This is a genomic window from Streptomyces boninensis, from assembly GCF_048572725.1.
GTDB classification, from domain to species: domain Bacteria; phylum Actinomycetota; class Actinomycetes; order Streptomycetales; family Streptomycetaceae; genus Streptomyces; species Streptomyces boninensis.
Genome location: NZ_CP183837.1, coordinates 3,935,934 through 3,991,949, shown reverse-complemented (window position 1 = coordinate 3,991,949; position 56,016 = coordinate 3,935,934). Strand labels below are relative to the sequence as shown.

Below are 56,016 nucleotides of genomic sequence, written 5' to 3'. Positions count from 1 at the left end.
GTTCGGGCGAGGTGGCCATCCGCGCCACCGCGTCCGGCACCTTGCCGCCCCACTTGGCGGCGACGGCCTGCATGGTGGGCCGGGCTGCCTCGGGGGCGGTTTCCACGGTGTGTGCGTCGAACACTTACGCCTCCTAGAATGGTCAACATGGTTGACGATGAGGAGAAGGTAAACCAGGTTGTCGATTCTGGCAACAGGCCGGGCTACGAGCTGCCGCTGCTGCTGTTCGCCGGCTTCCGTACGCTCATCGACGCCGTGCACGCCGAGCTCGCCGAGCAGGGACACCCGCATGCCCGCCCGGCCCACGGCTTCGCCCTGCAGGCGATCGGCCTCGACGGCAGCTCCGCCAGCGACATCGCCCGCCGAATGGGCATCTCCAAGCAGGCGGCGGGCAAGACCGTCGACCGCCTGATCGCCCTCGGTTACGCGGAACGCGCCGCCGATGCCGCCGACGCGCGGCGCAAGCTGGTGCGGCTGGCGCCGCATGGACGCGACATGCTGGCTCGGTCGGCCGCGATCTTCGAGCGGTTGCGGGCGGAGTGGGTTGCCACCCTGGGGGAGGGCCGGGTGTGCGCGCTCGAGGATGACCTGCGTGCCGTCGCCGCGCCAGGAGCCTTCCGGCTCGACGCGGCGGGTTGGATCGGGGGGATGGGGTGAGCGGCTGGGGCGGAGCCCCGGGAATCCCGCTCAGCTGGAGGACTGCGGCGAAGTCTCCCGCTGCCACTCCTCCAATTCCGTCCGCACCCGCCGGTCCATCGCCATCGTGACCTCGGCCTCCAGCACCTGCTTCGCCATCGGCCGCAGCCGCTCGATCGTGTCCGTGATCCGGGCGACCTGCTCGGGCGTGAGGTCGGCGGGGGAGTCCAGGACATCCGCGAGGAGATGCTTGCGTACGAGCCCGGTGAACAGCTCCGCCAGCGCGTCCGCGTGCTCGCGCACCTCGCGCCCCGCCGCCAGCACCACCGCGAGCGGGATGCCCTTCTTCACCAGCTCGCCCGACACGTCCAGCAGCCGCTGGCTGACGTGCACGAACTCCTCGCCCTCGACGGCGACATAGCCGATGTCGAGCGCGTCGGCGAGGTTCTCCGCGCTGACCTCCTCCGCCCCGCCGCCGAAGCGCACCGCCAGCTCCTCGGGTGTGAGCCGTACCGGAGTCTCCTCCGACCACGGCTTGACCAGGGTGCTCAGCCCCAGCAGCTCGGCCGCGCCGCGCACGTCCCGCCCCGACTCGAAGGCGGCGATCAACTCCGCGATGCCGCCCAGCGTGTGGCCGCGCTCGACCAGCGCGGAGACCGTACGGACCCGGGCCAGGTGGTCGTCGTTGTACCAGGCGATCCGCCCCTCGCGGCGCGGCGGCTGCAGCAGCCCGCGCTCGCGGTAGAAGCGGAGGGTGCGGGCGCGCACGCCAGAGGCTTCGGCTAGCTCGTCGAGCCGGTATTCACGTCCCATGCGGCGCCGGACCCCCTTCTAGGTGCGGGCTACAGCGTACGTGCGTGCGGGCCGTAGATGCTCTTGCTGACTTTTTGTCGCACAGCCCCTACCCATGAGTACGGTCCTGCCCTACTCTCCTCATCGTGCCAGTAAACACTGGCAAGGTTATCGACCGGGAGGCGACACATGGCCGATGTCGAGCTCAGGCGCGAACATTTCCGGGTAGCGGTCGTCGGAGCGGGCTTCGGCGGTCTCGGCGCCGCGGTGCGGCTCCGGCGCGAGGGGATCACCGATTTCGTCGTACTGGAGAAGTCCGGCGGTCTCGGCGGCACTTGGCGCGCGAACAGCTACCCGGGCTGCGCCTGCGACGTCCCCTCGCACCTCTACTCCTTCTCCTTCGCGCTGAACCCGGAGTGGCCGCGGTCCTTCTCGGGCCAGCAGCACATCTGGGACTACCTCGAGGGCGTCGCCGACACCTTCGGCCTGCGCCCGCACCTGCGCTTCGACACCGAGGTCCTGAACAGCCACTGGGACGAGGCCGAGCTGCGCTGGGTGCTGGAGACGAACCACGGCGAGATCACCGCCGATGTGATCGTCGGCGCCACCGGGCCGCTGTCCGAGCCGCAGATCCCCGACATCCCGGGGCTGGACGGCTTCAAGGGCCGGATCTTCCACTCCTCGCGGTGGGACCATGACTACGACCTGCGCGGCAAGCGCGTCGCCGTCGTCGGCACCGGCGCCTCGGCGATCCAGATCGTGCCGTCCATCCAGCCGAAGGTCGGCAAGCTGACCCTCTTCCAGCGCACCCCGCCGTGGGTGCTGCCGCGCATGGACCGCAAGATCAGCGGCGTGGAGCGATGGATCCACACCCGCGTCCCTGCCACCACCCGGCTGCGCCGGCAGATCCTGTGGGGGATAAGGGAGCTGCAGGTCGCCGCCTTCACCAAGCACCCGGGCGAGCTGAGCATGCTGCGCCGGATCGGCAAGGCGAACATCGCCCGCGGGGTCAAGGACCCGGAGCTGCGCCGCAAGCTCACCCCGAAGTACCAGCCGGGCTGCAAGCGCATCCTGCTCTCCAGCGACTACTACCCGGCGCTCGCCAAGGACAACGTCGACCTGGTCGACTCGGGCCTGAAGGAGATCCGCGGCAATACGGTCGTCGCCGCCGACGGCTCCGAGACCGAGGTGGACGCGATCATCTTCGGTACGGGCTTCCACGTCACCGACATGCCGTTCAAGGAGCGGGTCAAGGGCCGCAACGGCACCACCCTGGCGGAGGCCTGGACCGACGGCATGGAGGCGCTGCGCGGCTCCAGCGTGGCCGGCTTCCCGAACATGCTGCAGATCATCGGGCCCAACACCGGGCTCGGCAACAGCTCGATGATCCTGATCATCGAGGCGCAGATCCAGTATCTGATCGACTTCATGCGGCAGTTGAACGCGCTCGGCGAGGGCCGGGCGCTCGACGCCCGCCCCGAGGCGCAGGTCAAGTACAACGACAAGCTGCAGGAGCGGATGAAGCGCACCGTCTGGAAGACCGGCAGCTGCGACAGCTGGTACCTGGACGCGAACGGCAAGAACACCACCCTCTGGCCCGGCACCACCAGCGAGTTCCGCCGGGTCACCAGCCATGTGCGGCTGGAGGAGTACGAGGTGCTGCGGGCCGCGGCCCGTACCGCACCGGAGACCATCGGCGACGACGTAAGCGAGGTGCCGGCATGACCCGGCTGCTGAAGACCGGCCCGTACGCGCCGCCGGAGCCGCGCCGCCGGCTGACCACGAGCTCGCCCGACGGGGCCCGTATCAACATCGAGGTCCACGGCCCGCAGGACGCCCCGATCGTGGTGCTCGCGCACGGCTGGACCTGCTCAACGGCCTTCTGGGCGCCGGTGATACGAGACCTGGCCGCCGACCACCGGGTGATCGCGTACGACCAGCGCGGCCACGGCCGCTCCCCGGCCGCCAGCTCGCCCGGCGGCTACTCGACCACCGCCCTCGCCGACGACCTCGGCGCCGTCCTGGACGCGGCGCTCGACCCCGGCGAACGGGCGGTGATCGTCGGCCACTCCATGGGCGCGATGACCATCATCGCCGCCGCCAACCGCCCCTACCTGCGCGAACGAGCCACGGCGACGGTGCTCTGCTCCACCGGCGCCTCACGGCTCCGCCTGGAGTCGAAGGTCTTCCCGATCCGCGTCAAGGCGCTGCGCAAGCTCGCCCACCGGGTGATGCTGCAGACGAAGGCGCCGATGGGGCCGGTGACGCCGGTGGCGAAGCGGCTGCTGAAGTACGTGACGCTGGGCCCCGACGCGACGCCGGAGCAACTCGACGCCTGCGCCCGTATCGTGCACTCCTGTCCGCGCAGGCCGCGCGGCGAGTGGGGGCGGGTGCTCGCGGGCCTTGACCTGGACGCCGAGGTACGCAGGATGCCGGTGCCGACCGCCGTCATCCAGGGCACCTCCGACCGCCTCACCCCGGCCGTGCACGCCCGCCGGATCGAGGCGGCGCTGCCGCAGTCCGAGGGGCTCACCGAGCTGCCCCGGCGCGGCCACATGACGCCGATCGAGGCGACGGACGACGTCCTCGCCCTGATCCGGCGGATGGTCAAGGCACATGGGCCGGCCGGGCAGGCCGAGGAGCGGGCGGAGAAGACGGCATGAGCAACATCGAAGGCAAGGTCGCGGTCATCACGGGCGCGGCGCGCGGCGTCGGCGAACTGCTGGCCCGCAAGCTCGCCGCCCGCGGCGTGAAGCTGGCGCTGGTGGGCCTGGAGCCGGAGGAGCTGAAGCGGGTGGCCGGCGCCGTGGGCACCGAGGCCGACTGGTGGGAGGCGGACGTCACCGACCACGAGGCGATGGGCGTCGTGGCCCGCGAAGTGGTGGACCGCTTCGGCCGGGTGGACATCGTCGTCGCCAACGCGGGCGTCGCCACGGGCGGCCCCTTCGAGCAGTCCGACGCGGCCACCTTCGACCGCGTCATCCAGGTCAACCTGCTGGGATCGGTGGCCACAGCGCGCGCCTTCGTGCCCGCGCTGCTGGCGTCCCGCGGCTACCTGCTCCAGATCGCCTCGCTGGCCGCGATCACGCCGGCGCCGATGATGGCGGCGTACTGCGCGTCGAAGTCGGGCGTCGAGGCCTTCGCGCACTGTCTGCGCGGCGAGTTGGGCTACAAGGGCGTCAAGGTCGGGGTCGGCTACCTGAGCTGGACGGATACGGACATGGTCCGCGGCGCCGACGAGGACGAGGTCATGCGCGAGGGCCGCCGCTCGCTGCCGTGGCCGGCGAACAAGACGTATCCGCTGGGCCCGGCGGTCGACCGCCTGGTCGACGGCATCGAGCGCCGCTCGGCCCACGTGTACGGCCAGTGGTGGCTGCGCGGCATGCAGCCGGTCCGCTGGACCCTGCCGACGGTGATCGGCCTGGGCGCAGCAAGGGAGCTCCGCAAGCTGGGCCCGAAGCTGGCCGGCGCACCGTCGCGCGGGCTGGTGGGCGCGGGTGGCGCGGCGGACGAGAAGGGCCGGACCGCGCGGCGGTAGGGCACTAACTGCCGCTCGGGGGCAGGCGCCGCCCCTCCGGGAACAGGCGTCGCCCCTCCGGGAACAGGCGTCGCCCTTCCGGGGGCAGGCGTCCCGCTGGGCGGGACGGGTGGGCCCGGGACGTTTCCGGCGGCCGCCGACGCACCTGGCACCGCACGGTCGAGGGGCGGCACCCTATGTACGGGTACCGCCCCTCGTGGGGTGCGCAGTGTGCGATGCGCGGGATCTAGAAGTCGTCGGCCTCGTCGGGGGCCTGCCAGGCATCCTGGCCGGCCTCGCGCGAACGGTCGGCGGCGTCCTGGCCGGCGTCCTGGGCACGGTCCGCGGCCTGCTGGCCCGCGTCCTGAGCACGGTCCGCGGCGCCCTGACCGGCGTCCTGAGCACGGTCCGCGGCACCCTGACCGGCGTCCTGGGCACGATCCGCGGCGTTGCCCGCCGCGTCCTGCGCCCTGTTCGCGGCGTTACCCGCCGCGTCCTGCGCGCCATCCGCCGCGTCCTGCGCCTTGCCCATCGCGCCCTGTGCCGTGTCCTGGGCCTTGTCGCTAGCGCCCTCGGCGGCGTCCTTGGCCTTGTTCACGGCGTCCTCGGCCGCGTTCTTGGCCTTGTCCAGGAAATCTCCGATGCCCATGATCCAAATCACTTCCTAGCAAGTGAGACATTTGGGGCATTTCTCAGCGTTGCACGCCTGGCATAAATCCGCATGTCAGGCAAGTCTGAGACCCCTGATCAGGCGGCTTCCGCCAGCCCCGGACCCGTATCGGAGGCATCATCCGAGCCGCCCGCGCCCCGCGAGGGCAGCGGCGGCCGCCGCCGATCCGGCACCTCGCTGTAATCCGGCGGCACCGCAGCCGGCTGCTGCGCCAGCAGATCGAGCGCCGTCTGCACCGCGATATCCAGCTCCGACGGCCGCCCCTCCGCCCAGTCCAGCGGCGTCCGCTCGGCGTCGATATCCGGCTCGACACCCTCGTTCTCGACGCCCCACCCGTACTCGTCGAACCAAGCCGCATTCATCGGCACCGTGATCACAGTCCCGTCGCCCAGCCGGTGCCGCCCGGTCATCCCGACGACCCCGCCCCACGTCCGCAGCCCCACCACCGGCCCGAGATCAAGAATCTTGAACGCCGCAGTGATCATGTCCCCGTCCGACGACGTCCCCTCATCCGCGATCGCCACCAGCGGCCCCCGCGGAGCCACATTCGTGTACGGAATGGGCTGCGCGTTCCGCGTCAGGTCCCAGCCCATCAGCGACCGGGTCAGCTTCTCCAGCACCAGCTCGCTGATGTGGCCGCCCGCATTGCCGCGGACGTCGATGATGAGCGCCTCGCGGTTGGTCTCCATCCGCAGGTCGCGGTTGAACTGGGCCCACCCCGAGCCGACCATGTCCGGGATGTGCAGATAGCCGCAGCGCCCGTCGCTGAGCTGCCGCACCACCTGGCGGCGCAGCGCGACCCAGTCCTGGTAGCGCAGCGGCCGGTCGTCGACCAGCGGGATCACCGCGACGCGGCGCAGCGGCCGGTCGGGGGCCAGCTGGAAGGTGAGCTCCACGCTGGTGCCGCCCGCGGCCGCGAGCAGCGGGGCCGGGCCCGCCTTCGGGTCCACCTCGATCCCGTCGACGTGCGTCAGGACCGCGCCGTCCGGGATGCCCGTACCGGCAAGCGGGGAGCGGGCGCGGGAGTCCGAGGACTCGCCGGGCAGGATGCGGCCGACCACCCAGCCGCCGTCGCCGGTGCGGGCGAAGTTCACGCCGAGGTGGCCCATCGGGCGCTGGTAGTGCGGCGGGCCCTCGTTGCGGCGGGCCGCGGTGACGTACGCATGGGAGGTGCCCAGCTCGCCGAGCACCTCCCGAAGCAGGTCGGCGAAGTCGTCGGGGGCGGCGACCCGGTCGAGCAGCGGCCGGTACTGGTTGAGGACCGCGTCCCAGTCGATGCCGCACATCCCGGGCTCCCAGAAGTACGCCCGGATGATCCGCCCGGCCTCGTCGTACGCCTGCTCCCACTCCGCCACCGGATCCGCGGTATGCATGATCCGCCGCAGATCGATGTACGTGGTGGTGTCCGGCTCCGCGCCCTTGTTGGCCGGGACGACGCGCAGGCTGCCGCCGTCGTTGACGACGAGGCGGCTGCCGTCGCCGCTGACCGCGAACGACGTCACCAGCGAGGTCAGCTGGATGTGCTTGGCCTTGACCAGGTCGAAGTGCTCCAGCGTCGGGCTGCCCGAGGTGTCGTTGGGGTTGGCGAAGGTCTCGCCGAGGGCGCCGGAGATCGGCCAGCGCAGCCAGACCAGGCCGCCGCCCTCCACCGGCTTCAGCGAGGAGTACTTCGAGGCCGCCACCGGGAACGGCGTCACCCGGCTCTCGATCCCCTCCTCCTCCACATGCACGATCCCCTCGCCGTCGGCCGACCCGAACGACTCGAGCCCGCCCGCCGCCGGCCGCCCCTCCGGCGTCAGCGCGAACGGCGACAGCGTCGCCGACGACAGCGGCACCAGATACGGGCGGCAGCCCAGCGGGAAGGACAGGTCCCCGGTGTGCACGTCGTACACCGGGTCGAAGCCACGCCACGACAGGAACGCCAGATAGCGGCCGTCCCGCGTGAAGCACGGCTGCTCGTCCTCGAAGCGGCCGTGGGTGACATCCACGATGTGCCGGGTCGCCAGCTTCGCGATCTTGATCTGCCGCAGCGAGCGGCCGATGCCGGGATGCGCCCAGGTGATCCACTCCGAGTCGGGCGAGAAGGCGATGTCGCGCACCGGCCCATTCACCGACCTGACCAGCTCGACCAGGCCCTCCTGCGTCGCCGCCGGATCCTCCTCCAGCTCGGCCGCCTCCTCGACCACCTCCGCGAACTCGGCGGCCATCTCCGCCGACATCTGCGGCTGGTCCCGGTCGGGTACGTACACGATCAGCAGCCGCCCGTCATTCGAGGCGATCGCGATCTTCTTCCCGTCCGGCGACACCTCCAGCGCGTGTACGCGCCCGAGCTGCCCGGCCGCGAGCCGCAGCGGCTCCCTGACCTGGCCCGTACGCGGCAGGTCGGCGATCTCGATGGCGTCCTCGCCGCCGGCGTCGGTGATGTACGCGACCTGTCCGGTGGAGCCGAGCATCTCGGGGAGCCGGATCCGTACGCCCGGGGTGTCCGAGATGCGGCGGGCCGGGCCGTCGCGGTGGGTGAGCCAGTACAGGGCGCCGCGGACCACGACCGCGGAGGCGCGCCCCGTCGTGTCGCAGGCGAGCGCGTTGACATTGCTGGCGGCCGCGACCTGGTACGGCCGCCGCCCGGCGCGGGGGCCGCCGAGCCGGACCTCCAGCTTGCGCGGTTTGCCGCTCGCGGAGAAGTCCTCGGCCAGCCACAGGTCGCCGGCGCACTGGTAGATGACCCGGTGGCCGTCGGTGGCGGCGTGCCGGGCGTAGAAGTCGGCGTGATCGCTGTGCCGGCGCAGGCCGGAGCCGTCCGGCAGGCAGGAGTAGAGATTCCCGACGCCCTCGTGATCGGACAGGAAAGCGATCCGCCCGTTCACGAACATCACGCTGTCCAGGTGCCCGCCCAGGTCCTTCAGCAGCCGCTGCCCGTGCAGGTAGAGCCGCCCCGTGGCGCCGCCGCGGTAGCGCTTCCAGGCGGCGGGCTCGTGCGGCGCCTTGCCGGTGAGCAGCAGGGTTCTGCGCTCGCCGTCGATGTCGGCGACGGCGATGTCGTTGACCGGGCCCCACGGCAGCCGGCCGCCCGTGCAGCCATTGGTGGGCACCGCGTGCGCCCACGGATAGTTGGCGAGCGGCCGGTCGTGCGAGGAGGTCGCGAGGATCTTGCAGGCGCCGTGCTCGTCCGGCGGGGTCCAGCCGCGCACCTTGGCGTCCTGGCTGCCCCAGTACGTGAGCTGCCGCGCCTCGCCGCCCTCGACGTCCACCAGGTGGATCTCGCAGTCCAGCGTCCGCCACGTGGTGAACGCGATCTGCGAGCCGTCCGGGGAGAACCGCGGATGATCGACCCGGGTCCGGTCGACCGTGAGCCGCCAGGCCCGCTCCGGCTCGACGCCTGCGGGGGCGAGGGGGGCCACCCACAGGTCGTCCTCGGCCGCAAAGCAGATGCGGTCCTGGTGCAAGTGCGGAAAGCGGAGGTACGCGAGGTCCGTAGCAAAATCGGTCACACATCCCAGTTTTCGGGGCGGTGGATGCGCCAGCAACTGGAGGGATCCTTTATCCACTGGAAAGTGCAGTCGCGGTGCTGGCGCTATTGCATTCTCTTTGCAATAGGTGGCTACTCTGGGTGGGTTCTGGACTTACGGGAGGACCCCCTGCCATGCACGTACCCGACGGATTCATAGACGCCCCGGTCTCCGCGGCCACCGGGGTGGTCGCCGCGGCCGCCGTCGCGGTCAGCCTCCGCGGCGCGCGGCGGGAGCTGGACGAGCGCACGGCGCCGCTCGCGGGCCTGGTGGCGGCCTTCATCTTCGCCGTCCAGATGCTGAATTTCCCGGTGGCTGCCGGGACCAGCGGACATCTGCTGGGCGGCGCGCTCGCGGCGATCCTCGTCGGGCCGTATACGGGCGTGCTGTGCGTGTCGGTGGTGCTGATCATGCAGGCGGTGCTGTTCGCGGACGGCGGGCTCACGGCGCTCGGGGTCAACATCACGAACATGGCGGTGGTCACCGTCATCGTGGCGTACGTGCTCTTCCGCCTTCTGCTGCGGGTGCTGCCCAACGGCCGCACGTCCCTGACCGTGGCGTCCTTCGTCGCCGCGCTGATCTCGGTCCCGGCGGCCGCGGTGGCCTTCACCGGGATGTACGCACTGGGCGGCACCGCGGATGTCGCGATCGGCAAGGTGCTGGTGGCGATGGGCGGCGTGCACGTGCTCATCGGCATCGGCGAGGCGGCGATCACCGCGGCGACGGTGGCCGCGGTGGCGGCGGTCAGGCCCGACCTGGTGCACGGGGCGAAGGGGCTGGTCAAGCCGCTGGAGATCCGTACCGCGGACGGCGTCACCGAGGTGATGCCGGCCTCCGCACCGGCCTCGGCACCGGCCTCGGCTTCGGCTTCGGGCAAGCCCCGCCGCCTCCTCCTCGCGGGCGTCCTGGTCTCCCTCGTCCTCGCGGGCGGCGTGAGCTTCTACGCCTCCGCCAACCCCGACGGCCTGGAGAAGGTCGCCACCGACAAGGGCATGGACAAGAACGAGAAGGACCACGCGACGAAGGACTCCCCGCTCGCCGACTACTCGACGAAGGACGTCGACAACGAGCGCCTGTCCGGCGGCCTCGCGGGCGTGATCGGCGTCGCGGCGACGCTCGCGGTCGGCTCCGGCGTCTTCGTCGTCGTGCGCCGCCGCAAGGGCGCGGCCGCCGCCGCCTCCGTACCGCAGGAGCCGCTGCCCGCAGGGCAGGACTGACCACCCATGGGCGCAGGCCACAGCCACAAGCTCTACCGGCACGGGCGCTCACCCGTGCACGCGCTGCCGCCGCACTGCAAGCTCGCCGCGGTGTTCTGCTTCGTGCTCGCGGTGGTGGCCACGCCGCGCGAGGCGATGTGGGCCTTCGGGCTTTACGCGCTGCTGCTGGCGGGGGTGGCGGCGCTGGCGCGGGTCTCGCCGGGCTTCCTGCTGAAGCGGCTGCTGATCGAGGTCCCGTTCGTGGCCTTCGCGGTGCTGATGCCCTTCGTGGCCGAAGGCGAGCGGATCACCGTCCTCGGCCTCTCCCTCTCCGAATCAGGACTGTGGAGCGCCTGGAACATCCTCGCCAAGGGCACCCTCGGCGTCGCCGCCTCGGTCCTGCTGGCGGCGACGACGGAGCTGCGCAAGCTGCTGCTCGGCCTGCAGCGCCTGAAGATGCCGCCGCTGCTGGTCCAGATCGCGTCCTTCATGATCCGCTACGGGGATGTCATCGCGGACGAGATGCGCCGGATGCGCATCGCGCGGGAATCGCGCGGCTTCACGGCGCGCGGCCCACGGCAGTGGGGCGTGCTGGCGAAGTCGGCGGGCGCGCTCTTCATCCGCTCCTACGAGCGCGGCGAACGCGTCCATCTGGCGATGGTCAGCCGCGGCTACGCGGGCGCGATGCCCGTGATCGACGAGGCGACGGCGACCCGCGCACAGTGGTCGTACGCCGCCGCACTGCCCGCGACGGCGCTCGCCGTCTGCCTGCTGGGATGGACCCTGTGACTGAGCCCTCGCTGGAGATCTCCGGCCTCGCCTACGCCTACCCCGACGGCCACCAGGCGCTCTTCGGCGTGAATCTGACGGTCGACCGCGGCGAGCGGGTGGCGCTGCTGGGCCCGAACGGCGCGGGCAAGACGACGCTGGTCCTGCACCTGAACGGCATCCTGGACGCGGGCGCCGGTTCGGTGAAGGTGGCGGGGCTGCCGGTGGAGAAGCGGAACTTCCCGGAGATCCGCCGCCGGGTGGGCATCGTCTTCCAGGACCCCGACGACCAGCTCTTCATGCCGACGGTCCGCGAGGACGTCGCCTTCGGCCCGGCGGCGGCCGGGCTGCGCGGCGAGGAGCTGGAGCGGCGGGTGCTCGTGGCTTTGGAGCAGGTGGGCATGGCGTCGTACGCGGACCGCCCCCCGCACCACCTCTCCTTCGGCCAGCGCCGCCGGGTCGCGGTGGCGACGGTGCTCGCGATGGAGCCGGAGATCCTGGTCCTGGACGAGCCGTCCTCGAACCTGGACCCGGCGTCCCGCCGCGAACTGGCGGACATCCTGCGGGAGTTGGATGTGACGGTGCTGATGGTCACGCACGACCTCCCGTACGCCGCGGAGCTCTGCCCGCGCGCGGTGGTGCTCAGCGAGGGTGTCATCGCGGCGGACGGGGCGACGAAGGAGCTGCTGTCGGACGAGGAGCTGATGGCGCGGCACCGTCTTGAACTTCCGTTCGGCTTCGACCCGTCGAGGATCTAAGATCGGGGCCATGCAGATCGCCGAGCTGAACCGCTACCCGGTCAAGTCCATGCTGGGCGAGAGCCTCCAGGAGCTGCCGTTCGACGCGCGCGGCGCGGAGGGCGACCGGCTGTGGGCGGTCACGTACGACGACGGGAAGCTCGGCAGCGGCAAGAACAGCAAGCGATTCCGCCGCACGGACGGGCTGCTGCACTACCGCGCGGCGTACGCGTCCGGGGTGGCCGCCCGCCCGCGGGTGACGCTGCCCGACGGCGGCGAGCTGCGCGACGACGCGCACCTGGCGGAGCTGCTCGGCGCGGAGGTGCGGCTGGCCCGCGAGACCGAGGTCGGGCACTTCGACGACGGCCCGGTGTCGCTGGCCACGACGGCCTCGCTGCGCGCCTTCGGCGAGACGCTGGACCCCGGTGCCGCGGACATGCGCCGCTTCCGCAAGAACATCGTCCTGGACACGGACGAGCCCTGGGTGGAGGAGCAGTGGCCCGGCCGCGAACTCGCCCTCGGCGACGAGGTGGTGCTGCGGGTCCAGGCGCGGCTGCCGCGCTGCGTCATGACGACGATGTCCCAGGCTGACGGCGTCCCGGAGGACCGCCGCGTCCTGAAGACGCTGACGGCGGAGCGCGAGATGTGCTTCGGCGTGGTGGCGGACGTGGTCCGGGCGGGAGTGGTCCGGGTGGGCGACACGGTGACGCTGCGCTGACGGTCCGAGGCGCCCTACCGATCCGTGCATCCCGCGCATAACCTCCCCTCATGCAGCAGCGCTTCGGCGGTTACGCCGCCATCGTGACCGGGGGAGCCCAGGGCATCGGCGCGGCGATAGCGCGCCGGCTCGCGGCGGAGGGGGCGCGGGTGCTCATCGCCGATATCGACGGTGACGGCGCCAAGCGGACGGCTGACGCCATCGGCCGCGGCGCCGAGGGTGTGCGCTGCGATGTCGGCGACGCCGACTCCGTGCGGGCTGCCGTGGACCACGCGGTAGCCCTGTACGGCGGCCTCGACATCCTGGTCAACAACGCCTTCCGCAGCCACGGACTCGCCCGCCTCCAGGACCTGCCGGAGGACCAGTGGCTCGACTCCTTCGACATCACCCTGCACGGCGCCTACCGCGCCTCCCGCGCCGCGCTCCCGCACCTCGCCGCCGCCCAGGGCGACCGCGGGGCGATCGTCAACATCGGCTCCGTCAACGGCCTCTTGGGCCTGGGCAGCCACGCCTACAGCGCCGCGAAGGCGGCCCTCGTCAGCCTCACCCGCACCCTCGCCGTCGAGGCGGCGGAGGATGGCGTACGCGTGAACCTGCTCGCCCCCGGCACGGTCCGTACCCGCAACTGGGACGGCAGGGAGCAGACCCTGGCCGAGATGGGCCGGGACGTCTACCCGCTGGGCCGGGTCGGCGAGCCCGAGGACATCGCCGCCGCGGCTGCCTTCCTGGCCTCCGCCGACGCCGCCTGGATCACCGGGATCACGCTCCCGGTCGACGGCGGCCTGACGATCAGCAATCTCGGCTGGACCCGCAAGGACCGCGGCTGAGACCGCCCGTCGGCGCTATCCCGCGTGCAGCATCAGCCCGATCCCCACCACCATCAGCCCCGCGGCAGCGATCCGCGGCGCCCCAAACCCCTCCTTGAAGAACACCGCCCCAATCGCCGCCCCCACGATGATGCTCGACTCCCGCAGCGCCGCGATCGGCGCAAGTTCCGCCTGCGTCTGCGCCCAGAGCACCAGCCCGTACGCCGACACCGACAGCACCCCACCCAGCAGTCCCCGCCAAGCAACAGGCCGCAGCTCCACCAGCAACTCCCGCCGCCGCGTGGCCAGCGCGTACGCCGGGATCACGACGCCCTGCATCGCCAGCAGCGCGCCCGTATAACCGGCCGCCGAGTCCGAGGCGCGCACCCCCACCCCGTCCACCACCGTGTACGCGGCGATGGTCGCCCCCGTCCCCAGCGCAGCGAGGATCGCCGGCCAGTGCGGCCGCCGCCCCGTACCCCAAAAACCCCACACCGCCACGCCCATAAGCCCCGCGGAGGCGACCGCCACGCCGGCGATCTGCCAGCCGTCCAGCCGCTCCCCGACGAAGACGGCCGCGAAGACCGTCACCAGCAGCGGCGCCGACCCCCGCGCGATGGGATACGACTGGCCGAAGTCCCCCAGCCGGAACGACGCCATCAGCAGCGTCATATACCCGATGTGGATGATCGCGGACGCGATCAGATACGGCAGCGCCGCCGCGTCCGGCAGCGGCGCGACCGCCAACAGCGCGAGCCCGCACACCCCGCCCCCGGTGCAGATCAGCGTGAAGGCGAGCAGCTGGTCCTTGATGCCGTGCGCGATCGCGTTCCAGGACGCGTGGGTGACCGCCGCGAACAGCACCGCGGCTATGACGAGCGGGGTCACGAAGAGGGCGCCTCGCGGACGTCCACGACGCTGCCGCCCGCGTGCGCGATCAGCGTCTTCGGCTCCATGGGGAAGACGGTGTGCGGGTCGCCGGCCGCCGCCCACACCACGTCGTGGTCGAGCAGCCCGCGGTCGGCGAGCACCCGGGTACGGGTCTTGTGCCCGAAGGGCGGCACCCCGCCGATCGCATAGCCGGTGGTCTCCCGTACGACCCCGGCATCGGCCCGCCCGACGCGCGCGGCGCCGAGCTCGGCCCGTACCCGCTCGGTGTCGACGCGCGAGGAGCCGTCCATGAGGACGAGCACCGGCACCCCGTCGGCCGCGAAGATCAGCGACTTTACGATCTGACTGAGCTCGCACCCGATGGCCTCGGCGGCCTGCGCGGCGGTCCGGGTGGCCGCCGGAAAGCGGCGCACCTCGACCTCGAGACCGAGCTCGGCGAGCGCTGCGGCGAAGAGCGGGTGAGCGGCGGATGGACTGGTCATGAAGCCGACGCTACCGGTAGCTGTAGCGACCATGCGACCGGGTTAAAGGCCCTTCCGGGGGAGGGCGTCCCGCAAAGCCGGGCGCACCCCGCGGCCGACCGCAAGGTCACCCGTGCGCGGCCAGCACCTGCCGCACCAGCGGCCCCGCAAAGTCGCCGCCATGCCCGCTCGCCGGCACCACCGCGGCCGCCGCGACGTCATTCCGGTACGCGGTGAACCAGGCGTTCGGCTTCTTCTGCCCGTCGACCTCCGCGGAGCCGGTCTTCGCGCCGACCGTCCCGCCCAGCCCGGACATCGCCTTCGCGCCCGTGCCCCACTGCGCGACCTGCTTCATCAGCCCGCGCATCTCATTGAGCGTCGCGCCCGACATCTGCCGCGGCGCCTTCGCCAGCGTCCGCTTGTCGAGCGACGGGGCGATCAGATACGGCTGCTTGAAGGTGCCGTCCTTGACCGTGGCGGAGACGGAGGCCATCGTCAGCGGGTTCATCCGCACGCCGCCCTGGCCGATGAGCGACGCGGCCATCTGCGCGTCGGACTGCACCGGCACCCGGCCGTCAAAGCTGGAGACGCCGGTCTGCCAGTTCAGCCCGATGCCGAAGACGTCGCGGGCCTGCTTCGTCAGGTCGTCGTTCTTCAGCTTCTCGGCCATGGAGATAAAGGCCGTATTGCAGGAGTTGGCGAAGGACTGCGCGAAGGTGGCGTCCTTCGGGAGCTCGAACTCCTCGACGTTCTGGAACTTCCAGCCGCCGTACGCCTTGTACTTCGGGCACGGATGCGTCTCCGTGCTGTGCGCCAGGTCCTTCTCGATCAGCATCGAGGCGGTGACGACCTTCATCGTGGAGCCCGGGGCCATCGAGCCCTGGAGGGCGCTGTTGAAGCCCTCGCCCGGCTTGTTGGCGACGCCGAGGATCTCGCCGGTGCTCGGCTTGACGACGACCATCGAAGCCTTGGCGGTCTTGGCGACGGCCGCCTCCGCGGTCTTCTGTACGGCGGAGTCGATGGTGGTCTTGAGCGTGCCGGGCGTGCCCTTGGAGAGGACGAGCAGCGTCTCGGGAGCGACGGCCTTCGCGTCGTCCTTCTTCTCCGCCTCCGACGGCTCCACCCAGGTCTCGATCCCCGCGGTGCCGCCGGCCTTGTCCCCGTACCGGTCCCGCAGGCTGTCCATGACCGCCCCCAGCGAGGGGAAGGCCTTCGGGTCGAGCGCCTTGCCACCCCGGTCGACGGCCTTGATCGGCGCCTTCTCGGCCTCACCGGTCTTCAGCGTCTCGCCCTCGCCGAGCTTCGGGTGCAGCACGGCGGGCTGCCAGGCCACCACGGCCTTGCCGGTCTTCTTGTCCCGCGTCACCTCAAGGGCGGACTCGTACTTCCACGGGGACTGCTTGCCCTTGTAGTCGATCTGGGCGCTGACGGCGTACGGCACCTTCGCGCCGCTGCCGGCGCGCGGCTGCGCGGCGACCTTCGCGACGTGGGCGTCGGTGCGATAGCTCTTCAGCGCGGCGAGCGCCTCGGAGGGCGCGTCGGTGAGCTTGGCGGCCTTTGCCGGATCGCCGTCCGCCCAGGCCGTCAGGAAGGCGTTGGAGGTCGTACGGACCTCTTTGGCACTCGGCGGCCCGGTCTTCACCTTGGGCTTGTTGCCCTCGTCGTCCGACCCGGCGACGGTGCTGCCACTGCCGCTGCCCCCGTCGTCGGAGCCGTTAAGGCTGTAGGCGGCAAAACCGGCCGCGCCGATGACGGCCGCGCACGCGACGCCGATCACGACGGCCTTCGTCTTGGCGGGCATGCCCTCGCGGGCCGCCGCATGCGACCTGCCGCCCGACGGATTCTGGCCTTCCAGCATGTGCTTACGCTCCCTCGCCCCACACCTGTCCGACGCCCCGCAGCACGCACCCTAAGGCACGCGGATGACATCGGCTTCGCCGCCGGGGCAACGGGAAACCGGGACGTGAGGTTACGGACCCCGTCAACCGGGGCACCCGAACCCAATCCGCCCTGGGTGACTGCTGTCTAGTGCTGAGGACTAAGGACGGCAAAGAGGAGCCAGTGGTTCCGCCGGCAACCGGATCGTGACCTGTACCGAGCCCAGCTTCGGGCGGGCATCAGCGCCCGGCGGCCCGCTCCCCCACAAGCCCCCGAAAATGCCCGAGACTCCGCTCAGCCAGCGGCCGCAGCGCAGCCTCCACGGCAAGGGCCTCACTCCGCAGCCGCTCAGGACCGTCCACCCCGAGCACCTCCACGGCCTCCTCGGCAAATTCAGCCTCACCAAGCCACTCATCCTGCAAAGCAGGCGTGACCTCAAGATGAAACTGCAGCCCCCAGGCAGCGGGCCCCGCCCGGAACGCCTGACAAGGCGTGCTCTCCGTACGCGCAAGAACCCGGGCCCCATCCCCCGGCACAATCCGATCCCCATGCCAATGCAGCACAGCAGGCGCATCCGCCAGCGGCCCGACCACCGGGTCGTCGCGATCAACGTCCTGCAACGGCTCCCACCCGATCTCGGCCCCATACCCGAGCTCGGCACCCGTCCGCACATCCATCCCCTGCACGCGAGCAATCACCTGCGCCCCCAGACAAACCCCGAGCGTCGGCACCCCCGCCCGCAGCGCATCACCCACCAGATCCCGCTCAACCCTCAGCCCAGGATGCCCCGCAAGATCATCAACATTCATGGTCCCACCCATAACCACAAGCCCAGCAAGCCCGCCGACCTCCGGCAGATCCCCCACGGGCCCCGCCACCAGATTCCGAATCTCCACCCGAACCCCACTCCCCTCCAGCACATCCAAAATCAGCCCAGGCTTCTCAACCTCGACGTGCTGCAGGATCAGGACGGTGGGGACGGACACGGCACGATCTCCTCGCTGCTCTACGGAGCAGGGCAAACAACCCTGCGACCCTCCACCGTAACCAGGGTGGCAAAAGGACATGACCGGGTCAGACCCAGCTCCCTAGCCACATCCGGGCCTGCCACGCGTCCCGTGGGATCGTCTGGCCCGTGTAGATCGGGAAGAAGTAGATGAAGTTCCAGACGATCAGTAGGACCAGGACGCCGGAGATGACCACGCCGAGCATTCTGCGGCGTTCCGTAGCCGATGGGGGGCCTGCGATGGCGGCCAGGAGCATGGCTACCGCCAGGCACAGGAACGGGACGAAGACGACCGCGTAGAAGTAGAAGATCGTGCGTTCCTGGTACATCAGCCAGGGGAGCCAGCCTGCTGCTACGCCGCACACGATCGCGCCCGCGCGCCAGTCGCGGCGCATCGCCCAGCGCCAGACCACGTAGACGAGCGCCGCGCAGGCCAGCCACCAGAGGAGCGGGGTGCCGAGGGCGAGGACCTCGCGGGCGCAGTTCTGGGAGGCGTCGGAGGGGCAGCTGCCGGTGCCTGGCTTGGGGTCGTCCCAGTAGTACGAGACCGGGCGGCCCAGGATCAGCCAGCTCCAGGGGTTCGATTGGTAGGTGTGGCCGGATGTCAGGCCTACGTGGAAGTCGTAGACCTGGGAGTGGTAGTGCCACAGGCTGCGCAGAGGGCCCGGGATCCAGCCGTACGACGTGGCGCGGCCGTCGGCCCAGTTGCGGAAGTAGCCGTTGCTGGAGGCGAACCAGCCGGCCCAGGACGCCACGTACACGACCACGGCCACCGGGACCAGCGACGCGAAGGCGGGGGCCGTGTCGCGGCGGAGCACCGAGCGGTAGGCCCGGCCCGCGCCGGCCGTACGGCGGGCGCCTACGTCCCACAGCACCGTCAGCAGGCCGAAGGCGGCCAGGATGTACAGGCCGTTCCACTTCGTCGCGCAGGCCAGGCCCAGGCACACGCCGGCCGCGATCCGCCACGGGCGCCAGCCCAGGCCCAGGCGCTGCGCCACCGTCGCGTCCGGGCGCGCCCGCCCGTCGTCCGGTGACCGGGGCAGCGCGGCGGCCAGCCGCGCCCGCGTCTTGTCGCGGTCGACCAGCAGGCAGCCGAAGGCCGCCAGCACCCAGAACATGACGACCAGGTCGAGCAGCGCCGCCCGGCTCATCACGAAGTGCAGCCCGTCCACCGCCATCAGCCCGCCGGCCAGGCAGCCGAGCAGCGTGGAGCGGAAGAGGCGGCGGCCGATGCGGCAGAGCATCAGGATCGACAGGGTGCCCAGCACCGCCATCGCGAAGCGCCAGCCGAAAGGATTCAGTCCGAAGAGCCACTCGCCGCTCGCGATGATCCACTTGCCGACCGGCGGGTGGACGACGTACGACGCCTCGTGGCTGAGCGGGATCTGCTGCGGGTCGAGGAGGATCTTGTCGTTGGCGTTCTTGGGCCAGTTGCCCTCGTAGCCGAACTTCAGCAGCGACCAGGCGTCCTTGGCGTAATACGTCTCGTCGAATATCACCGCCCGCGGCTGGCCGAGATGCCAGAAGCGCATCAGCCCCGCGAAGAGCGCGACCAGGATGGGGCCGATCCAGCCCGACGCCTTGGCGAGCTTCGCCGCCCGGGCCGGGCCCACCCCCAATGCCGCCCACACCCGCCCCGAGGGCTCGGGGAACGGTGGCACCAGGCGCTCGGTGACCGACGGCTGCGGGCGGGCGGCATAGCCGAATCCGCGCAGGCGGCGCCGCCAGGGCTGGCTCGCGTCGGCCTGACGCGGCTTGGGCTCTGTCGCGGTGTCGCTGCTCACCCTCGCCATCCTAGGTTGCGTATCGCGAGCTGAGGGGTGGGGTTGTACGTCATCAGCGCACCGTGCGCCCGCCCGCGGAACGCCTCAGCGCGGGCCGTTCTCCGCGATCCGGGCGAAGTCCGTCACCGTCAGCGCCTCGCCGCGGGCCTGCGGCGACACCCCGGCCGCGACCAGGGCCTCCTCGGCCGCCGCGGGCGAGCCCGCCCAGCGGGACAGCGCCGAGCGCAGCGTCTTACGGCGCTGCGCGAAGGCGGCGTCCACGACCGCGAAGACCTCGGCGCGGGTGGCGTGCGTCTTCGGCGGGTCGCGGCGGATGAGGGAGACGAGGCCGGAGTCGACGTTCGGGGCCGGCCAGAAGACATTCCGGCCGATGGAGCCGGCCCGCTTCACGTCCGCGTACCAGGCCGCCTTCACGGACGGCACCCCGTACACCTTCGAGTCCGGCGCCGCCGCGAGCCGGTCCGCGACCTCCGCCTGCACCATCACCAGCGTGCGCTCGATGGACGGGAAGGTCGCGAGCATGTGCAGCAGCACCGGGACCGCGACGTTGTACGGCAGGTTCGCCACCATCGCCGTCGGCGCCGGGCCCGGCAGCTCCGTCACCCGCATCGCGTCCGAGTGCACCAGCGCGAACCGGTCGGCGCGGGCGGGCAGCCGCGCGCTGACCGTCGCCGGGAGGGCGGCGGCCAGCACGTCGTCGATCTCCACCGCGATCACCCGGTCCGCCGCCTCGATCAGGGCGAGGGTCAGCGAACCGAGCCCCGGCCCGATCTCCACCACGACGTCGTCGGGGCGGACCCCGGCGGTGCGCACGATGCGGCGCACCGTGTTCGCGTCGATGACGAAGTTCTGGCCGCGCTGCTTTGTGGGGCGGACCCCCAGCGCCGCGGCCAGCTCACGGACGTCGGCTGGGCCGAGGAGGGGGCCCTCGGGATCCGGTGGACCTGCGGTCTCGCTCATCGGTACAGGTTACGGCCGCAGCCGGGCCACGGCGCCGCTCCCCGCTGCTGGTAGAGCTTCTTGGCGCGCTTGGTCTGCTCCGCGGCCGGCGCATCCTGCGGCCGCCCCGTACCGCCGAGGCCGCGCCACGTCCCCGTATCGAACTGATACAGCCCGCCGTACGACCCCGACGCATCCACCGCGGTCGCCCGGCCGCCGGACTCGCAGGCCGCCAGGGCGTCCCAGTCGAGGCCGTCGGCGCCCGGGACGCCGTCGCTGCCGACGGGCGGCGCCTTGGTGCCGATGCGCACGACGCGCGGCTGCGGGGGGCGCAGCACCTCGGAGTTCGTACGGACCGGGCGCTGCCGGGCGCCGTTGACGGTCCGCACGCGGTACGTGACCTCGCGGACGCCCTCGCGGCCGGGGCGGGAGACGGCTGTGGTGCCCCGGTAGAGGTGCGGGTCGGGGCGGCTGATGGTGCGGTAGCCGATCGCTTCCTTGCGGACGTGCTTGCGCTGCTCGACGCGCATGACCTTGATGGCCTGGCCCTCGCGGGGGAAGGAGTCGAGCGGCGCGGAGGCGGTGTCGTGCTCGCCGAGGGTGATGCCGGCGGCGGCGAGGGCGTCGCGGATGGTGCCGGCCGTGGTTCGTACGGTGTTGTGGCGGCCGTCGGCCAGGACGGTGACGGTGCGTTCCGTACGGACATCGAGGGAGAGCTCGCGGCGGGTGCCGGCGCGGGAGCTGGCGACCTTGGCGCGGGCGCGGTCGATGCCCAGGGCGCGGAGGGCCTCGTCGACGGAGCGGGCGGTGGTCCAGATCTTGCGGCGCTCGCCGTCGACGTTGATGAACATGGGGCGGGCCCGGTGGACCGCGACCGTGTCGCCGTCCGCGAGGGGCGTGGCGGGGGACGGGGAGATGCGGTCGTGGGCGCCGGTGCGGATGTCCTCGGCCTCCAGGAGCTCGCCTACGTCGTCGGCGAAGGTGTGGAGGGTGCGGGTGCGCTCGCCGTCGATGGTGACGGCGACGGCTTTGTCGTTGACGACGAAGGCGGAGGTGCCGCCGGCGAGGAACGTGATGATGAGGGCTTGGGGGAGGAGGCGCGTGAGGCTGCCGCCTCGGGAGATCACGGAGACGCTGCGCGGTGCGCTGGCCGCCGGGGCGGGGGGCGGGGGCGAGGACGCGGGTACGCGGTAGAGCTTGCGGCGGGGTGGGGCGGGTGCGGGGGCGGGTGCCGGTGCCGTTGCCGGTGCGGGTGTCGTTGCCGGCGCGGCCGGGGCGGTGGGCGCCGGGGTGGTGTTCGTGGGCCGGGGACGGGGTTCCGCGACACCACCGAAAAAACCTCTGTGGGCGGCTCTATCCGTGGAGGGGGTTTTTTCGGCGGCGTCGCTCCACCCCGTCCCCTCCTCGCGTTGGCGGCTGCCGGCTTCGGGGTCGCGGCGTCCGCCAGGCCAGAGGCGGGCAGTGCGGGTGGCGCGGTGGCGGCCACGTTCTTGGGAACGGCTCACGGCGCTCCAGTCGGACGGGGGCAGGGCGTCCCGGGCGGGACGGGAGCCCGGCCGGGGTCGCGGACTGTAGCGGCGGCGCAACCCCGGCCCAACCGGCATCGTCACGCTGCGTATCCGTCAGGCGGGTGCGGACGGCGTCCGGTCAATAGTCAAAAGCCCGGGCGGTGTTCGCCGCGACCGCTCCGGCCAGCACTTCTTCCGTAACACCCCGCTCCGCCGCCATCGCGCGCAATGTAACCGGAATGAGATACGGAGCGTTAGGCCGTCCGCGGTACGGCACCGGCGTCAGGAAGGGTGCGTCGGTCTCCACCAGGACCAGATCGAGCGGCGCCACCGCGAGTGCGTCGCGGAGCGGCTGGGCGTTCTTGAAGGTGACGTTGCCCGCGAAGGACATGAAGTAGCCCTTGTCCGCGCAGTGTTGGGCCATCGCCGCGTCGCCCGAGTAGCAGTGGAAGATCACCCGCTCCGGCGCGCCCTCGTCCTCCAGGACGCGTAGCACATCGTCGTGGGCCTCGCGGTCGTGGATGACCAGGGCCTTGCCGCGGCGCTTGGCGATGTCGATGTGGCGGCGGAAGGAGTGTTCCTGGGCCGCCATGCCCTCGGGGCCGGTACGGAAGTAGTCGAGGCCGGTCTCGCCGACCGCCCGGACCTCGTCCTGCGCGGCCAGCGCGTCGATCTCCTCCAGGGCGGCTTCCAGGGCGGTGTCGCCGCCTGCCGGGCGGGCTCCTTGCCGGGACCAGCCGTCCGGGTCGCCCAGGACGATCCGCGGCGCCTCGTTCGGATGCAGGGCCACCGCGGCCCACACCGGCTCGTACGCCGCCGCCGTCTCCGCGGCCCAGCGGGAGCCCTTCACGTCGCAGCCGACCTGGATCACGGTCGTGACCCCCACGGAGGCCGCCTTGGCGAGCGCGTCGGGGACCGTGCCCTGCTGCATGTCGAGGTGGGTGTGGGAGTCCGCCACCGGTACGGAGAGCGGCGGCGGGGGTGGCGGCGCGGCACCCTTTTCTGCGGGGTCCGCGCCGCCTTTGGTCTTGTCCTGAGCCATAGCGCGACTCTAGGGCCTGTGTCGAATGTCCCGTCGTCGCGCGAAGCGCCGAGGGTGCGTGCCGGGCGTCGGGGCGCAGACGGGACATTCGACACAGGCCCTAGGTCAGTGGCGCCAGCGGCTCGCTTCCAGGGCCGTGGCCGCCGACCTGACCTGGCCGGAGCGCATGATGCGCACCACGTGTTCGCCGCAGTTCAGGCAGGTGGGCCGGGTCAGCGGCGACGGGACCCGCTCGCCGTCCACGTGGTAGGTCACGAATGGGCGGCCTTGGGCGTCGGTGTGGTGCCATATCTCGTAGGACTGCTCCCAGCCATGACCGCACTTCATGCAGGCAAACGAATAAGCTTCCGTCACGGGCACGTCACTCATGCGCAGCTCCTTCCCCTACCAGTGGACACCCGATCGGGGTACCGCGCAGCACCTGCTCCGCGGCCTTGGCCCAGTTTTGGGCGCTGGATAGGGAAAGCCCTCGGGCGTTGGGGCAAAGCTTTGCTTTCGACGGTAGCCCTTTACCTGGCGGTAGCGTCTTTCGCCGCATTCTTTGCCGCGACGACCGCATCGAAGACCTCGCGTTTGGGTACCCCGGATTCCTTGGCCACGGCCGCGATGGCCTCCTTGCGGCGCTCCCCGGCCTCCTCCCGTACGGAAACGAGCTGGACCAGGTCGGCGGCGGTGAGGTCGTCGCCCGACTGCTGTGGCGCGCCCTCCACGACGATCGTGATCTCGCCGCGGACGCCCTCGGCGGCCCACGCGGCCAGGTCCGCCAGCGGCGCGCGGCGGACCTCCTCGTACGTCTTGGTGAGCTCCCGGCAGACGGCCGCGCGGCGGTCGCCGCCGAAGGCCTCGGCCATCGCCTCCAGGGTGGCGGTCAGGCGGTGCGGGGCCTCGAAATAGACCAGGGTGCGGCGCTCGGCGGCGGCCTCCGTCAGTCGGGTGACACGCTCGCCGGCCTTGCGGGGGAGGAAGCCCTCGAAGCAGAAGCGGTCCACGGGGAGGCCGGAGAGGGCGAGGGCGGTGAGCACGGCGGAGGGGCCGGGGACGGCGGTGACCCGGATGTCCTCGGCCACGGCGGCGGCGACGAGGCGGTAGCCCGGGTCGGATACGGAGGGCATGCCGGCGTCGGTGACCAGGAGCACGCGGGCGCCGTCCGTCAGGGCCGCGACCAGCTCCGGGGTGCGGGCGGCCTCGTTGCCCTCGAAGTACGACACGGTGCGGCCCTGCGGCTGCACGTCCAGGGTCTGGGTGAGGCGCTTCAGGCGGCGGGTGTCCTCGGCGGCGATGATGTCGGCGTCGCGGAGCTCGGCGGCCAGGCGGGGCGGGGCGTCGGCGGGGTCGCCGATGGGGGTGCCGGCCAGGACCAGGATGCCGGGGGCGTTGGTGGAGGGGCTCACAGGGCCATCCTCTCTCGCGGGGGAGAATGGCGGCTGCCCAGCCCGCCTCAGGAGGAGTCCTGCCGTGTCGTCTACGTCTGTGACCGTTCGTGTGCCCGCGAAGGTCAACGTCCAGCTGGCCGTCGGTGGGCGGCGGGCGGATGGATTCCACGCGCTGGCGAACGTATTCCTGGCGGTGGGGCTCTACGACGAGGTGACGGTGTCTCCCGCTGAAGAGCTGCGGGTCTCGGTGGCCGGAGCGGACGCGGGCGTGGTGCCCGCCGACCGTACGAACCTCGCCGCGCGGGCCGCGGAGCTGCTGGCGGCGCGGCACGGGCGCGCGCCGGACGTACACCTGCGGATCGAGAAGGACATCCCGGTCGCGGGCGGCATGGCCGGCGGGAGCGCGGACGCGGCGGCGGCGCTGGTGGCGTGCGACGCGCTGTGGGGGACGGGGGCGTCGCGGGAGCTGCTGCTGGAGCTGTGCGCGGAGCTGGGGAGCGATGTGCCGTTCAGCCTGGTCGGGGGCGCGGCGCTGGGGCGCGGGCGGGGGGAGCTGCTGACGCCGCTGGAGGTGGGCGGGGACTTTCACTGGGTGTTCGCGGTGGCGGACGGGGGGCTGTCGACGCCGGCGGTGTACGGGGAGTGCGACCGGCTGCGGGAGGCATCCGGGGCCGGTTCCGCCGATACGGACGTGCCCGTACCGGAGGCGTCGGAGGCGGTCCTGGCCGCGCTGCGGGCCGGGGACTCCGGGGCCCTGGCGGCGGCGCTGCGGGACAGCAACGACCTGCAGCCGGCCGCCCTGTCCCTGCGCCCGGACCTGGCGGAGACGCTGAAGGCGGGCGAGGCGGCGGGGGCGCTGGCGGGGCTGGTGTCGGGGTCGGGGCCGACGACGGCGTTCCTCGTCGAGGACGCGGCGGCCGCGGAGCGGGTGGCGGCGGCGCTGGCGGGGGTGTGCCGGGCGGCGCGGGTGGCGTCGGGGCCCGCACCGGGCGCCCGGGTGGTGAGCTAGCGCGCGCGGCTACGCTGGAAGGCCGCCCGGCATCACACCCTTTGAGGAGCGCCCCGAACGTATGGCCACCAACCTGGTCAACCTGGAAGCCGTCAGCAAGACGTATGGCACCAGGACCCTGCTCGACGCGGTCTCCCTCGGTGTGAACGAAGCCGACCGGATCGGCGTTGTCGGCCGTAACGGCGACGGCAAGACCACGCTCATCCGCATGCTCAGCCGCCTGGAGGAGCCGGATGGCGGGCGCGTGACGCACGTGGGCGGGCTGCGGCTCGGCGTGCTTGCGCAGTACGACGCGCTCGATCCCGCGGCCACCGTGCGGCACGAGGTGGTGGGGGACCGGGCCGATCACGAGTGGGCCGGGGATGCCCGGGTGCGGGACATTCTGACCGGGCTTTTCGGCGGGCTCGACATGCCGGGCTTTCCGCAGGGGCTGGATACCGTCATCGGCCCGCTGTCGGGTGGCGAGCGGCGGCGGATCGCGCTGGCCAAGCTGCTCATTGCCGAGCAGGACGTCATCGTGCTCGACGAGCCGACGAACCATCTGGATGTCGAGGGGATCTCCTGGCTCGCCGCGCATCTGCGGCAGCGGCGGTCCGCGCTGGTGGTGGTCACCCACGACCGGTGGTTCCTCGACCAGGTGTGTACGCGGATGTGGGATGTGCAGCGGGCCGCGGTGCACGAGTACGAGGGCGGCTACTCGGACTATGTCTTCGCGCGGGCCGAGCGGGAGCGCATCGCGGCTTCCGCGGAGGCGAAGCGGCAGAATCTCGTACGCAAGGAGCTGGCCTGGCTGCGGCGGGGGGCGCCGGCGCGTACCAGCAAGCCGCGGTTCCGTATCGAGGCCGCGAATGCGCTGATCGAGGATGTGCCGCCGCGGCCGGACAGCGCGGAGCTGATGAAATTCGCGAATTCGCGGCTGGGGAAGACCGTCTTCGACCTCGAGGGCGTGACCGTGCAGGCCGGGCCCAAGGTGCTGCTCAAGCAGCTGACGTGGCAGCTCGGGCCCGGCGACCGGTTCGGTCTGGTCGGGGTGAACGGGGCGGGAAAGACGTCCCTGCTGCGGGCGCTCGCGAATGCCGCGCGCAGCGATGAGCAGCCGGCGGCGGGGCATATCAAAGTCGGCAAGACGGTGAAACTCGCCTATTTGTCGCAGGAAGTCGCCGAACTCGATCCCGCGCTGCGCGTGCTGCAGGCCGTGGAGCAGGTGCGGCAGCGCGTCGATCTCGGCAAGGGGCGCGAGATGACGGCGGGGCAGCTGTGCGAGAAATTCGGGTTCACCAAGGAGAAGCAGTGGACGCCGGTCGGTGATCTGTCCGGCGGCGAGCGGCGGCGGCTGCAATTGCTGCGGCTGCTGATGGACGAGCCGAATGTGCTCTTCCTCGACGAGCCGACGAACGACCTCGATATCGAGACGCTGACGCAGCTCGAGGATCTGCTGGACGGATGGCCCGGGTCGATGGTGGTCATCAGCCACGACCGGTATTTCCTGGAGCGGACCACGGACCGGGTGTTCGCGCTGCTCGGCGACGCCACGCTGCGGATGCTGCCGCGGGGGATCGACGAGTATCTGGAGCGGCGGGCGCGGGTCCGGGAGGCGGCGGTGCAGCCGGCGGCGGCGCCGGCATCTTCTGCCGCGGCGCCTGATGCGCCGGAAAAGTCCGGTGCCGATCTGCGGGCGGCCAAGAAGGAGCTGCAGCGGATCGAGCGGCAGCTCGACCGTATCGGCGAGAAGGAAGCCAAGCTGCACGCCGCCATTGCGGAACATGCCACCGACTTCGCGCGCGTCGCCGAACTCGACGCCGAACTGCGGGAATTGGCAGGTCAGCGGGAGGAACTCGAGACGCGCTGGCTGGAGCTCGCCGAAGACGTCTGAGGCCCTGTGATGCAACCGGTACGTCGGCTGTCGGCGTCCGGTGGTAGAAAAGGGTCTGCTCATATGCACGCATGCCGTCTCGGGGGGACAGATGTCACAGCCGCCTCAGCCGCCGAACAATCCGCCGCAGGGCGGCTTCGGCCCGCCGCCTGAGGATCCTGGGCAGCAGCCCGGGGGCGGTGCACCACAGCAGCCGCCGGCCCAGCCCCCGACCCCGCCCGCGCAGCCCCCGGCCGCGCCGCAGCAGCCCCCGGCCGCTCCGGGCCAGCCGCCGGCCGCTCCCGGTCAGCCGCCGCAGCAGCCGGGTCCGTACGGGCAGCCGCAGGCGGGCCAGGCGCCTTACGGGCAGCCGCAGCCCGGGCAGCAGGGTTACGGGTATCCGCAGCAGCCGCAGACGCCCGGCTATGGCTATCCGCAGCAGCCCGGCGGACAGCCGCAGTACGGCGGGGAGCAGCCGCAGTACGGCAGCTATCCGACGCCGCAGGCGCAGTTCCCCGGTGCCGGGATGCAGCAGCCGCAGGCTCCCAAGTCCGGCATGTCGGGCGGGAAAACCGCGCTGATCATCGGCCTCGTCGTCGTCTTCCTCGCCGCGGTCGCGGGCGTCACCTATGTGCTGACGAAGCCCGACGACAAGAAGGACGAGTCGAAGGACAAGAAGCCGGGCCAGTCCCAGGGCCCCGGCGGCGCCCCCGCGGGCGCCGACGCCAAGCCCAAGTCCACGACCGGCAAGCTGCTGTTCACCGCCGACTATCCCAAGGTCGACAAGGACACCACGCTGGGCGTCGACGGCCAGTGGGCCACCAAGAAGGTCTTCGCCAAGTCCGGCAAGTACGAGGTCGTCGGCTATGACGCGGTGTCCGGCAAGGAGGTCTGGAAGCTCCCGCTCAAGGGCGCGGTCTGCGGCGCCTCGCAGCACATCACCTCGGACGGCAAGGCCGCGATCCTCTTCCAGGACCACAAGCCCAAGAACGAGGACGACTACGCCCGCTGCTCCGAAGTGATGGCCTTCGACGTCAACAGCGGCAAGAAGCTCTTCTCCGACACCGCCAAGGACGGCGACTCGTCCGCCTCCATGGACGAGGTCACGGTCTCGGACGGCGTGGTCGCCACGGGCGGCACCGACGGCTCGTTCGCCTTCGACATCGACTCCGGGGATCTGCGCTGGGGCCCCAAGGCGGGCAGCAAGTGCCAGGAGAAGGGCTACGGCGGCGGTAAGGCGCTGCTCGCGGTCGTCTCCTGCGGGGAGTACGACAACCCCACCATCAAGGTCCAGAAGATGAACGCCAAGACGAAGAAGGCGGAGTGGACCTACCCGGCGCCCGCCGGCACCAAGTACGTGAAGGTGCTCTCGTCGGACCCGGCCGTCCTCGCGATCACCGTGGGCGACGAGTCCAGTGAGAAGGACGTCGTCGTCGTGGACGACCAGGGCAAGATGCGCTCGAAGATCTCGCTCGGCACCTCCGCCGCCGTCTCCGGCCTCCCGAAGCACGACCCGGGCTGCGAGACCACGCAGGTCGAGCCGTGCCGCACGGTCGCCGTCGACGACAAGTACGTCTACCTGCCGAGCGAGGAGCACGACGGCAAGTCCGACTATGGCCGGACGAACGAGATCGTCGCCTTCAGCCAGGCCACCGGCAAGGCGGAGAAGAAGTTCGACGCCGGCGAGAAGCGCACCATTTCCCCGGTGCGGATGGTCGGCGACAAGCTGCTCGGCTATCGCTTCCCGGGGTATGACACTGGCGGCGAGCTGGTCGCCTTCGACACGAAGACGGGCAAGGAGCAGACCTGGCTGCGGATGCCGGTCGACGCGTCGGAGGACGAGCGGAACTTCCAGCCGGATTACTCCGGCGTGACGTATGCGTACGGGCGGTTCTACCTCGGCGAGAACACCGTCTCCGAGACCAGCAGCAAGTACGACAAGTTCCTGTTCATGGCCTTCGGCGCCGGCTGACCGCGTACCGGCTGACCGCGTCCGGTGGTCCCAACTGGTCCTGAATGCGAGGGATTTCGGCATTCCGGGAGGCTTCTGCCCGGTAAGGCGGTACCTTCCGGTTCAGGGGAGGGGCTGCTGCAGGGGGAGGGGTGAACATGGCGGTGCGGCTCATTGTGGTCGACGATCATCGTTTGCTCGCCGAGGCGCTCGCGTCCGCGCTGAAATTGCGCGGCCATCGCGTGCTGGCGGCCGCCGCGCCGAGCGCGGGCGCGGCGGAGCTGGTGGTGAGCCGGGCACCGGAGGTGTGCCTGCTGGGCACGGCCGCCCCGGCGGAGCCGGGGGTCTTCGACCCGGTCGTACGGATCAAGCGCGAACGCCCGCAGATCGCGGTGGTGGTGCTGGGGCCGGTGCCTTCGCCGCGGGGAATCGCGGCGGCCTTCGCGGCGGGTGCGTCGGGGTACGTGCGCCACGACGAGCGGATCGAGGGCGTCGAGCGGGCGATGGTGAAGGCGCGGGCGGGGGAGTCGGCGGTGGCGCCTGCGCTGCTGCAGTCGTCGTTTGCGGAGCTGCTCAATCCGGTGCAGGGGCCTGATGATGAGGGGTCCCGGCTGCTGGAGATCCTGACGCCGCGGGAGGTCGAGGTCCTCGTACGGGTCGCTGAGGGCGAGGACACGCGGCTGATCGCGGCGGGGATGGGGATTGCGCCTTCTACGGCGCGGACTCATGTGCAGCGGGTGTTGATGAAGCTGGGGGTGGGGTCGCGGCTGGAGGCGGCGGCGCTGGCTGCGCGGACGGGGCTGCTCGAGAGAGCGGCGGCTGTGCCGGTTGATGAGTGAGTAGCATCCTGTGGCTTCGCCACGGAGTCCTCAAACGCCGGACGGGCTTTTGTGTGGGTGGGCCGGGCAGAGTTCCGCGACACAACCGAAAAAGTCCGCTTCGCTAAGACTTTTTCGGCTGCGTCGCTCCACTCTGCCCTCCTCCCGGAGGGATGGATCCAGTCAGACCTTGCGGGCTCCTGCGCTCGGCACTGCTGTGAAGACTCGCGGGGCGCGGAAGCCTGCGGATGCGAAGGACTCGCGGACTGCCTTCTCCACCTGGTCGGCCGCGGTGTCCTCGACTAGGACGATTGCGGAGCCGCCGAAGCCACCGCCCGTCATCCGCGCACCGAGGGCGCCGGCCTCGACCGCCGTTGCGACCACCACGTCGAGTTCTTCGCAGGAGACCTTGAAGTCGTCGCGCAGCGACTCGTGGCCGGCTACGAGGACCGGGCCGATGTCGCGGATGCGGCCTGCGTCCAGGAGGCGGATGGCCTCTTCGACGCGGCGGTCTTCCGTGATGACGTGGCGGGCCAGTGCTCGCTCGCCGGGGTCGGCGATCGCGGTGAGGCGGTCCTCGTAGCCCTCGAAGGGGACGTCGCGCAGCGCCCGTACGCCCAGCTGGCGCGCGGCGGACTCGCAGCCGGCGCGGCGCTTGGCGTATTCGCCGTCGCCGAGGGCGTGCTTGACCTGGGTGTCGACCACGAGCAGGCGGAGGCCTTCGGCGGCCAGGTCGAGGGGTACCTGGCGCTGCGTGAGGTCGCGGGTGTCGAGGTAGAGGGCGTGGCCCTCGGTGCAGCAGGCCGAGGCCATCTGGTCCATGATGCCGCTGGGGACGCCGACGAAGTCGTTCTCCGCCTGCTGGCAGTAGCGGGCGATCTGCTCCTTGCTGAGGCCCAGGTCGTAGAGGTCGCTCAGGGCGAGGGCCGTCGCCACCTCCAGGGCGGCGGAGGAGGAGAGGCCGGCGCCCGTCGGCACATTGCTTTCGTAGTGGATGTCGGCGCCGCCGGCCTCCAGGCCTGCGCGGCGCAGCGCCCAGAGCACGCCCGTCGGGTACGCGGCCCAGCCGCCGCGGTCGCCGCCCCCCGTCACCGGGTCGAGGTCCGCCACGCGGAGCTCCACGACGCCCGTCGGCGCCGCGCCGGAGTGGATGCGCAGCACGCCGTCGTCGCGGCGGCGGGCGGCGGCGATGGTGGTGTGGGGGAGGGCGAGCGGCATGACGAAGCCGTCGTTGTAGTCGGTGTGCTCGCCGATCAGGTTGACGCGGCCGGGGGCGGCCCAGACGCCGTCCTGGTCGCCGCCGAAGAGGTCGCGGAAGGCCGCGGCGGTGTGGTCTGCGCTGTGGTCGGCGGTGTGGGCTGCGTTGCGTTCGGTCACTTGGTGGCCTCCAGGCTCTGCGTGAACTCCCAGGCGTCCTTGACGATTCCGGCCAGGTCGGCGCGGCTCGGGCGCCAGCCCAGCTTGTCCTTCGCGGTCTCGGCGGAGGCCACCAGGACCGCCGGGTCGCCGCCGCGGCGGGGGGCCGCGGCCTCCGGGATGGGGTGGCCGGTCACCTTGCGGACGGTTTCGATGACCTCGCGGACCGAGAAGCCGTTGCCGTTGCCGAGGTTGCAGATGAGGTGCTCGCCCGGCTGGGCGGCGTCGAGGGCCAGGAGGTGGGCCTCGGCGAGGTCGGCGACGTGGATGTAGTCGCGGATGCAGGTGCCGTCGGGGGTGGGGTAGTCGTCGCCGAAGACCGAGATCGCGGCGCGCTTGCCCTGGGCGACCTGGAGGATCAGCGGGATGAGGTGCGATTCCGGGTCGTGGCGCTCGCCGTAGCCGTTGTACGCGCCCGCCACGTTGAAGTAGCGGAGGGAGGCGGCGGCCAGGCCGTGCGCCGCGCACTCGCCGGTGATCATGTGGTCGACGGCGAGCTTCGAGGCGCCGTACGGGTTGGTGGGGGCGGTGGGCGCCGACTCCGGGATCGGGACCGTGGTCGGCTCGCCGTAGGTCGCGGCCGTGGACGAGAAGACCAGCTTCTTGACGCCCGCCTCGCGCATCGCGGCGATCAGCTCGATGGTGCCGCCGACGTTGTTGCGCCAGTACTTCTCCGGGTTCACGACCGATTCGCCGACCTGCGAGCAGGCGGCGAAGTGGAGGACACCCTCGTACGAGGAGTCCAGGTATTTGTTCAGGTCTTGAACACGACCCTCGATGAACTCCGCCCCGTCCGGGACGCCTTGGGCGAAGCCGGTGGACAGGTCGTCGACGACGGTCACCTGGTGGCCGGCCTCCAGAAGATGCTGGGCGACCACCGATCCCACATAGCCTGCCCCGCCTGTCACCAGGTACTTCTTCGTGCTCACCGGCTTGCCACCTCTCGCAGTCGTGCGGCCGCCTGCTCCGGCGGCACATCGTTGATGAAAACATCCATCGCCGACTCGGAACCCGCGAGGAACTTGAGCTTGCCTGCGGTGCGACGGATGGTGAACAGCTCGAGATGCAGCGCGAAGTCCTCGCGCTCCGGCGCCCGTACCGGCGCCTGATGCCAGGCGGCGATGTACGGCGTGGGCGGCTCATCCGGGCCGAAGATGCGGTCGAAGCGGCGCAGCAGCTCCAGGTAGACGGCGCCGAACTCCGCCCTGGCCGCCTCGGGGAGCGCCACCAGGTCGGGGACCCGCCGCTTCGGGTAGAGGTGCACCTCGTACGGCCAGTGGGCGGCGTGCGGGACGAAGGCCGTCCAGTGCTCGGCGTCCAGGACGACACGGTCGCCTGCGGCCTGTTCGGCCGCGACCACCTCGTCGAAGAGGTTCCCGCCGCCTGCTGCCTTGTGCTCGCGTACGGAGCGGAGCATGCGGTCGGTACGCGGGGTGGTGAAGGGGTACGCGTAGATCTGGCCGTGCGGGTGGCCGAGGGTGACGCCGATCTCCTTGCCGCGGTTCTCGAAGCAGAAGACCTGCTCGACGCCGGGGAGGGCGTGCAGCTCCGCCGTGCGGTCGGTCCAGGCGTCGAGGACCAGGCGGGCCTGGTCCTCGGTGAGGTCGGCGAAGGACTTGTCGTGGTCCGAGGTGAAGCAGACGACCTCGCAGCGGCCGGCGCCCGGGGCCCGTACGAACGGGGGCTCGCCGGTCTGCGGTCCGGGGTCGCCGGTGAGGGAGGGGAAGCGGTTCTCGAAGACGGCGACCTCGTAGTCGGGCGCGGGGATCTCGCTGTGCCGGCCGTCGCGCGAGGGGCAGAGCGGGCACTCGTCCGCGGGCGGCAGGTAGGTGCGGCCCTGGCGGTGCGAGGCGATCACGATCCATTCGCCGAGGAGCGGGTCGAAGCGGGCCTCCGAGGCGGTGGACGTGCGGTCGAGCGGGCGCTCGTCCGCCGCGTCGCGTACGGCGTCGTCGCGGGAGTCGTAATAGATCAGCTCGCGGCCGTCGGCCAGCCTGACCTGGGTCTTCTTCACTGAAGCCTCACCCTCGTTCAAACACAATCGAACACAATGAACCACAAGTCAACAGTCCGCGTCAATGGTCGGATTCTGCGGTCAACAAATACCGCAAAACGGACAAAACTTAGTGGATAATCACGGTCGCACAAAGAACATCAACAAAAACTTTCGCATTTGAACGGCGCGAGTTAGCTTCAAGCCCTGAACACACCACGCAATGAAGCGGGACAGCACATGCACTACCTAGCGGCCGCGGAGCTGAGGCTCCCCACCAACGGCCTCGATTACCTGATCCTCGCGCTGTACTTCGTAGTCGTCCTGGGCATCGGCTTCATGGCCCGGCGAAGCGTCAAGACCAGCCTCGACTTCTTCCTCTCGGGCCGCTCCCTGCCGGCCTGGATCACCGGCATCGCCTTCGTCGCCGCCAACCTCGGCGCGACCGAGATCCTGGGCATGGCCGCCAACGGCGCGCAATACGGCGTCTACACCGTGCACTGGTACTGGATCGGCGCCATCCCGGCCATGGTCTTCCTCGGCTTGGTCATGATGCCCTTCTACTACTCCAGCAAGGTGCGCTCGGTCCCGGAGTTCCTGCTCCACCGCTTCGGGCCGTCCTCGCACCTGCTGTCCTCGATCATCTTCGCCGTGTCCTCGGTGCTGATCGCGGGCGTCAACCTCTACGCGATGGCCCTGGTGCTGCAGGCGCTGCTCGGCTGGCCGCAGTGGGTGGCGATCGTCATCGCCGGCCTGTTCGTGCTCGTGTACATCACCATCGGCGGCCTCTCCTCGGCGATCTACAACGAGGTGCTGCAGTTCTTCGTCATCCTCGCCGCGCTCATCCCGCTGACCATCGTCGGCCTCAAGCGCGTCGGCGGCTGGGACGGCATCACGGACTCGCTGACCCAGTCAAAGGGCCAGGACTTCCTGACCGCCTGGGACGGCACCGGCATCGGCGACCCCAACCCGCTCGGTGCCAACTGGCTGACGATCGTCCTCGGCCTCGGCTTCGTGATGTCCTTCGGCTACTGGACGACGAACTTCGCCGAGGTGCAGCGCGCGCTCTCCGCGAAGAACCTCTCCGCCGCCAAGCGCACCCCGCTGATCGCCGCGTTCCCGAAGATCCTCATCCCGCTGGTCGTCGTGCTCCCCGGCCTGATCGCCCTGGTCATGGAGCCCACGCTCGGCAAGACCGACAGCGGCCTGCAGTACAACGACGCCATCCCGGTCCTGATGCGCGACCTGCTGCCCAACGGCGTCCTCGGCATCGCGGTGACCGGTCTGCTGGCGGCGTTCATGGCCGGTATGGCCGCGAACGTCTCGTCCTTCAACACGGTCTTCACCAACGACATCTGGGCCGCGTACGTCAAGAAGGGCCAGAGCGACCAGCACTACCTGCAGATCGGCCGCGTCATCACCGCGGTCGGCGTATTCATCGGCATGGGCACGGCGTTCATCGCCGGCAGCTTCAGCAACATCATGAACTACCTGCAGACGCTGTTCTCGTTCTTCAACGTCCCGCTGTTCGTGGTGTTCATCATCGGCATGTTCTGGAAGCGGACCACGCCCGCGGCCGGCTTCTGGGGGCTGCTGTCCGGCACCCTGGCCGCGATGATCAACTACTTCTGGTTCTACAAGCAGGGCGTCATCTCGATCCCCTCGGACCAGGGCGCCAACTTCGTCTCATCGATCGTCGCCTTCGTCGTCGGCGCGGTGGTGATGTTCATCGTCACGATGGTCACCAAGTCCAAGCCCGTTTCGGAGCTGCAGGGCCTGGTCTACGGCACCAAGTCCCCCGGCATGGAGGAGCCGCCGGCCGAGGGCGACGACGCCTGGTACCGCAAGCCGGCCCTGCTCGGCTGGGGCGCGGTCATCCTCGCCGCCATCTGCTACATCCCCTTCTCCTTCTGACAGCGCTGACCGAAGGAAGCGTCAATCATGAGCAACACGGACCCGCAGCACCCCGAGGGTGCTGACACCTCCGCAGTCCAGGCAGCCCTGGAGGTCGAGGAGCTGGAGCGCCAGTCGGCCACGGCGGCGCGTCTCTTCGACCTCCGGCGGATCATCGGCGGCCTCTTCGTCGTATACGGCATCATCGTCGGCGCCATGGGCATCAGCCCGTCCGACGCCGACATGAAGAAGTCGCAGGACATCAACATCAACCTGTGGACCGGCCTGGCCATGCTGCTGCTCGGCCTGTTCTTCCTGCTCTGGCAGCACTTCCGCCCCGTGGTGCCGCCGTCGGCGGAGGAACTGGCGGCCGCGGCCGAGCGCCCGGACGTGCACTGAAGGCACCGGGATTCACCGAGCAGTTCCACAGAAAGGCCGCGGCCGCCGTACTCGTACGGCGGCCGCGGCCTTTGCGCAAGGCGCCGAACGGGCAATCCCGGAGCCAAACGACTTTGGTCAAGCGCCTTCCCAACCGCCCCCAGGGCTTTACGCTGCTACCAGCGCACCGGTGGGGGCCGGTGCCGATCAGGGGGCGAGATAAGTGCGGTACGACGCCCGGGGTGGGGTAGCAGTGAGAGCGCGGCGGCGGCCGTAGCTCCCGTCGTATCCCGCCGCGGGCGCCGTGCCCACGGCCTGGCGGCCCTGAACGCCACAGGGGGAAGGTGACATGGTCAGAATCCGGGTACTCGTAGTGGACGACCACCGGATATTCGCCGAGTCGCTCGCGGCCGCGCTGGCCGCGGAGCCGGACGTGGATGTCACCGCCGTAGGCAGCGGCCCTGCCGCCCTGCGCTGCCTGGACCGCGCGGCCAACGAGGGCCGCCGCTTCGACGTCCTCCTCGCCGACGCCGACCTCGGCGCCGGCGAACAGCAGCTTTCGCCGCACCTGAAGACGGCCGCGAACGGCTCCCCCGAGAGCGGTCCGGCGGCCGGCATCTCCCTCGTGGCCAGGTCCCGCTCCGGCCACCCCGGCACCCGCGTCGTCGTCCTCGCCGAACGCGACGACCCCCGCCGCGCCGCCACCGCCCTGCAGGCCGGCGCCTCGGGCTGGGTCGCGAAGGACTGCTCCCTGCAGCGCCTCCTGGCCGTAATCCGCGGCGTGTTACGGGACGAGACCCACCTCCCGCCGGCCCTGCTGACGGGCGTGCTGCGCGAGCTGACGGCGGCCCGTAAGCACCGCACCGAGAGCGAGCAGCTGGTGGAGTCGCTCACGCCGAGGGAGCGGGAGGTCCTGCGGTGCATGGTCGCGGGGCTGGGGCGCAAGGCTGTGGCCGAGCGCCTGTACCTGTCGCCGCACACGGTGCGTACCCACATGCAGAACGTCCTGGGGAAGCTGGGCGTGCACTCCACGCTGGCGGCCGTGGCCTTGGCCCGCCGGGCCGGGGTGGGGCCGGTGGACTTGGGGGAGCCGGTGGCGGCGGGGTCGCGGGTCTAGCTCGGGGAAGATCACCATTCCGCGAATGACCCGTCCCCGTGCCGCCACACCGGGTTGTGCCAGCTTTCCGCCGAGCCGTCCGCCCGCCGTACTGCCTTTTCGTCGATTTCCACGCCCAGTCCCGGTGCGGTCGGCCGCAGAAAATGCCCGTCGTGGAAGCGGAAGACCTCCGGGTCGGCCACGTAGTCCAGCAGCTCGGCGCCGGTGTTGTAGTGGATGCCGATCGACTGCTCCTGGATCAGGAAATTCGGGGTGCAGAAGGCCAGTTGCAGGCTGGCGGCCAGGGCCAGCGGGCCCAGTGGGCAGTGCGGGGCTATTGCCACGTCGTACGCCTCGGCCAGCGACGCGATGCGGCGGGACTCCGAGATGCCGCCCGCGTGGGACAGGTCCGGCTGCAGCACAGCTATGCCCGCGTTCAGCGCCGGCAGCGCCTCCGTACGGGAGAAGAGCCGCTCGCCCGTGGCGATCGGCAACGTTGTCGCGTCGACCACGTGCCCGATCAGGTGGGTGTACTCCGGGAGCACCGGCTCCTCTACGAACATCGGGGCGTACGGCTCCAGCACCTTCACCGCCTTCCTCGCCCCCGCCACCGAGAAGCGGCCGTGGAAGTCGACCGCGAAGTCGCCGTCCGGGCCGAGCGCCTCGCGGGCGGCCTCGGCCCGCGAGGCGACCTCGTTCAGGTCGGCCACGTTCGGGAGGCGGGCCATCCGGCCGGAGCCGTTCATCTTGACGGCCGTGAAGCCCGCCTCGACCTGGGCGGCGACCTGGTCGCGTATCTCTGACGGCTCGTCGCCGCCCACCCAGCAGTACGCGCGGGCGCGGTCGCGGACCGGGCCGCCGAGGAGTTGGTGGACCGGGGCGCCGTACGCCTTGCCCGCGATGTCCCACAGCGCCTGGTCCAGCCCGGCCACGGCCGACGACAGCACCGGGCCGCCGCGGTAGAACGAGCCCTTGGTCATCAGCTGCCAGTGGTCCTCGATGCGCAGCGGGTCGGCGCCCACGAGGAACTGTTCGGCGAGCTCGTGGACGGCGGTGCGGACGGTGTCCGCCCTGCCCTCCACGACCGGCTCGCCCCAGCCGACGAGGCCGTCGTCCGTCTCGATGCGGCACATCAGCCAGCGCGGCGGCACGGCGAAGGTCTCGACGCGGGTGATCTTCAAGGGGGATTACTCCTTCACAGAGCCTTCGGTCAGGCCCGTCTGCCAGAAACGCTGGAGGACGAGCATCGCGATGGCGAGGGGGATGACGGAGACGAATGCGCCGCCGATCGTGTACTGGGTGAGCTCGGGGACCCGGTCGGCCGCTTCCTTCCAGGTGACCAGGCCCAGCGTGATCGGGTACTTCCGGTCGTCGGAGAGCATCACCAGCGGCAGGAAGTAGTTGTTCCAGATGTGCACGAACTGGAAAAGGAAGACGGTCACCAGCGCCGGCGTCATCATCCGCAGGACGAGGGTGAAGAAGATCCGGCCCTCCTTCGCGCCGTCCACCCGGGCCGCTTCCAGGACCGTGTCCGGCACCGCCGATTCCGCGTAGATGCGGCACAGGTACACGCCGAAGGGGCTGACGATCGACGGGATCAGCACCGCCCAGTATGTGTTCGTCAGGCCGAGCTTGCTGAACATCAGGTACAGCGGCAGCGCGAGCGCCGTGGACGGCAGCAGCACCCCGGCGAGGACGAACTTGAAGACCGCCTCCCGGCCGCCGAACCGGTACTTGGCTATCGCGAACCCGGCGGCGGCCGACAGCAGCGTGGCCAGCACCGCGCCGACGCCCGCGTACAGCAGCGAGTTCAGCGCCCACTGCAGGTAGACGTGGTTGTCGTAGCTGAAGACCTTCCCGAGGTTGTCCCACAGCTGCGGGGCGTCGAACCAGAGGCCGAAGGAGCCGTAGAGGGAGGAATTCGACTTTGTGGCCGCGATGATCAGCCAGTAGACCGGCAGCAGGAAGTACAGCGCGGCGACGGTGAGCACCGCGACGAGGATGATGCGGCCGGGGCGCAGTGCGCTCGGCGCCTTCGCGGTCTTTGCGGGCCGCGCGGGCGCATCCTGCTCCGCGGCGGAGGGCTTGGTCGTGGTGGCGCTCACCGCTCGCTCCTTTGCTTGCGGTTGACGAGGGAGAGGAAGCCGAACGACAGGACCATCGCGACGACGGCGAGGATCACCGACTTCGCGGCGGCCAGGTAGACGTTGGCGTTGGCGAAGGCGTCGTTGTACGCGCTGAGGTTCGGCGTGTAGTCGTTGGTGACCGCGGGGGCGAGCTTGCGCAGCACCAGCGGCTCGGCGAACAGCTGCATCGTGCCGATGATGGAGAATACGCAGGTCAGGACCAGCGCCGGACGCACCAGCGGGATCTTGATACGGAGCGCCGTCTGCCACGGCCCGGCGCCGTCGATCTTCGCGGCCTCGTAGAGCTCGGTCGGGATCGACTTCAGCTGGGCGACGATGATCAGCATGTTGTAGCCGGCGAACTCCCAGATCACGACGTTCGCGATCGACCACAGCACGCTGTCGTAGCCGAGGAAGTCCGGCTGGAAGCCCATCTTGCCGAGGATGTCGGTGATCGGGCTGACCCCGGGCACGTACAGGAATCCCCAGAGGATCGTCGCGATGACGCCCGGGATGCCGTACGGGAGGAAGTAGGTGGCCCGCATCAGGCCGGCCCAGCGGTTCGACACCTGGTCGAGCAGCAGCGCCAGGGTCAGCGCGAGCAGCAGCATCAGCGGCACCTGGACGATGCCGAAGAGCAGCACCCGGCCGAAGCCTTCGAGGAAGGTGGTCTGCTGCAGGGCGAGGGAGTAGTTCTCCAGGCCACCGAAGACGACCTTGGGCTCGCCGAGGCCCAGCGGGCCCGATCGCTCTACCTTCAGCAGCGACTGGTAGATCGCATAGAAGATCGGCAGGATCATCGCGAAGAGATAGACCGCGAGGAAGGGGGCCAGGAAGCCCCATGCCTTGCGGTCGGGGCGGGACTTGCGCGGCGGCTTCGCCGCCTTCACCGGGGTGGTCACGATGCGCTCCTCGCCTTCAGCCCCTTGGCCTTCAGGTCGTCGACGAACATGCCCTGCGCCGTCCGCAGGGCGTCCTGGACGGTGCCCTTGCCCGCGATGGCCCGGCCGATGTTGTCCTCGATGTGGGCGAAGGACTGGATGGTGGTGGGGGACCATCGCCAGCTGGTGTCCACGTTCTCGTCGGCCATCTGGAAGATTTCGTTGTAGCGCTGGCCGCCGAAGAACGGGTCGGGCTTGCCCAGCGGCGAATTGGGCAGGTCGAGCTTGGCGCCCGGCCAGCCGTACCCGGCCTGGACCAGCAGCTCGATCGACTCCGGGGCGCTGTTCAGCCAGTGCGCGAACTTCAGCGCCTCGACCGGGTGCCGGGAGCCCTGCATGATCACCGTGGAGGAGCCGCCCCAATTGGACGCCTTGTGCTCGCCCTCGTTCCACTGCGGGAGCTCGGCGACGCGCCACTTGCCCTTGGTGCCGGGGGCGTTGCCGCGGATGAGCGCGTCCCACCACTGGGCGCCCGGCCAGGTGGCCAGCTGCCCGGTCTGGATGCCCTTGAAGAAGGCGCTCTGCGAGTCCTGCATCGGCGCGACCAGGCCGTCCTTCAGCATCCCGTTCCAGAAGTCGGCGACTTCCATCGACTCCTTGCTGGTGAGGTCGACGACCCAGGTGTCGTCCTCGGCGCGCACCCAGTGGGCGCCCCGCTGCCACGGGTAGGACGCGAACCACTGGGCGTTGCGGGGCGGGAAGGCGGTGGCGACCGAGCCGCCGGAGCGCTTCTTGATCTTCAGCGCCATGGCCCGGTACTGGTCCCAGGTCTTCGGGACCTCGATGTCCCACTTCTCCAGGAGATCCTTGCGGTAGAAGAGGCCCATCGGGCCCGAGGCCTGCGGTATGTGGTGCTGCCGGCCGCCGAAGACGCCCTGCTTCCACTGCCAGTCGACGTACTGGTCCTTGAGCTTGTCCGCCCCGTACTTCGACAGGTCGGTCAGGCCGTTGGAAAGCATGAACTCCGGCAGTGCGTAGTACTCGACCTGCGCCAGGTCCGGGGGGTCGCCGGCCTTCAGGGCGGCGTGCATCTTCTGGTAGCCGCCGTTGGTGTTGGCCGGGATGATCTGGACCGTGACCTGGATGTCCGGGTTCTTCTTGTTCCAGAGCGCGACGGCCTTCTGGAGCGGGACCCAGGTCCAGAGGATCAGACTGACCTTCTGGCCGGGCCGGGTCTTGGCCTGCGATGTCATCCGGGCGGCGCCGGCTTGCTCACCGCAGGCCGCCAGCGCGGGGGCCGCTGCCGCGGCCGCGCCCCACGCCAGGAGCTTTCGACGGGTCTGCATCTGACCTCCTTGTCAGGTGCGGATTGCCTCCGGCGGTTGCGCTCGGGGTTATCGCGCCTGGCGGCGCTCGTCCTCAAACGCCGGACGGGCTTGGAATTGGTTGCGTTTGTCTCAGTGGCTCGACTCAGTGCTTCAGTACGGCGACGCCCCGCGCGGGCAGGTCAACGGACCGGACCGGGTCTCCGCCCTGCAGCACGTCACGACCCGGCTCCGGCAGCGGTATCTCCACCGCCGACTCCCCGTGGTTCAGCAGGAACAGGTACCGCCCGCCATCTCCTCCGCGGCGAGCGGCCTGCACCCCCTCCGGCAGGTTCGGTATCGCCGGCGCGGCGCCCGCGCCCTCCCGCACGCGGTCGACCAGCACGCGCATCGACGCCGCGTCCAGGCGGGTGCCCGCGTACCAGGCGACGCCGTCGCCGTAGGCATGCCGGGTCACCGCGGGGCGGCCCGCCAGCTCGCCGGCGCCGAACTCCGCGATGGATTCGGCTCCCTCCAGGTCGATCGCCTCCGACCACAGGTCGCCCGTGCCGGGGAGCCCACCGGTGACCGGCAGCGTCTGGTCCTCGGCCAGCGGCCAGAACTCCTCCACCCGCAGCCCCAGCGCGGAGCGCAGCGGCGCCGGATAGCCGCCCAGGTGGATGCGGTCGCAGTCGTCGACGATGCCGGTGAAGTACGAGACGAGCAGGTGGCCGCCGCCGCGGACGTACGCCGTCAGCCGGGCCGCGGTGTCCTCGCTCAGCAGGTACAGGTTGGGTATGACGACCAGCTTGTAGCCGGACAGGTCCCGGTCCGGCGGGACGACATCGCAGGTCACCCCGGCCTCGAAGAGCGGGCGGTAGTGCCGCAGCAGCGTCTCGTGATAGTCGAGGTCGCCGGACGGGTGCGACTCCTGCTCCAGCGCCCACCAGCTGTGCCAGTCCGCGAGCAGCGCGACCTCGGCCGTGGCCGTCGTGCCGGCGATGTCCGAGGCCAGGCCCAGCTCCCGCCCCAGGCCGCAGACCTCGCGGAAGATCCGGGTGTCCGTGCCCGCGTGCGGCAGCATCGCCGAGTGGAACTTCTCGGCGCCGCCGCGCGAGGCCCGCCACTGGAAGTAGAGCACCGTGTCCGCGCCCTGGGCCACGGCCTGCCAGCTCCACAGCCGCATCTTCCCGGGCGGCTTGGGCGAGTTGCGGTGCCGCCAGTTCACCGCGCTCGGCGCCTGCTCCATCAGCATCCACGGCTTGCCGCCGCCCGCGCCGCGCGTGACGTCGAAGGCGAGGGCGGCCGCGAGGTGGGCGTCCTTGTCGTACGGCTCCTGGTAGAAGTCCAGCGCCGTGACGTCCTCGTGCCGGGCCCAGTTGTACGGGTCCACCGGCTTGTGGACAGGGAGGTGGTTCGTCGTGATCGGCAGGTCAGGGGTGATCCGGCGCAGCACCTCCTTCTCCGCCAGGTAGCACTGCAGCAGCGCGTCGTCGCTGAAGCGGTAGTAGTCCAGGACCTGCGCCGAGTTGGGGTGCGTCGGGGTGGAGCGGGGCGGCTGGACCTCGTCGAAGGTGTCGTAGCGCTGCGACCAGAAGGCGGTCGACCAGGCGGCATTGAGGGCGTCCACCGTGCCGTACCGCTCCCGCAGCCAGCGGCGGAAGTCGGCGGCGGAGACGTCGCAATAGCAGACCGGGTTGGAGCAGCCGTACTCATTGCCTATGTGCCACGTGTCCAGGGCCGGGTGCTGCGCATAGCGCTCGGCGAGCTTCGTGACCAGGCGGACCGCGTGCTCGCGGTAGACCGGGCTGGAGGCGCAATAGTGCTGCCGGGAGCCGGGCCACTGCCGCTCGCCCGTGCGCAGCTCGGGAAGGATCTCCGGGTGCCGGGCGGACAGCCACGGCGGCGGGGACGCCGTCATCGTGGCGAGGCAGACGCGGATGCCGGCGTCACCGAGGCGGTCCATGACCTTGTCGAACCAGCCGAAGTCGTATTCTCCCGACCGCGGTTCGACCTTCGCCCAGGAGAAGATCCCGGCCGTCACCATGGTGACCCCGGCCTCCTTCATCAGCCGGATGTCCTCGTCCCAGACTTCTTCGGGCCACTGCTCGGGGTTGTAGTCGCCACCAAAGTGGATCATGGATCTGCCTCACCGTTGAGCCAATTCATTAATTACGAATTAACGTGCTCGGAACCATATGAGCCGCGCCACAGGGGGGTCAACCCCTGTGGATACGTGCATTCATCTGCCGCATCCAGTCCGCGTCCGTCCGCCACATCGGGTGGTGCGGGGCGGCGTTGGAGGTCAGTACGACGCCGTGGAAGCCGGCCTCGATGCACCGGTTTACGGTGAATTCGGCCAGGTCCTTGCCGACCGCGTCCTCCTCGAAGCGGGTCAGCCGCGGCGTATAGCCGACGACCCCCTCGCCGAGCACAGCCGGTACGCCCAGCCGCTTCGCATGCGCCGCCACCGCGTCCGTCCACAGCGCGAGCGTCTGCCGCATCGCCTCGCGGTGCAGCGCGTAGTGCTCGTACAGCCACAGGTCCCACCCGTCCGGATCGACCCAGTCGTGGACGTAGAGCAGCTCCCGCGGAATCCCCGTGGCCGCCAGCTGCCACCCCTGATCCGGGTGGTAGTCGGCGAAGTCCGGCGCGTCCGGCCGCAGCATCGCCGTCAGCTCCGGCGTCGGCCAGGCCGCCGTCTCCGGTCGCTCCTCGGTGCCGTGGCCGAGTCCGACCGCCTCGTAGAGGGCGCCCAGCACCCCGTACGCATAGAAGTGGAAGTGGGCAATCTGGGCGTTGTCCGGCAGATCCGACAGCTCCAGCGGCCACGGTTCGCCGAGCGAGTACGTGGCCGGCAGGTCCGGGTGGCGGGTGCGCAGCAGGTCGACGGCGCGGGTAAGCGGGCCGTGCAGGCGGGCGTAGTGGCCGTCCTTCTGGTCGCCGGGGACCAGTTCGCAGTTGTCGACCTCGTTGTGCACCTCGGTGTACGCGACCGTGTGCCCGAGGCCGAGCGATTTCACGTGGTCGAGCAGGTCGGCCAGCGCTCGCGCCATCACCTCGGCGCGCTCCTGGCCCGGTATCTCCGCCAGCGCCCGGTGCCAGCGGTCGGAGTCCACGAAGCACGGCGACTGCTGGTACTCCCACGACGACACGATCACCTTCACGCCGTGCCGGTCGGCAGCGCGGAAGAGGTCGCCGAGGCGGCGCAGGCCGTCGAGGCGGTAGCCGCCGCGGACGTCGTACCACCGCGTGCGCTGCCCGAAGTCCGCGCCCAGGCCGCGGACTTCGAGGCCGGCCGGGTCCGCGACCCGGCCGGAGAAGAGCAGGAAGGGCATGGCGCAGATGCGCACGGTGTCGAAGCCGCGGTCGGTGGTCTCGGCGAAGGCGCGGTCGAGGTCCTCGAAGGGTTCGCCGGGCCCGGCCTGCGTGTACCAGCTGAAGTCCCAGAGCGTGATAGCGAGCATGGCACCGCACCGTAGCCGAGAACTAATTAATTATGAATAATTGTTGACAGGGGTGTTTCCCGGGGCGAGGCTCTTGCCCATGACCGCTGACGCTCGCCCGACCCGTCGCGCCGTCGTCGCCGCGACCGCCGCCGCGGCAGCCGCGACCGTCGCCCTCCCGGCCTGGCCGGCGCGCGCCGCGGGCCCCCGCGCCGCCGCGGCCGACGCCGGCGCCCCGGTGCTCGACCCGCACCCGGACACCGAGCCCTCCGGCACGCATGTGCGCCAGGTCGGCGGCACCGGCGTCGTCTTCGCGTACGGGCAGGTGCTGCCGAGCTTCGACGGCTGGCGCACCCGCGAGCCGACCCGGGAGTACGCGCGCCTCGACGGCCGCTGGCGCTTCGCCTTCGACCCGGATGACTCGGGCAAAGCGGCTGGCTGGCACCGCCCCGATCACGACGACTCCGACTGGCTCCGCGCCCCCGTCCCCGGCACCTGGGACCTCCTCGACACCCCCGGCTTCGCCGCCGACGACCCCGACGCCTGGGCCAAGGGCACCGCCTTCACCGACGGCTATGCCTGGTGGCAGGCCGCGAGCCTGCGCGCACACTGGGCGCAGGTGACGGACCGCGCCGCCTATGTGGCCGGCTACACCTTCTGGGTCCTGAAGGACTACAAGCAGCGCGCCGGGTACAACCAGGACCACAACGGCATCTCGGTGATGGGCCTGATGGACTTCACCGGCGGCCGCCGCAAGCTCGCCTACGACGCCTTCCGCCGCGCCGCCAACCCGAAGGAGCACCGCGCATGACCGACCCCCTGGACGCCCTCACCGGCGGCCGCTTCACCGGCCGTACCGCCGTCGTCACCGGCGCCGCCGCGGGCATCGGCGCCGCCGCCGCGCGCCGGCTCGCCGCGGAGGGGGCGGCGGTGGTGCTCGCGGACGTCGACGACGTGCGGGCCGGGGCGGTCGCCGACCAGATCGCCGCGGACGGCGGCCGGGCGGCCGTGGCCGCCGCCGACGTGGGCACCGAGACGGGCTGGGAGCGGATCCTCGCCGCCGCGGAGCCCTTCGGCCCGGTCGGCGTGCTCGTCTCCAACGCCGTCAAGGTTGAGCTGGCGCCCGCGCACGAGATGGCCCCCGACTCCTGGCGGCGGCAGCTCGACGTCGGCCTGACGGCCGCGTACCTCGGCGTCCGCGCCTGCTACCCGGGCCTGCACGCTGGTGGCGGCGCCGTCGTCCTCGTCTCCTCCGTGCACGCCCACGCCGGCATCCCCGGCCACCCGGCGTACGCGGCGGCCAAGGGCGGACTGCTCTCGCTCGCCGGCCAACTGGCCGTCGAATACGGCCCGCACATCCGCTTCAACACCGTCCTGCCGGGCCCCGTACTCACCCAGCTCTGGGACCGCGTCCCCGAGGACGAGCGCAAGGCCAGCGCCGCACAGACCGCCGCGGGCCGGCTCGGCGACCCCGCCGAGGTCGCGGCCGCCATCGCCTTCCTCGCCTCGCCGGAGGCGTCGTACGTCACCGGCGCCAGCCTGGTCGTGGACGGCGGCTGGAGCGTCGTAAAGTCGTCGGCCTGAGGCCGGGGCGGAAGGGGAGGTGCCCGATGTCGGGTTACGCACGCCGCGGAGTGCACGGACAGACCGTAGAGGCGATCGCACACCGCGTGCTGAGCGGTGAGATCGGCGTGGGCGCCACGCTCGACCTGGCGGCGCTGCAGGAGGAGTTGGGCGTCAGCCTCACCGCGCTGCGGGAGTCGCTGAAGGTCCTCGCCGCCAAGGGCATGGTCGACGCCAGGCAGAAGCGCGGCACCTTCATACGGCCCCGCGCCGACTGGAACCTGCTCGACGCCGACGTGCTGCGCTGGCAGTTCGAGGCGGCGGGCGCCCACTCCGACGCCGGCTCACCGCTGCTGCGCGACCTGGACGAGGTGCGCGCCATTGTCGAGCCCGCCTCGGTGCGCTATGCCGCGGAGCGCCGTACGGACGACGACCTGACCGCGCTCGAAGCGGCCCTCGCGGCCATGGCGAAGGCCGCGGACAGCTCACCGGAAGCCGTGGAGGCGGACCTGGCCTTCCACCGCGCGCTGCTGGCCGCCTCGCACAACGAGCTGCTGGAGCGCATGGAGATGGTCATCGCCACCGGCCTGGCCGCCCGCGACCACCTGGTGCACGGCCCGGGCCACCACCCCGGCGACCCGGTGCCCAGCCATCGCGCGGTCTTCGATGCCGTACGGGACCGGGACGCGGACGCGGCGGAGGCCGCGATGCGGTCGCTGCTGGCGCAGGCGGAGCAGGACCTGGCGGAGCTGCGCGAGGACGAGTGGATGCTGTCGAAGGGGGAGGACTAGGGGATGTTGTCGAAGGGGGCGGTCAACTCGCGCAGCAGCGTGGCGAGCTCGCGCCGCTGACCTCCCGACAGCTGGGCGAGGATCGCCCGCTCCTGCTCCAGCAGCGCGGCCAGGGACCGGTCCGCCCGGTCCTTGCCGTCCTCGGTGAGCCGGACCAGCACCCCGCGCCGGTCGCTCGGATCCGGCAGCCGCTCGACCAGGCCCTTCTTCGCGAGTCTGTCGATGCGATTGGTCATGGTCCCCGACGTGACCAGGGTCTGGGTGAGCAGCGCGCCGGGCGACAGCTGATACGGCGTCCCGGCCCGCCGCAGCGCGGTGAGCACATCGAATTCCCACGGCTCCAGGCCATGCTCGGCGAAGGCCATGCGGCGCGCCCGGTCGAGGTGGCGCGCCAGCCGGCTCACCCGGCTGAGCACCTCGAGCGGCTCCACGTCGAGGTCAGGCCGCTCCCTGCGCCAAGCTGCGACCAGCCGGTCGACCTCATCCTCCATAGAGATCAGTGTAGTAGGTCTGTCGATGTGAAGTCTCTTGACATCAAGATACTTGGATGGGCAACCTGACACCCATGACGACCTCACCGAGCTGGGACCCGCAGCAATACCTCCGCCACGAGGCCCACCGCGCCCGCCCCTTCCACGACCTCCTGGCCCGCGTCGGCGACCTCCCGCGCCATCCGGCCCGCATCGTGGACCTCGGCTGCGGCGCGGGCAACGTCACGGCCGTACTCGCGGAGCGCTGGCCTGACGCGCGGATCACAGGGCTGGACAACTCGCCGGAGATGCTGGAGTCGGCGCAGAAGTACGCGGGGGAGCTGCCTGGAGGCGGCCGCCTGGACTTCGCGGAGGCCGACGCCTCGACATGGATCCCGACCGAGCCCCTCGACCTGCTGACCTCGAACGCGCTGCTCCAGTGGGTCCCGGGCCACCTCGACAGCCTCCCGGTGTGGGTCGAAGGCCTGGCACCCGGCGGCACCCTCGCCTTCCAGCTCCCCGGAAACTTCAACGCCCCGAGCCACGCCCTGATGCGCGAACTCGCCGACTCCCCGCGCTGGCGCGCCCGCATCGGCGGGGTGCTCCGCGGCCCCGACATGCCGGACGCGGCCGACTACCTGCAGACCCTCGTCGGCCTCGGCTGCGAGGCGGACACCTGGGAGACCACGTACATGCAGCTGCTGCAGGGCGCCGACCCGGTGCTCGACTGGGTAAAGGGCACGGGCCTGCGCCCGGTCCTCGACGCCCTCGCGGACGACCCGGAGGCGCTCGACGCGTACGTCTCGGAGTACGCGGCGCGGCTGCGGGAGGCGTATCCGGCGGGGCCGCACGGGACGGTGTTCCCGTTCCGGCGGGTCTTCGCGGTCGGTGTGCGGCGGTGATCACGGGCCTGGACCACGTCCAGCTGGCGTGCCCGGCCGGCTCGGAGGGGGAGCTGCGGGCCTTTTACGGATCCGTCCTCGGGATGGCGGAGCTGGCGAAGCCGCCGGTGCTGGCGGCGCGGGGCGGCTGCTGGTTCGCGGCGGGGACGGCGGTGCTCCACCTGGGCGTGGAGGCGGACTTCCGCCCGGCCCGCAAGGCCCACCCCGGCCTGCGGGTGCGGGACATCGAGGCGTACGCGAGGCGCCTGGAGTCGGCGGGCGCGCAGGTGACCTGGGACGGCAACCTCCCGGGCCACGCCCGCTTCTACAGCGAGGATCCGGTGGGCAACAGGCTCGAATTCCTGGAACGTACGGAAGGAACAGCATGAAAGAAATCCCCACCACTACCCTCGCCCCCCTCCTGGGCCGCCCCCAGGTCATGGACATCGGTATCCGCCCGCTCTGGCCCTCACCGCGCCTAGCCGGACCCGCCTTCACGGTCCGCTGCGCCCCCGGCGACAACCTCATGCTCCACGCCGCCATCCACCGCGCTGCCCCCGGCACGGTGCTCGTGGTCGAGTCCGGCGACCCGGACTACGCCCTCGCCGGCGGCAACGTCTGCGCCGTAGCCCACCGCCGCGGCATCGCGGGCCTCGTGACGGACGGCGTCATCCGCGACCTGGCAGAGGTCCGCGACCTCGGCTTCCCGGTCTTCGCCCGCGGCGTGATCCCGATCCCCGGCAAGAAGGCGGCCGTGGAGCCGCTGAATGTCCCGGTGACATGCGGCGGCGTCACGGTGTCACCGGGCGACGTGATCGTGGCCGACGAGGAGGGCGTGGTATCCGTACCGGCGGCTCGCGCCGACGCCCTGGAGGCCGAGGCCCGCGCCGCCCTGGCCAAGGAGGAGTCCGAGTCCCTCGACACCTGGGAGGCGGCCCACCGGGCGCGTATCGACGCGATCCTGGCCGAGGGCACGTCGAAGACGTGAGTTCTGGTGAAACCGGAGGTAACGCCTCGAACTGGTGAATCGACTCGATTTTCGACCGAAGGTCTGTATTCCGGCGTTTGCTGTCCGTTATGGAGAAACGACGCCGACGAGACGGCGACGGGACGGGCGGCCTGCTGGCCGGAACCGCGACCTTTGAGGAACTTCGGGAGCAAGCAGTGGCGCTGCGGCGCGAGGGTCTGAGCCGACGGCAGATCCGGGAGCGGCTGAAGGTCAGCAACAACGACATCCTCAACCGCTTGGTGGCCGGCGAACCCCCGCCGGAGTGGACGAAGCGGCCGAACGCGAAGGACGACCTCCGGGCGAAGGCCAGGGAGCTGCGCACGCAGGGAAAGACGTACGACGAGATCCAACTCGAACTGGGGGTGTCGAAGAGCTCGGTCTCGCTGTGGGTACGCGACCTCCCGAAGCCGCCGCCACGAAGGACCGGCGCCGAGCAGGCCCGGCTCGCCGGGCGGAAGCGGTGGGATCACGAGTTGCGCGTGCGAGAGATCGAGCGGCAACAGACGAAGCTGGCGGCGGGACGGGAGATTGGCGCACTCTCGGACCGGGACCTGTTCCTGATCGGCGTGAGCCTTTACTGGGCCGAGGGGAGCAAGAGTAAGCCTCACGCCCTCAGAGAGGCCGTGATCTTCGTCAACAGCGACCCAAACGTCATCAAGGTCTACATGGCCTGGCTCGCACTCCTGGGCATCGAGCGCGAGCGGCTGGACTTCCGCGCGATGATCCACGAGTCCGCCGATGTCGTCGGCGCCGAGCGATTTTGGGCGGAACTGGCCGGGATCGATGTGAGCGCGATGAGCAAGACGACGCTGAAGAAGCACAACCCGAAGACAGTGCGCAAGAACATTGGTGACGACTATCGAGGCTGCCTGGTGGTCCGAGTCCGGGGCGCGGCCGATCTGTACCGTCGCATTGAAGGCTGGTGGTACGGCATAGTGGTGGGTACAGAGCTTCGCCGGTCGGATGACTTGTCCGATTCTGCGTAGCTTGCCATCCCCTGTGGTGTAATCAGGTAACACGTCGGGTTTTGGTCCCGGTTATTCAGGTTCGAATCCTGACAGGGGAGCCTTACCACCCGGGCCCCGGCGCCTCCGCCGGGGCCCGCCGCCGTCTCCGGCCCGGAGGACCCTCGGTATCCTCCACAATGTTCCACCCCTCCCGAAGCCGAAGGGCCACCTCGTGAGCGCCAATCGCCCGGCAGCCGTCGTCGTACTCGCAGCGGGCGAAGGCACCCGCATGAAGTCGAAGACGCCCAAGGTTCTGCACAGCATCTGCGGCCGCAGCCTCGTCGGTCATGTCGTGACCGCCGCCGAGACCCTCGATCCGGCCGAGCTTGTCGTGGTGGTCGGGCATGCCCGCGAGCAGGTCGCCGCGCATCTCGCCGAGACCGCGCCCAGCGCACGGACCGCCGTGCAGGCCGAGCAGAACGGGACCGGGCACGCCGTGCGCGTCGCCCTGGAGCAGCTCGCCGAGCAGACCGGGGCCCCCGCAGACGGCACCGTGCTCGTCGTCTGCGGCGACACCCCGCTGCTCACCGGGGAGACGCTGCAGGCCCTCGCCGCCACGCACGCCGCCGACGGCAATGCCGTCACCGTGCTGACCGCCGAGGTGCCGGACGCCACCGGGTACGGGCGGATCATCCGCGATGAGGCGAGCGGCGCGGTCACCGGGATCATCGAGCACAAGGACGCCTCCGACACCCAGCGCGCCATCCGCGAGATCAACTCCGGGGTTTTCGCCTTCGACGGGAAGCTGCTCGTCGAGGCCCTTGGCCAGGTGCGTACGGACAACAGCCAGGGTGAGGAGTACCTCACCGACGTGCTAGGCATCCTGCGCGCCGCCGGGCACCGGGTCGGTGCCTCCGTGGCCGCCGACCACCGCGAGATCGCCGGGATCAACAACCGCGTGCAGCTCGCCGAGGCCCGCCGCGACCTCAACGACCGGCTGCTGACCGAGGCCATGATGGCCGGCGTCACCGTCGTGGACCCGGCGTCGACCTGGGTGGACGCCACCGTCACCTTCGAGCCGGACGCGCTCGTGCAGCCGGGCACGCAGCTGCGCGGCGCGACGCATATCGCGGCGGGCGCCGAGGTCGGCCCGGGCTGCACGCTCACCGACACCCGCGTGGGCGAGGACGCGCGCGTGCTTCACACGGTCGCGGACTCCGCCGAGATCGGCGCGGCGGCGAACGTCGGCCCGTACACGTACCTGCGCCCCGGCTCCCGGATCGGCGCGAAGGCGAAGGCGGGGGCGTTCGTGGAGATGAAGAACGCCGAGATCGGCGAGGGTACGAAGGTGCCGCATCTGTCGTACGTGGGCGACGCGACCATCGGCGACTACACCAACATCGGCGCGGCCTCGGTCTTCGTGAACTACGACGGGGTGGCCAAGCATCACACCACGATCGGCTCGCACTGCCGCACCGGCGCCGACAATATGCTTGTGGCGCCTGTCACTATCGGGGACGGCGCATACACCGCCGCGGGATCGGTCATCACTAAGGATGTGCCCCCCGGTTCGCTTGCCGTCGCGCGCGGACAGCAGCGGAATATCGAGGGCTGGGTGGCCCGCAAGCGCCCCGGCAGCGCCGCTGCGGACGCGGCCGCCAAGGCCGCCGAAGACCAAGGTCACGACAGCTGACCGGGGAAACGGGAGCGCCCAATGGGGCGTACCGTGGTGAAGCACAGACCAAGCGGCGGCGGATTCCCCGTAAAGGCCGCTGACACCTGAGGAGAACGTGCTGTGACCGGGATCAAGACGACCGGTGAGAAGAAGCTGATGCTCTTTTCCGGCCGCGCCCACCCTGTTCTCGCCGAGGAGGTCGCGCACCAGCTCGGTGTCGGCCTCGTCCCGACCAAGGTCTTCGACTTCGCCAATGGCGAGATCTACGTCCGCTACCAGGAGTCCGCCCGCGGCGCCGACTGCTTCCTGATCCAGAGCCACACGGCTCCGATCAATAAGTGGATCATGGAACAGCTCATCATGATCGATGCGCTGAAGCGCGCGTCGGCCCGCTCGATCACCGTGATCGTGCCCTTCTACGGATACGCGCGTCAGGACAAGAAGCACCGCGGCCGCGAGCCGATCTCGGCGAAGCTGGTGGCGGACCTGATGAAGACTGCGGGTGCGGACCGTATCGTCACGGTCGATCTGCACACCGACCAGATCGTCGGCTTCTTCGACGGCCCGGTGGACCACCTCTTCGCGCTGCCGATCCTGGCGGACTACGTGGGCGCCAAGGTCGACCGGGACAAGCTCACGGTCGTCTCCCCGGACGCCGGCCGGGTACGGGTCGCCGACCGCTGGTGCGACAGGCTCGGCGCGCCCCTCGCGATCGTGCACAAGCGGCGCGACAAGGATGTGGCGAACCAGGTCACCGTGCACGAGGTCGTCGGTGACGTCGAGGGCCGGGTCTGTGTGCTGGTCGACGACATGATCGACACCGGTGGCACCATCTGCGCGGCGGCCGACGCGCTCTTCGCGCACGGCGCCGAGGACGTCATCGTGACGGCCACGCACGGCGTGCTGTCCGGTCCGGCCGCGGACCGGCTGAAGAACTCCAAGGTGAGCGAATTCGTCTTCACCAACACCCTGCCCACCCCCGGCGAGCTCGAGCTCGACAAGATCACGGTGCTGTCGATGGCGCCGACGATCGCGCGGGCGGTGCGCGAGGTCTTCGAGGACGGCTCGGTGACCAGCCTCTTCGAGGACGAGGAAGTTCCCGTGCACTGATCCCGTGCACTGAAGATCGATTTCTGATGCGGCCTCCCGGCCGGGTAGACTCACAGGGTTGCTCGGCGAGGGAGGCCGCATTCTTGTGCGGCGCTCCGTTATCGACGCGCTCCTCGTAAGCAGGAAGTCGTGTGCCGGGTAACCGCCGATTTTCCTAGAGAGCTACGAGGAGTGCCCCATGGCTGAGGTCAAGATCAAGGCCGAGACCCGCACCGAGTTCGGCAAGGGCGCGGCCCGCCGGCTGCGCCGCGCCGACAAGATTCCCGCCGTCGTTTACGGCCACGGCGAGGACCCGCGCCACATCGCGGTCGACCACCACGAGCTGCTGATGGCCGTCCGTACCCCGAACGTCCTGATCAACCTGGACATCGAGGGCAAGTCCCAGCTGGTGATCCCGAAGGACGTGCAGCGCGACGTGCTGCGCCAGGGCATCCTCGAGCACGCCGACCTGCTGGCTGTGAAGCGCGGCGAGAAGGTGGGCGTCGAGGTCCCGATCGTCACCGAGGGCGAGCTGGCCCCGGGCGGCAACCTGCTGGAGCACGTCTACAACGCGCTGCCGGTCGAGGCCGAGGCCACGCACATTCCGGAGTCCGTCACCGTGTCCATCGACGGTCTGGAGGCCGGTGCCACGGTTTACGCGAAGGACGTTTCGCTGCCGCAGGGCACGACGCTCGCCATTGATGGCGAGGAGGCCGTGCTGCACGTGGTCGCCGCGCAGGCCGAGGAGCCCGAGGAGGCTGCCGAGGGCGAGGAGGCCGCTGAGGGCGAGGCTCCTGCCGAGGCTGCGGCTGAGTAAGTCGGTTTTACCCACCCGCCCGCCCGTTGCTGTCGCTCCGGGTGGGCGGGTGGGGCTTTTTCGTCGGTGGCCATCGGGTGCGCGGCCGCCGGACGCCTTGAGTGATGGCCGGCACTGAAGCTACGGAGAGACGCATGGCTGAGCAGGAGCCCTGGCTCGTTGTCGGGCTCGGTAATCCTGGGCCCGGGTATGCCGGGAATCGGCATAACGTCGGGTTCATGGTCGCCGACCTGCTCGCCGGGCGGATCGGTGGGCGGTTCAAGACGCACAAGGCGCGGGCGCAGGTCGTCGAGGGGCGGCTCGGGGTGCCCGGCGGGGCCATGGCGCGCGTCGTGCTCGCCAAGCCGATGACGTACATGAATCTCTCCGGGGGGCCCGTGTCCGCGCTCGCCGGGTTCTACAAGGTGCCGCTTGAGCGGATCGTCGTCGTGCACGACGAGCTGGACCTCGATTACGGGGTGCTGCGGCTGAAGCTCGGCGGCGGCGACAACGGGCACAACGGGCTGAAGTCCATCTCCAAGTCGCTGGGGCGGGAGTATCCGCGGGTGCGGTTCGGCATCGGCCGGCCGCCGGGGCGGATGGAGGTGGCGGACTACGTCCTGAAGGACTTCTCCGGCGCCGAGCGCAAGGAGCTCGACTACTTCGTCGACCGGACGGCGGACGCGACCGAGGCGCTGGTCCTCGAAGGGCTCGAAAGGGCACAGAACACGTTCAACTCCTGAGCCTGGTCGCCGCGCCCGCGGCGCCGGCTACGAACGGTCCCGGTCACGGCAAAGGTGACAACGGCACCGTGAAGATCCATGACGCGATGACCGACGGCGACGGGCACGGCCGCAGCGCGGAACTGGCGCTGCCGGACGGCCACTACAAGTCGGACAAGGAGCCCCCGCCCGGGAAGCCGGAGCCGCACGCCACGAAATGCCCCCGCCCACCCGCCCCTCGAAGGGGCGGGTGGGCGGGGGCATTTACGCACCCACGTGGCGGCCGACCGCAGGGCAACTCGCCTGCGGCACGGAGCAACGGGCGGGCGGGTGGGCGCGCCCCGCGCCGTGGCCGGCCGCCAGGTCAGCCCGTGTTGCGCAGGCCCGCCGCCACCCCGTTCACCGTCAGCAGCAGCGCCCGGCTCAGCACCGGGTCCGAGGCCTCCCCCGCGGCAGCGGCATCGCGCTGGCGCTTCAGCAGCGTGACCTGGAGGTACGAGATCGGGTCCAGGTAGGCGTCGCGGATGCGGAAGGTCTGCTTCAGGACCGGGTTGGCGTCCAGGAGCTTCTGGCCGCCCGTGATGCGCAGGACCTCCTCGATCGTCAGCGCGTGCTCGGCCTCGATGAGGTCGAAGACGTGCTTGAGCTCGTCGGGGACCAGCGTGTCCACGTAGTGGCGGGCGATCCGCAGGTCCGTCTTGGCGAGGGTCATCTCGACGTTGGCGAGGAAGTTGCGGAAGAAGTGCCAGTGCTCGTAGGCCTCGTCGAGTACGGGCGCGACGCCCGCCTCGCGGGCCGCCTTCAGCCCGGAGCCCACCCCGTACCAGCCGGGCACGATCTGCCGCGACTGGGTCCAGCCGAAGACCCACGGGATCGCCCGCAGCCCGTCGAGCCCGGCGCCGCTGTCGGGGCGGCGCGAAGGCCGCGAGCCCAGGTGCAGGTCCGCGAGCTGATCCACCGGCGTCGAGGCGAAGAAGTACGCCGGCAGATCCGGGGTTTCCACCAGCTTCCGGTACGCGTCGTGCGCCGCGTCCGAGACGGTGTCCATCGCGCCGTCCCAGCGGGCCAGCGCCTCGTCGGACTGCCGCGGCGCGGTGTGCAGGGCCGAGGCCTGCAGCGTGGCCGCCACCGTCAGCTCCAGGTTCTCCCGGGCGAGGGAGGGGACCAGGTACTTGTCGGAGATGACCTCGCCCTGCTCGGTCACCTTGATCTCGCCCTCAAGCGTGCCCCACGGCTGCGCGAGGATCGCGTCATGCGTGGGGCCGCCGCCGCGGCCGACGGTGCCGCCGCGGCCGTGGAAGAGCCGCAGCCGGACGCCGTGCCGGTGCGCCACGTCGCGGAGGCGCCGCTGGGCGCGGTGGATCTCCCACTGGGAGGTCGTAATGCCGCCGAACTTCGACGAGTCCGAGTAGCCGAGCATGACCTCCTGCAGGTCGCCGCGGAGCGCGACCAGGCGGCGGTACGACGGGTCGGACAGCATCGCGTCCAGCAGCTCGTCCGCGATCTTCAGCTCGTCCGTCGTCTCCAGCAGCGGGACGATGCCGATCTTCGCCCAGCCGGCGTGCAGATCGATCAGGCCCGCCTCCCGGGCCAGCACGGCCGCGGCGAACACGTCGTCCGCGCCCTGGCACATGGAGATGATGTACGACTCGATGACCTCGGGCCCAAAGGTCTCCAGG

At 70.9% G+C, this 56,016-nt stretch carries 52 protein-coding genes and 1 tRNA gene (2 of these 53 running past the window's edge); 28 read left to right on the top strand and 25 right to left on the bottom strand.

Annotation, left to right across the window (positions count from 1 at the left end; all coding sequences use genetic code 11):
- Positions 1–124, bottom strand: partial view of a carboxymuconolactone decarboxylase family protein gene (locus tag ACNNMR_RS18060; protein WP_419995652.1) — the beginning only. It extends 386 nt beyond the left edge of the window; the window shows 124 of its 510 coding nt (coding positions 1–124); the start codon lies at positions 122–124; its stop codon lies beyond the left edge, outside the window.
- A gap of 23 nt (positions 125–147) precedes the next feature.
- Here ACNNMR_RS18060 and ACNNMR_RS18055 point away from each other — a divergent pair, with 23 nt between their 5' ends.
- Complete coding sequence (locus ACNNMR_RS18055; RefSeq protein WP_419995651.1) at positions 148–657, top strand: MarR family winged helix-turn-helix transcriptional regulator; 510 nt, start codon at positions 148–150, stop codon at positions 655–657.
- Positions 658–687: 30 nt separating this feature from the next.
- Here ACNNMR_RS18055 and ACNNMR_RS18050 read toward each other — a convergent pair whose 3' ends face one another.
- On the bottom strand, positions 688–1,449 hold the full coding sequence (locus ACNNMR_RS18050) for a MerR family transcriptional regulator (RefSeq protein WP_419995650.1): 762 nt from the start codon (positions 1,447–1,449) through the stop codon (positions 688–690).
- 168 nt (positions 1,450–1,617) lie between these two features.
- Between ACNNMR_RS18050 and ACNNMR_RS18045 the strand changes: the two genes are divergently transcribed.
- From ACNNMR_RS18045 to ACNNMR_RS18035, 3 genes are read left to right on the top strand one after another with little or no spacing between them, the layout of a single operon-like run.
- Positions 1,618–3,153 carry a flavin-containing monooxygenase gene (locus ACNNMR_RS18045; RefSeq protein WP_419995649.1) on the top strand — a complete coding sequence of 512 codons (1,536 nt, stop codon included), beginning with the start codon at positions 1,618–1,620 and terminating at the stop codon, positions 3,151–3,153.
- The gene (locus ACNNMR_RS18040; RefSeq protein WP_419995648.1) at positions 3,150–4,091 is read left to right on the top strand and encodes an alpha/beta fold hydrolase; all 942 of its coding nucleotides are present in this window, start codon (positions 3,150–3,152) and stop codon (positions 4,089–4,091) included. The genes ACNNMR_RS18045 and ACNNMR_RS18040 overlap by 4 nt, the downstream gene beginning before the upstream one ends.
- Entirely contained in the window at positions 4,088–4,966 is an 879-nt protein-coding gene (locus ACNNMR_RS18035; RefSeq protein ID WP_419995647.1) for an SDR family oxidoreductase, read from the top strand. The genes ACNNMR_RS18040 and ACNNMR_RS18035 overlap by 4 nt, the downstream gene beginning before the upstream one ends.
- A gap of 226 nt (positions 4,967–5,192) precedes the next feature.
- On the opposite strand, the gene ACNNMR_RS18030 is transcribed toward ACNNMR_RS18035, so the two are convergent.
- Complete coding sequence (locus ACNNMR_RS18030) at positions 5,193–5,594, bottom strand: hypothetical protein (RefSeq protein ID WP_419995646.1); 402 nt, start codon at positions 5,592–5,594, stop codon at positions 5,193–5,195.
- A gap of 98 nt (positions 5,595–5,692) precedes the next feature.
- Entirely contained in the window at positions 5,693–9,106 is a 3,414-nt protein-coding gene (locus ACNNMR_RS18025) for a S41 family peptidase (RefSeq protein ID WP_419995645.1), read from the bottom strand.
- A 152-nt stretch (positions 9,107–9,258) separates the two neighbouring features.
- Here ACNNMR_RS18025 and ACNNMR_RS18020 point away from each other — a divergent pair, with 152 nt between their 5' ends.
- From ACNNMR_RS18020 to ACNNMR_RS18000, 5 genes are read left to right on the top strand one after another with little or no spacing between them, the layout of a single operon-like run.
- Positions 9,259–10,341 carry an energy-coupling factor ABC transporter permease gene (locus ACNNMR_RS18020; protein ID WP_419995644.1) on the top strand — a complete coding sequence of 361 codons (1,083 nt, stop codon included), beginning with the start codon at positions 9,259–9,261 and terminating at the stop codon, positions 10,339–10,341.
- Positions 10,342–10,347: 6 nt separating this feature from the next.
- Positions 10,348–11,109, top strand: a complete 762-nt coding sequence (cbiQ, locus tag ACNNMR_RS18015) for a cobalt ECF transporter T component CbiQ (protein WP_419995643.1) — start codon at positions 10,348–10,350, stop codon at positions 11,107–11,109.
- Positions 11,097–11,846 (top strand): energy-coupling factor ABC transporter ATP-binding protein, encoded by a 750-nt coding sequence (locus ACNNMR_RS18010; RefSeq protein WP_419995642.1) that lies wholly within the window; start codon positions 11,097–11,099, stop codon positions 11,844–11,846. The genes cbiQ and ACNNMR_RS18010 overlap by 13 nt, the downstream gene beginning before the upstream one ends.
- A 10-nt stretch (positions 11,847–11,856) precedes the next feature.
- A complete protein-coding gene (locus ACNNMR_RS18005) occupies positions 11,857–12,543 on the top strand; it encodes an MOSC domain-containing protein (RefSeq protein ID WP_419995641.1) in 687 nt (228 codons plus the stop codon).
- Positions 12,544–12,593: 50 nt separating this feature from the next.
- Entirely contained in the window at positions 12,594–13,370 is a 777-nt protein-coding gene (locus tag ACNNMR_RS18000) for an SDR family NAD(P)-dependent oxidoreductase (RefSeq protein WP_419995640.1), read from the top strand.
- A 15-nt stretch (positions 13,371–13,385) separates the two neighbouring features.
- Here ACNNMR_RS18000 and ACNNMR_RS17995 read toward each other — a convergent pair whose 3' ends face one another.
- The 10 genes from ACNNMR_RS17995 to rsmI all read right to left on the bottom strand — a co-directional run bounded on the left by ACNNMR_RS17995 (position 13,386) and on the right by rsmI (position 24,249).
- A complete protein-coding gene (locus ACNNMR_RS17995; protein ID WP_419995639.1) occupies positions 13,386–14,237 on the bottom strand; it encodes an EamA family transporter in 852 nt (283 codons plus the stop codon).
- Positions 14,234–14,722 (bottom strand): YbaK/EbsC family protein, encoded by a 489-nt coding sequence (locus tag ACNNMR_RS17990; RefSeq protein ID WP_419995638.1) that lies wholly within the window; start codon positions 14,720–14,722, stop codon positions 14,234–14,236. The genes ACNNMR_RS17995 and ACNNMR_RS17990 overlap by 4 nt, the downstream gene beginning before the upstream one ends.
- A 106-nt stretch (positions 14,723–14,828) precedes the next feature.
- Positions 14,829–16,502, bottom strand: coding sequence for a penicillin-binding transpeptidase domain-containing protein (locus tag ACNNMR_RS17985; protein ID WP_420000398.1), 1,674 nt, complete (start codon positions 16,500–16,502; stop codon positions 14,829–14,831).
- Between the two features lie 316 nt (positions 16,503–16,818).
- Positions 16,819–17,565 (bottom strand): type 1 glutamine amidotransferase, encoded by a 747-nt coding sequence (locus ACNNMR_RS17980; RefSeq protein ID WP_419995637.1) that lies wholly within the window; start codon positions 17,563–17,565, stop codon positions 16,819–16,821.
- An 88-nt stretch (positions 17,566–17,653) separates the two neighbouring features.
- Positions 17,654–19,378: a dolichyl-phosphate-mannose--protein mannosyltransferase gene (locus ACNNMR_RS17975; RefSeq protein WP_419995636.1), complete on the bottom strand. Its 1,725-nt coding sequence runs from the start codon at positions 19,376–19,378 to the stop codon at positions 17,654–17,656.
- A gap of 75 nt (positions 19,379–19,453) precedes the next feature.
- A complete protein-coding gene (rsmA, locus tag ACNNMR_RS17970) occupies positions 19,454–20,329 on the bottom strand; it encodes a 16S rRNA (adenine(1518)-N(6)/adenine(1519)-N(6))-dimethyltransferase RsmA (protein WP_419995635.1) in 876 nt (291 codons plus the stop codon).
- Positions 20,326–21,435 (bottom strand): ubiquitin-like domain-containing protein, encoded by a 1,110-nt coding sequence (locus ACNNMR_RS17965; RefSeq protein WP_419995634.1) that lies wholly within the window; start codon positions 21,433–21,435, stop codon positions 20,326–20,328. The genes rsmA and ACNNMR_RS17965 overlap by 4 nt, the downstream gene beginning before the upstream one ends.
- Positions 21,436–21,955: 520 nt before the next feature.
- On the bottom strand, positions 21,956–22,858 hold the full coding sequence (locus ACNNMR_RS17960; protein WP_419995633.1) for a TatD family hydrolase: 903 nt from the start codon (positions 22,856–22,858) through the stop codon (positions 21,956–21,958).
- Between the two features lie 105 nt (positions 22,859–22,963).
- Entirely contained in the window at positions 22,964–23,227 is a 264-nt protein-coding gene (locus ACNNMR_RS17955) for a hypothetical protein (protein WP_419995632.1), read from the bottom strand.
- Between the two features lie 140 nt (positions 23,228–23,367).
- Entirely contained in the window at positions 23,368–24,249 is an 882-nt protein-coding gene (rsmI, locus tag ACNNMR_RS17950; RefSeq protein WP_419995631.1) for a 16S rRNA (cytidine(1402)-2'-O)-methyltransferase, read from the bottom strand.
- On the opposite strand from rsmI, the gene ACNNMR_RS17945 reads away from it, so the two are divergent.
- From ACNNMR_RS17945 to ACNNMR_RS17930, 4 genes are all read left to right on the top strand, one after another.
- Entirely contained in the window at positions 24,236–25,240 is a 1,005-nt protein-coding gene (locus tag ACNNMR_RS17945) for a 4-(cytidine 5'-diphospho)-2-C-methyl-D-erythritol kinase (RefSeq protein WP_419995630.1), read from the top strand. The two genes, rsmI and ACNNMR_RS17945, sit on opposite strands and share 14 nt — an antisense overlap.
- Before the next feature lie 61 nt (positions 25,241–25,301).
- Positions 25,302–27,113: an ABC-F family ATP-binding cassette domain-containing protein gene (locus tag ACNNMR_RS17940; RefSeq protein ID WP_419995629.1), complete on the top strand. Its 1,812-nt coding sequence runs from the start codon at positions 25,302–25,304 to the stop codon at positions 27,111–27,113.
- 91 nt (positions 27,114–27,204) lie between these two features.
- Positions 27,205–29,064, top strand: coding sequence for a PQQ-binding-like beta-propeller repeat protein (locus tag ACNNMR_RS17935; protein WP_419995628.1), 1,860 nt, complete (start codon positions 27,205–27,207; stop codon positions 29,062–29,064).
- Positions 29,065–29,201: 137 nt separating this feature from the next.
- Entirely contained in the window at positions 29,202–29,882 is a 681-nt protein-coding gene (locus tag ACNNMR_RS17930; protein WP_419995627.1) for a response regulator transcription factor, read from the top strand.
- Between the two features lie 162 nt (positions 29,883–30,044).
- Here the strand turns inward: ACNNMR_RS17930 and galK are convergent, their stop codons facing one another.
- The 3 genes from galK to galT are packed head-to-tail and all read right to left on the bottom strand — an operon-like array spanning position 30,045 to position 33,291.
- Complete coding sequence (gene galK, locus ACNNMR_RS17925; RefSeq protein ID WP_419995626.1) at positions 30,045–31,238, bottom strand: galactokinase; 1,194 nt, start codon at positions 31,236–31,238, stop codon at positions 30,045–30,047.
- The gene (gene galE, locus ACNNMR_RS17920) at positions 31,235–32,206 is read right to left on the bottom strand and encodes a UDP-glucose 4-epimerase GalE (RefSeq protein ID WP_419995625.1); all 972 of its coding nucleotides are present in this window, start codon (positions 32,204–32,206) and stop codon (positions 31,235–31,237) included. The genes galK and galE overlap by 4 nt, the downstream gene beginning before the upstream one ends.
- Positions 32,203–33,291: a galactose-1-phosphate uridylyltransferase gene (gene galT, locus ACNNMR_RS17915; protein WP_419995624.1), complete on the bottom strand. Its 1,089-nt coding sequence runs from the start codon at positions 33,289–33,291 to the stop codon at positions 32,203–32,205. The genes galE and galT overlap by 4 nt, the downstream gene beginning before the upstream one ends.
- Before the next feature lie 219 nt (positions 33,292–33,510).
- On the opposite strand from galT, the gene ACNNMR_RS17910 reads away from it, so the two are divergent.
- The 3 genes from ACNNMR_RS17910 to ACNNMR_RS17900 all read left to right on the top strand — a co-directional run bounded on the left by ACNNMR_RS17910 (position 33,511) and on the right by ACNNMR_RS17900 (position 36,658).
- The gene (locus ACNNMR_RS17910; protein WP_419995623.1) at positions 33,511–35,184 is read left to right on the top strand and encodes a sodium:solute symporter family protein; all 1,674 of its coding nucleotides are present in this window, start codon (positions 33,511–33,513) and stop codon (positions 35,182–35,184) included.
- Positions 35,185–35,211: 27 nt separating this feature from the next.
- The gene (locus ACNNMR_RS17905) at positions 35,212–35,562 is read left to right on the top strand and encodes a hypothetical protein (protein WP_419995622.1); all 351 of its coding nucleotides are present in this window, start codon (positions 35,212–35,214) and stop codon (positions 35,560–35,562) included.
- 328 nt (positions 35,563–35,890) lie between these two features.
- Positions 35,891–36,658: a LuxR C-terminal-related transcriptional regulator gene (locus ACNNMR_RS17900; protein ID WP_419995621.1), complete on the top strand. Its 768-nt coding sequence runs from the start codon at positions 35,891–35,893 to the stop codon at positions 36,656–36,658.
- 11 nt (positions 36,659–36,669) lie between these two features.
- Here the strand turns inward: ACNNMR_RS17900 and dgoD are convergent, their stop codons facing one another.
- The 6 genes from dgoD to ACNNMR_RS17870 all read right to left on the bottom strand — a co-directional run bounded on the left by dgoD (position 36,670) and on the right by ACNNMR_RS17870 (position 44,415).
- Complete coding sequence (dgoD, locus tag ACNNMR_RS17895; protein ID WP_419995620.1) at positions 36,670–37,818, bottom strand: galactonate dehydratase; 1,149 nt, start codon at positions 37,816–37,818, stop codon at positions 36,670–36,672.
- Positions 37,819–37,824: 6 nt separating this feature from the next.
- Positions 37,825–38,742, bottom strand: a complete 918-nt coding sequence (locus ACNNMR_RS17890) for a carbohydrate ABC transporter permease (protein ID WP_419995619.1) — start codon at positions 38,740–38,742, stop codon at positions 37,825–37,827.
- Entirely contained in the window at positions 38,739–39,665 is a 927-nt protein-coding gene (locus tag ACNNMR_RS17885) for a carbohydrate ABC transporter permease (RefSeq protein WP_419995618.1), read from the bottom strand. The genes ACNNMR_RS17890 and ACNNMR_RS17885 overlap by 4 nt, the downstream gene beginning before the upstream one ends.
- The gene (locus tag ACNNMR_RS17880; protein WP_419995617.1) at positions 39,662–40,990 is read right to left on the bottom strand and encodes an ABC transporter substrate-binding protein; all 1,329 of its coding nucleotides are present in this window, start codon (positions 40,988–40,990) and stop codon (positions 39,662–39,664) included. Before ACNNMR_RS17880 ends, ACNNMR_RS17885 begins: the two co-directional genes overlap by 4 nt.
- Before the next feature lie 124 nt (positions 40,991–41,114).
- The gene (locus ACNNMR_RS17875; RefSeq protein WP_419995616.1) at positions 41,115–43,088 is read right to left on the bottom strand and encodes a beta-galactosidase; all 1,974 of its coding nucleotides are present in this window, start codon (positions 43,086–43,088) and stop codon (positions 41,115–41,117) included.
- A 79-nt stretch (positions 43,089–43,167) separates the two neighbouring features.
- Positions 43,168–44,415: a cellulase-like family protein gene (locus ACNNMR_RS17870; protein WP_419995615.1), complete on the bottom strand. Its 1,248-nt coding sequence runs from the start codon at positions 44,413–44,415 to the stop codon at positions 43,168–43,170.
- A 79-nt stretch (positions 44,416–44,494) separates the two neighbouring features.
- Between ACNNMR_RS17870 and ACNNMR_RS17865 the strand changes: the two genes are divergently transcribed.
- Genes ACNNMR_RS17865 through ACNNMR_RS17855 form a run of 3 tightly spaced genes read left to right on the top strand, consistent with a single transcriptional unit; the run spans position 44,495 to position 46,748 of the window.
- Positions 44,495–45,205 (top strand): hypothetical protein, encoded by a 711-nt coding sequence (locus tag ACNNMR_RS17865; protein ID WP_419995614.1) that lies wholly within the window; start codon positions 44,495–44,497, stop codon positions 45,203–45,205.
- The gene (locus ACNNMR_RS17860; RefSeq protein WP_419995613.1) at positions 45,202–45,978 is read left to right on the top strand and encodes an SDR family NAD(P)-dependent oxidoreductase; all 777 of its coding nucleotides are present in this window, start codon (positions 45,202–45,204) and stop codon (positions 45,976–45,978) included. The genes ACNNMR_RS17865 and ACNNMR_RS17860 overlap by 4 nt, the downstream gene beginning before the upstream one ends.
- Positions 45,979–46,004: 26 nt before the next feature.
- Positions 46,005–46,748: a FadR/GntR family transcriptional regulator gene (locus ACNNMR_RS17855; protein ID WP_419995612.1), complete on the top strand. Its 744-nt coding sequence runs from the start codon at positions 46,005–46,007 to the stop codon at positions 46,746–46,748.
- On the opposite strand, the gene ACNNMR_RS17850 is transcribed toward ACNNMR_RS17855, so the two are convergent.
- Positions 46,745–47,239: a MarR family winged helix-turn-helix transcriptional regulator gene (locus tag ACNNMR_RS17850; protein WP_419995611.1), complete on the bottom strand. Its 495-nt coding sequence runs from the start codon at positions 47,237–47,239 to the stop codon at positions 46,745–46,747. The two genes, ACNNMR_RS17855 and ACNNMR_RS17850, sit on opposite strands and share 4 nt — an antisense overlap.
- A 74-nt stretch (positions 47,240–47,313) precedes the next feature.
- Between ACNNMR_RS17850 and ACNNMR_RS17845 the strand changes: the two genes are divergently transcribed.
- The 9 genes from ACNNMR_RS17845 (at position 47,314) to pth (ending at position 54,358) form a co-directional block, all read left to right on the top strand.
- Complete coding sequence (locus ACNNMR_RS17845; protein ID WP_419995610.1) at positions 47,314–48,120, top strand: trans-aconitate 2-methyltransferase; 807 nt, start codon at positions 47,314–47,316, stop codon at positions 48,118–48,120.
- On the top strand, positions 48,117–48,488 hold the full coding sequence (locus tag ACNNMR_RS17840) for a VOC family protein (protein WP_419995609.1): 372 nt from the start codon (positions 48,117–48,119) through the stop codon (positions 48,486–48,488). The genes ACNNMR_RS17845 and ACNNMR_RS17840 overlap by 4 nt, the downstream gene beginning before the upstream one ends.
- The gene (locus ACNNMR_RS17835) at positions 48,485–49,087 is read left to right on the top strand and encodes an RraA family protein (protein ID WP_419995608.1); all 603 of its coding nucleotides are present in this window, start codon (positions 48,485–48,487) and stop codon (positions 49,085–49,087) included. The genes ACNNMR_RS17840 and ACNNMR_RS17835 overlap by 4 nt, the downstream gene beginning before the upstream one ends.
- Before the next feature lie 89 nt (positions 49,088–49,176).
- On the top strand, positions 49,177–50,094 hold the full coding sequence (locus ACNNMR_RS17830; protein ID WP_419995607.1) for a hypothetical protein: 918 nt from the start codon (positions 49,177–49,179) through the stop codon (positions 50,092–50,094).
- Positions 50,095–50,101: 7 nt separating this feature from the next.
- Positions 50,102–50,174, top strand: a tRNA-Gln gene (locus ACNNMR_RS17825).
- A gap of 113 nt (positions 50,175–50,287) precedes the next feature.
- On the top strand, positions 50,288–51,748 hold the full coding sequence (glmU, locus tag ACNNMR_RS17820) for a bifunctional UDP-N-acetylglucosamine diphosphorylase/glucosamine-1-phosphate N-acetyltransferase GlmU (RefSeq protein ID WP_419995606.1): 1,461 nt from the start codon (positions 50,288–50,290) through the stop codon (positions 51,746–51,748).
- A 102-nt stretch (positions 51,749–51,850) separates the two neighbouring features.
- The gene (locus ACNNMR_RS17815; protein WP_419995605.1) at positions 51,851–52,840 is read left to right on the top strand and encodes a ribose-phosphate diphosphokinase; all 990 of its coding nucleotides are present in this window, start codon (positions 51,851–51,853) and stop codon (positions 52,838–52,840) included.
- A gap of 178 nt (positions 52,841–53,018) precedes the next feature.
- Positions 53,019–53,636, top strand: coding sequence for a 50S ribosomal protein L25/general stress protein Ctc (locus ACNNMR_RS17810; protein WP_419995604.1), 618 nt, complete (start codon positions 53,019–53,021; stop codon positions 53,634–53,636).
- A gap of 134 nt (positions 53,637–53,770) precedes the next feature.
- Complete coding sequence (gene pth / locus ACNNMR_RS17805; RefSeq protein WP_419995603.1) at positions 53,771–54,358, top strand: aminoacyl-tRNA hydrolase; 588 nt, start codon at positions 53,771–53,773, stop codon at positions 54,356–54,358.
- Positions 54,359–54,701: 343 nt separating this feature from the next.
- On the opposite strand, the gene ppc is transcribed toward pth, so the two are convergent.
- Positions 54,702–56,016, bottom strand: the 3' end of a protein-coding gene (gene ppc / locus ACNNMR_RS17800) for a phosphoenolpyruvate carboxylase (RefSeq protein WP_419995602.1). The gene runs 1,472 nt beyond the window's last position; 1,315 of the gene's 2,787 nt are visible here — the last part of the coding sequence; its start codon lies beyond the right edge, outside the window — the gene reads right to left on this strand; its stop codon occupies positions 54,702–54,704.

Coding starts and splice junctions, on each gene's coding strand:
- ACNNMR_RS18055 (WP_419995651.1), top strand. CDS start 148: ATGGTTGACGATGAGGAGAAGGTAAACCAGGTTGTCGATTCTGGCAAC.
- ACNNMR_RS18050 (WP_419995650.1), bottom strand. CDS start 1,449: ATGGGACGTGAATACCGGCTCGACGAGCTAGCCGAAGCCTCTGGCGTG.
- ACNNMR_RS18045 (WP_419995649.1), top strand. CDS start 1,618: ATGGCCGATGTCGAGCTCAGGCGCGAACATTTCCGGGTAGCGGTCGTC.
- ACNNMR_RS18040 (WP_419995648.1), top strand. CDS start 3,150: ATGACCCGGCTGCTGAAGACCGGCCCGTACGCGCCGCCGGAGCCGCGC.
- ACNNMR_RS18035 (WP_419995647.1), top strand. CDS start 4,088: ATGAGCAACATCGAAGGCAAGGTCGCGGTCATCACGGGCGCGGCGCGC.
- ACNNMR_RS18030 (WP_419995646.1), bottom strand. CDS start 5,594: ATGGGCATCGGAGATTTCCTGGACAAGGCCAAGAACGCGGCCGAGGAC.
- ACNNMR_RS18020 (WP_419995644.1), top strand. CDS start 9,259: ATGCACGTACCCGACGGATTCATAGACGCCCCGGTCTCCGCGGCCACC.
- cbiQ (WP_419995643.1), top strand. CDS start 10,348: ATGGGCGCAGGCCACAGCCACAAGCTCTACCGGCACGGGCGCTCACCC.
- ACNNMR_RS18010 (WP_419995642.1), top strand. CDS start 11,097: ATGGACCCTGTGACTGAGCCCTCGCTGGAGATCTCCGGCCTCGCCTAC.
- ACNNMR_RS18005 (WP_419995641.1), top strand. CDS start 11,857: ATGCAGATCGCCGAGCTGAACCGCTACCCGGTCAAGTCCATGCTGGGC.
- ACNNMR_RS18000 (WP_419995640.1), top strand. CDS start 12,594: ATGCAGCAGCGCTTCGGCGGTTACGCCGCCATCGTGACCGGGGGAGCC.
- ACNNMR_RS17990 (WP_419995638.1), bottom strand. CDS start 14,722: ATGACCAGTCCATCCGCCGCTCACCCGCTCTTCGCCGCAGCGCTCGCC.
- ACNNMR_RS17985 (WP_420000398.1), bottom strand. CDS start 16,502: ATGCCCGCCAAGACGAAGGCCGTCGTGATCGGCGTCGCGTGCGCGGCC.
- ACNNMR_RS17975 (WP_419995636.1), bottom strand. CDS start 19,378: ATGGCGAGGGTGAGCAGCGACACCGCGACAGAGCCCAAGCCGCGTCAG.
- rsmA (WP_419995635.1), bottom strand. CDS start 20,329: ATGAGCGAGACCGCAGGTCCACCGGATCCCGAGGGCCCCCTCCTCGGC.
- ACNNMR_RS17960 (WP_419995633.1), bottom strand. CDS start 22,858: ATGGCTCAGGACAAGACCAAAGGCGGCGCGGACCCCGCAGAAAAGGGT.
- ACNNMR_RS17955 (WP_419995632.1), bottom strand. CDS start 23,227: ATGAGTGACGTGCCCGTGACGGAAGCTTATTCGTTTGCCTGCATGAAG.
- ACNNMR_RS17940 (WP_419995629.1), top strand. CDS start 25,302: ATGGCCACCAACCTGGTCAACCTGGAAGCCGTCAGCAAGACGTATGGC.
- ACNNMR_RS17935 (WP_419995628.1), top strand. CDS start 27,205: ATGTCACAGCCGCCTCAGCCGCCGAACAATCCGCCGCAGGGCGGCTTC.
- ACNNMR_RS17930 (WP_419995627.1), top strand. CDS start 29,202: ATGGCGGTGCGGCTCATTGTGGTCGACGATCATCGTTTGCTCGCCGAG.
- ACNNMR_RS17910 (WP_419995623.1), top strand. CDS start 33,511: ATGCACTACCTAGCGGCCGCGGAGCTGAGGCTCCCCACCAACGGCCTC.
- ACNNMR_RS17905 (WP_419995622.1), top strand. CDS start 35,212: ATGAGCAACACGGACCCGCAGCACCCCGAGGGTGCTGACACCTCCGCA.
- ACNNMR_RS17900 (WP_419995621.1), top strand. CDS start 35,891: ATGGTCAGAATCCGGGTACTCGTAGTGGACGACCACCGGATATTCGCC.
- ACNNMR_RS17880 (WP_419995617.1), bottom strand. CDS start 40,990: ATGCAGACCCGTCGAAAGCTCCTGGCGTGGGGCGCGGCCGCGGCAGCG.
- ACNNMR_RS17875 (WP_419995616.1), bottom strand. CDS start 43,088: ATGATCCACTTTGGTGGCGACTACAACCCCGAGCAGTGGCCCGAAGAA.
- ACNNMR_RS17870 (WP_419995615.1), bottom strand. CDS start 44,415: ATGCTCGCTATCACGCTCTGGGACTTCAGCTGGTACACGCAGGCCGGG.
- ACNNMR_RS17865 (WP_419995614.1), top strand. CDS start 44,495: ATGACCGCTGACGCTCGCCCGACCCGTCGCGCCGTCGTCGCCGCGACC.
- ACNNMR_RS17860 (WP_419995613.1), top strand. CDS start 45,202: ATGACCGACCCCCTGGACGCCCTCACCGGCGGCCGCTTCACCGGCCGT.
- ACNNMR_RS17855 (WP_419995612.1), top strand. CDS start 46,005: ATGTCGGGTTACGCACGCCGCGGAGTGCACGGACAGACCGTAGAGGCG.
- ACNNMR_RS17850 (WP_419995611.1), bottom strand. CDS start 47,239: ATGGAGGATGAGGTCGACCGGCTGGTCGCAGCTTGGCGCAGGGAGCGG.
- ACNNMR_RS17845 (WP_419995610.1), top strand. CDS start 47,314: ATGACGACCTCACCGAGCTGGGACCCGCAGCAATACCTCCGCCACGAG.
- ACNNMR_RS17835 (WP_419995608.1), top strand. CDS start 48,485: ATGAAAGAAATCCCCACCACTACCCTCGCCCCCCTCCTGGGCCGCCCC.
- ACNNMR_RS17830 (WP_419995607.1), top strand. CDS start 49,177: ATGGAGAAACGACGCCGACGAGACGGCGACGGGACGGGCGGCCTGCTG.
- ACNNMR_RS17810 (WP_419995604.1), top strand. CDS start 53,019: ATGGCTGAGGTCAAGATCAAGGCCGAGACCCGCACCGAGTTCGGCAAG.
- pth (WP_419995603.1), top strand. CDS start 53,771: ATGGCTGAGCAGGAGCCCTGGCTCGTTGTCGGGCTCGGTAATCCTGGG.